The sequence below is a fragment of the Calidithermus roseus genome, from assembly GCF_003574095.1.
Lineage (GTDB): Bacteria > Deinococcota > Deinococci > Deinococcales > Thermaceae > Calidithermus > Calidithermus roseus.
Genome location: NZ_QWLA01000017.1, coordinates 1 through 50,342, shown reverse-complemented (window position 1 = coordinate 50,342; position 50,342 = coordinate 1). Strand labels below are relative to the sequence as shown.

General features: G+C 65.8%; 48 protein-coding genes and 3 pseudogenes. 29 read left to right on the top strand and 22 right to left on the bottom strand.

The window, feature by feature from the left end; translation table 11 throughout:
• Positions 1 to 128: 128 nt before the first annotated feature.
• The 3 genes and pseudogenes from Mrose_RS19360 to Mrose_RS06220 all read left to right on the top strand — a co-directional run.
• Positions 129 to 462: pseudogene (locus Mrose_RS19360) on the top strand (hypothetical protein); the annotation flags it as partial.
• A 51-nt stretch (positions 463 to 513) separates the two neighbouring features.
• On the top strand, positions 514 to 1,299 hold the full coding sequence (locus Mrose_RS06225; RefSeq protein WP_119276559.1) for an IS5 family transposase: 786 nt from the start codon (positions 514 to 516) through the stop codon (positions 1,297 to 1,299).
• Between the two features lie 29 nt (positions 1,300 to 1,328).
• The gene (locus tag Mrose_RS06220; RefSeq protein WP_220452292.1) at positions 1,329 to 2,438 is read left to right on the top strand and encodes a sensor histidine kinase KdpD; all 1,110 of its coding nucleotides are present in this window, start codon (positions 1,329 to 1,331) and stop codon (positions 2,436 to 2,438) included.
• 41 nt (positions 2,439 to 2,479) lie between these two features.
• Here the strand turns inward: Mrose_RS06220 and Mrose_RS06215 are convergent, their stop codons facing one another.
• The 6 genes from Mrose_RS06215 to Mrose_RS06190 form a co-directional block, all read right to left on the bottom strand.
• Positions 2,480 to 3,775: an ABC transporter ATP-binding protein gene (locus tag Mrose_RS06215; protein ID WP_119276558.1), complete on the bottom strand. Its 1,296-nt coding sequence runs from the start codon at positions 3,773 to 3,775 to the stop codon at positions 2,480 to 2,482.
• A gap of 31 nt (positions 3,776 to 3,806) precedes the next feature.
• Positions 3,807 to 5,822 carry an ABC transporter permease gene (locus Mrose_RS06210; RefSeq protein WP_119276557.1) on the bottom strand — a complete coding sequence of 672 codons (2,016 nt, stop codon included), beginning with the start codon at positions 5,820 to 5,822 and terminating at the stop codon, positions 3,807 to 3,809.
• 209 nt (positions 5,823 to 6,031) lie between these two features.
• Entirely contained in the window at positions 6,032 to 6,211 is a 180-nt protein-coding gene (tatA, locus tag Mrose_RS06205) for a twin-arginine translocase TatA/TatE family subunit (protein WP_119276556.1), read from the bottom strand.
• A 60-nt stretch (positions 6,212 to 6,271) separates the two neighbouring features.
• On the bottom strand, positions 6,272 to 6,583 hold the full coding sequence (locus Mrose_RS06200; protein ID WP_119276555.1) for a ComEA family DNA-binding protein: 312 nt from the start codon (positions 6,581 to 6,583) through the stop codon (positions 6,272 to 6,274).
• Positions 6,584 to 6,724: 141 nt separating this feature from the next.
• Positions 6,725 to 7,243, bottom strand: a complete 519-nt coding sequence (locus Mrose_RS06195) for a DUF421 domain-containing protein (RefSeq protein ID WP_119276554.1) — start codon at positions 7,241 to 7,243, stop codon at positions 6,725 to 6,727.
• Complete coding sequence (locus Mrose_RS06190) at positions 7,243 to 7,869, bottom strand: GNAT family N-acetyltransferase (protein ID WP_119276553.1); 627 nt, start codon at positions 7,867 to 7,869, stop codon at positions 7,243 to 7,245. Before Mrose_RS06190 ends, Mrose_RS06195 begins: the two co-directional genes overlap by 1 nt.
• On the opposite strand from Mrose_RS06190, the gene Mrose_RS06185 reads away from it, so the two are divergent.
• From Mrose_RS06185 to Mrose_RS06170, 4 genes are all read left to right on the top strand, one after another.
• Entirely contained in the window at positions 7,868 to 8,812 is a 945-nt protein-coding gene (locus tag Mrose_RS06185; RefSeq protein ID WP_119276552.1) for a PIG-L deacetylase family protein, read from the top strand. The genes Mrose_RS06190 and Mrose_RS06185 overlap by 2 nt on opposite strands.
• Positions 8,813 to 8,969: 157 nt before the next feature.
• Positions 8,970 to 9,626, top strand: a complete 657-nt coding sequence (locus Mrose_RS06180) for a response regulator transcription factor (protein ID WP_119276551.1) — start codon at positions 8,970 to 8,972, stop codon at positions 9,624 to 9,626.
• Between the two features lie 73 nt (positions 9,627 to 9,699).
• Positions 9,700 to 10,941, top strand: coding sequence for a sensor histidine kinase (locus Mrose_RS06175; RefSeq protein ID WP_119276550.1), 1,242 nt, complete (start codon positions 9,700 to 9,702; stop codon positions 10,939 to 10,941).
• Positions 10,938 to 11,942, top strand: a complete 1,005-nt coding sequence (locus tag Mrose_RS06170) for a tetratricopeptide repeat protein (RefSeq protein ID WP_245969606.1) — start codon at positions 10,938 to 10,940, stop codon at positions 11,940 to 11,942. The genes Mrose_RS06175 and Mrose_RS06170 overlap by 4 nt, the downstream gene beginning before the upstream one ends.
• 194 nt (positions 11,943 to 12,136) lie before the next feature.
• Here the strand turns inward: Mrose_RS06170 and Mrose_RS06165 are convergent, their stop codons facing one another.
• The 7 genes and pseudogenes from Mrose_RS06165 to Mrose_RS06135 form a co-directional block, all read right to left on the bottom strand.
• Positions 12,137 to 12,691 (bottom strand): PepSY-associated TM helix domain-containing protein, encoded by a 555-nt coding sequence (locus Mrose_RS06165; protein WP_119276549.1) that lies wholly within the window; start codon positions 12,689 to 12,691, stop codon positions 12,137 to 12,139.
• 52 nt (positions 12,692 to 12,743) lie between these two features.
• A complete protein-coding gene (locus Mrose_RS06160; RefSeq protein WP_119276548.1) occupies positions 12,744 to 13,289 on the bottom strand; it encodes a DUF2271 domain-containing protein in 546 nt (181 codons plus the stop codon).
• Positions 13,290 to 13,309: 20 nt separating this feature from the next.
• Positions 13,310 to 14,215 carry an FAD:protein FMN transferase gene (locus Mrose_RS06155; RefSeq protein WP_119276547.1) on the bottom strand — a complete coding sequence of 302 codons (906 nt, stop codon included), beginning with the start codon at positions 14,213 to 14,215 and terminating at the stop codon, positions 13,310 to 13,312.
• A gap of 348 nt (positions 14,216 to 14,563) precedes the next feature.
• Positions 14,564 to 14,713, bottom strand: a pseudogene (locus tag Mrose_RS06150) (transposase); the annotation flags it as partial.
• A 460-nt stretch (positions 14,714 to 15,173) separates the two neighbouring features.
• Positions 15,174 to 16,256 (bottom strand): DUF5009 domain-containing protein, encoded by a 1,083-nt coding sequence (locus tag Mrose_RS06145; protein WP_119276546.1) that lies wholly within the window; start codon positions 16,254 to 16,256, stop codon positions 15,174 to 15,176.
• Positions 16,257 to 16,263: 7 nt separating this feature from the next.
• Positions 16,264 to 17,484: a polysaccharide deacetylase family protein gene (locus tag Mrose_RS06140; protein ID WP_119276545.1), complete on the bottom strand. Its 1,221-nt coding sequence runs from the start codon at positions 17,482 to 17,484 to the stop codon at positions 16,264 to 16,266.
• 265 nt (positions 17,485 to 17,749) lie between these two features.
• The gene (locus tag Mrose_RS06135) at positions 17,750 to 18,364 is read right to left on the bottom strand and encodes a hypothetical protein (protein WP_119276544.1); all 615 of its coding nucleotides are present in this window, start codon (positions 18,362 to 18,364) and stop codon (positions 17,750 to 17,752) included.
• Between the two features lie 57 nt (positions 18,365 to 18,421).
• Between Mrose_RS06135 and Mrose_RS06130 the strand changes: the two are divergent.
• From Mrose_RS06130 to Mrose_RS19625, 3 genes and pseudogenes are all read left to right on the top strand, one after another.
• Positions 18,422 to 19,131, top strand: a pseudogene (locus Mrose_RS06130) (IS256 family transposase); the annotation flags it as partial.
• A gap of 114 nt (positions 19,132 to 19,245) precedes the next feature.
• Positions 19,246 to 24,408, top strand: coding sequence for a DEAD/DEAH box helicase (locus Mrose_RS06125; protein ID WP_119276543.1), 5,163 nt, complete (start codon positions 19,246 to 19,248; stop codon positions 24,406 to 24,408).
• A complete protein-coding gene (locus tag Mrose_RS19625) occupies positions 24,405 to 27,197 on the top strand; it encodes a helicase-related protein (RefSeq protein ID WP_119276542.1) in 2,793 nt (930 codons plus the stop codon). The genes Mrose_RS06125 and Mrose_RS19625 overlap by 4 nt, the downstream gene beginning before the upstream one ends.
• Before the next feature lie 17 nt (positions 27,198 to 27,214).
• Here the strand turns inward: Mrose_RS19625 and Mrose_RS06115 are convergent, their stop codons facing one another.
• Together Mrose_RS06115 and Mrose_RS06110 are read right to left on the bottom strand one after the other, a co-directional pair.
• Positions 27,215 to 27,589: a DUF5615 family PIN-like protein gene (locus Mrose_RS06115; RefSeq protein ID WP_182482697.1), complete on the bottom strand. Its 375-nt coding sequence runs from the start codon at positions 27,587 to 27,589 to the stop codon at positions 27,215 to 27,217.
• Positions 27,586 to 27,804: a DUF433 domain-containing protein gene (locus tag Mrose_RS06110; RefSeq protein WP_119276540.1), complete on the bottom strand. Its 219-nt coding sequence runs from the start codon at positions 27,802 to 27,804 to the stop codon at positions 27,586 to 27,588. Before Mrose_RS06110 ends, Mrose_RS06115 begins: the two co-directional genes overlap by 4 nt.
• A gap of 34 nt (positions 27,805 to 27,838) precedes the next feature.
• Between Mrose_RS06110 and Mrose_RS06105 the strand changes: the two genes are divergently transcribed.
• The 7 genes from Mrose_RS06105 (at position 27,839) to Mrose_RS06075 (ending at position 35,275) form a co-directional block, all read left to right on the top strand.
• Entirely contained in the window at positions 27,839 to 31,879 is a 4,041-nt protein-coding gene (locus Mrose_RS06105) for an Eco57I restriction-modification methylase domain-containing protein (RefSeq protein WP_119276539.1), read from the top strand.
• 14 nt (positions 31,880 to 31,893) lie between these two features.
• A complete protein-coding gene (locus Mrose_RS06100; protein ID WP_119276538.1) occupies positions 31,894 to 32,247 on the top strand; it encodes a type II toxin-antitoxin system RelE/ParE family toxin in 354 nt (117 codons plus the stop codon).
• 3 nt (positions 32,248 to 32,250) lie between these two features.
• The gene (locus Mrose_RS06095; RefSeq protein ID WP_119276537.1) at positions 32,251 to 32,652 is read left to right on the top strand and encodes a helix-turn-helix domain-containing protein; all 402 of its coding nucleotides are present in this window, start codon (positions 32,251 to 32,253) and stop codon (positions 32,650 to 32,652) included.
• 1 nt (position 32,653) lies between these two features.
• Positions 32,654 to 33,190 (top strand): helix-turn-helix domain-containing protein, encoded by a 537-nt coding sequence (locus Mrose_RS06090; protein WP_119276536.1) that lies wholly within the window; start codon positions 32,654 to 32,656, stop codon positions 33,188 to 33,190.
• Between the two features lie 114 nt (positions 33,191 to 33,304).
• Positions 33,305 to 33,565 (top strand): hypothetical protein, encoded by a 261-nt coding sequence (locus Mrose_RS06085; protein WP_119276535.1) that lies wholly within the window; start codon positions 33,305 to 33,307, stop codon positions 33,563 to 33,565.
• Positions 33,566 to 33,708: 143 nt separating this feature from the next.
• Positions 33,709 to 33,864, top strand: a complete 156-nt coding sequence (locus Mrose_RS18795) for a hypothetical protein (RefSeq protein ID WP_182482696.1) — start codon at positions 33,709 to 33,711, stop codon at positions 33,862 to 33,864.
• 253 nt (positions 33,865 to 34,117) lie between these two features.
• Positions 34,118 to 35,275 (top strand): M28 family metallopeptidase, encoded by a 1,158-nt coding sequence (locus tag Mrose_RS06075; protein ID WP_119276533.1) that lies wholly within the window; start codon positions 34,118 to 34,120, stop codon positions 35,273 to 35,275.
• 54 nt (positions 35,276 to 35,329) lie between these two features.
• On the opposite strand, the gene Mrose_RS06070 is transcribed toward Mrose_RS06075, so the two are convergent.
• Positions 35,330 to 36,244: a threonine/serine dehydratase family protein gene (locus tag Mrose_RS06070; protein ID WP_119276532.1), complete on the bottom strand. Its 915-nt coding sequence runs from the start codon at positions 36,242 to 36,244 to the stop codon at positions 35,330 to 35,332.
• A gap of 98 nt (positions 36,245 to 36,342) precedes the next feature.
• On the opposite strand from Mrose_RS06070, the gene Mrose_RS06065 reads away from it, so the two are divergent.
• On the top strand, positions 36,343 to 37,650 hold the full coding sequence (locus Mrose_RS06065) for a MiaB/RimO family radical SAM methylthiotransferase (RefSeq protein WP_119276531.1): 1,308 nt from the start codon (positions 36,343 to 36,345) through the stop codon (positions 37,648 to 37,650).
• Here the strand turns inward: Mrose_RS06065 and Mrose_RS06060 are convergent.
• Genes Mrose_RS06060 through Mrose_RS06050 form a run of 3 tightly spaced genes read right to left on the bottom strand, consistent with a single transcriptional unit; the run spans position 37,647 to position 38,741 of the window.
• Entirely contained in the window at positions 37,647 to 38,012 is a 366-nt protein-coding gene (locus Mrose_RS06060; protein WP_119276562.1) for a nucleotidyltransferase domain-containing protein, read from the bottom strand. The two genes, Mrose_RS06065 and Mrose_RS06060, sit on opposite strands and share 4 nt — an antisense overlap.
• A complete protein-coding gene (locus Mrose_RS06055; protein WP_119276530.1) occupies positions 37,963 to 38,349 on the bottom strand; it encodes a HEPN domain-containing protein in 387 nt (128 codons plus the stop codon). The genes Mrose_RS06060 and Mrose_RS06055 overlap by 50 nt, the downstream gene beginning before the upstream one ends.
• Before the next feature lie 26 nt (positions 38,350 to 38,375).
• The gene (locus tag Mrose_RS06050) at positions 38,376 to 38,741 is read right to left on the bottom strand and encodes a hypothetical protein (protein WP_119276529.1); all 366 of its coding nucleotides are present in this window, start codon (positions 38,739 to 38,741) and stop codon (positions 38,376 to 38,378) included.
• A gap of 17 nt (positions 38,742 to 38,758) precedes the next feature.
• Here Mrose_RS06050 and Mrose_RS06045 point away from each other — a divergent pair, with 17 nt between their 5' ends.
• Positions 38,759 to 39,085, top strand: coding sequence for an HIT domain-containing protein (locus Mrose_RS06045; RefSeq protein ID WP_119276528.1), 327 nt, complete (start codon positions 38,759 to 38,761; stop codon positions 39,083 to 39,085).
• 171 nt (positions 39,086 to 39,256) lie between these two features.
• Positions 39,257 to 40,021 (top strand): metallophosphoesterase family protein, encoded by a 765-nt coding sequence (locus tag Mrose_RS06040; RefSeq protein ID WP_119276527.1) that lies wholly within the window; start codon positions 39,257 to 39,259, stop codon positions 40,019 to 40,021.
• Positions 40,022 to 40,095: 74 nt separating this feature from the next.
• Here Mrose_RS06040 and Mrose_RS06035 read toward each other — a convergent pair whose 3' ends face one another.
• Positions 40,096 to 40,668: a TQO small subunit DoxD gene (locus Mrose_RS06035; RefSeq protein ID WP_119276526.1), complete on the bottom strand. Its 573-nt coding sequence runs from the start codon at positions 40,666 to 40,668 to the stop codon at positions 40,096 to 40,098.
• A 183-nt stretch (positions 40,669 to 40,851) separates the two neighbouring features.
• On the opposite strand from Mrose_RS06035, the gene Mrose_RS06030 reads away from it, so the two are divergent.
• The 4 genes from Mrose_RS06030 to Mrose_RS06015 are packed head-to-tail and all read left to right on the top strand — an operon-like array spanning position 40,852 to position 43,823.
• Positions 40,852 to 42,507, top strand: coding sequence for an acyl-CoA mutase large subunit family protein (locus tag Mrose_RS06030; RefSeq protein ID WP_119276525.1), 1,656 nt, complete (start codon positions 40,852 to 40,854; stop codon positions 42,505 to 42,507).
• Positions 42,508 to 42,560: 53 nt separating this feature from the next.
• Complete coding sequence (locus Mrose_RS06025; RefSeq protein WP_119276524.1) at positions 42,561 to 42,743, top strand: hypothetical protein; 183 nt, start codon at positions 42,561 to 42,563, stop codon at positions 42,741 to 42,743.
• Between the two features lie 4 nt (positions 42,744 to 42,747).
• Positions 42,748 to 43,161 carry a PaaI family thioesterase gene (locus tag Mrose_RS06020; protein WP_119276523.1) on the top strand — a complete coding sequence of 138 codons (414 nt, stop codon included), beginning with the start codon at positions 42,748 to 42,750 and terminating at the stop codon, positions 43,159 to 43,161.
• A 5-nt stretch (positions 43,162 to 43,166) separates the two neighbouring features.
• Positions 43,167 to 43,823 (top strand): carboxylesterase family protein, encoded by a 657-nt coding sequence (locus tag Mrose_RS06015; protein ID WP_119276522.1) that lies wholly within the window; start codon positions 43,167 to 43,169, stop codon positions 43,821 to 43,823.
• Positions 43,824 to 43,867: 44 nt separating this feature from the next.
• Here the strand turns inward: Mrose_RS06015 and Mrose_RS06010 are convergent, their stop codons facing one another.
• The gene (locus tag Mrose_RS06010; protein WP_119276561.1) at positions 43,868 to 44,404 is read right to left on the bottom strand and encodes a type I phosphoribosyltransferase; all 537 of its coding nucleotides are present in this window, start codon (positions 44,402 to 44,404) and stop codon (positions 43,868 to 43,870) included.
• A gap of 26 nt (positions 44,405 to 44,430) precedes the next feature.
• Positions 44,431 to 44,970 (bottom strand): phosphoribosyltransferase family protein, encoded by a 540-nt coding sequence (locus Mrose_RS06005; RefSeq protein ID WP_119276521.1) that lies wholly within the window; start codon positions 44,968 to 44,970, stop codon positions 44,431 to 44,433.
• A gap of 107 nt (positions 44,971 to 45,077) precedes the next feature.
• On the opposite strand from Mrose_RS06005, the gene Mrose_RS06000 reads away from it, so the two are divergent.
• From Mrose_RS06000 to Mrose_RS05980, 5 genes are all read left to right on the top strand, one after another.
• Positions 45,078 to 45,506, top strand: coding sequence for a bifunctional nuclease family protein (locus Mrose_RS06000; protein WP_119276520.1), 429 nt, complete (start codon positions 45,078 to 45,080; stop codon positions 45,504 to 45,506).
• A 73-nt stretch (positions 45,507 to 45,579) separates the two neighbouring features.
• Positions 45,580 to 46,266 (top strand): DNA repair protein RecO, encoded by a 687-nt coding sequence (gene recO, locus Mrose_RS05995; protein ID WP_119276519.1) that lies wholly within the window; start codon positions 45,580 to 45,582, stop codon positions 46,264 to 46,266.
• An 11-nt stretch (positions 46,267 to 46,277) separates the two neighbouring features.
• Positions 46,278 to 47,780, top strand: coding sequence for a SpoIID/LytB domain-containing protein (locus tag Mrose_RS05990; RefSeq protein WP_119276518.1), 1,503 nt, complete (start codon positions 46,278 to 46,280; stop codon positions 47,778 to 47,780).
• A 166-nt stretch (positions 47,781 to 47,946) separates the two neighbouring features.
• The gene (locus Mrose_RS05985; RefSeq protein ID WP_220452293.1) at positions 47,947 to 49,473 is read left to right on the top strand and encodes an ABC transporter ATP-binding protein; all 1,527 of its coding nucleotides are present in this window, start codon (positions 47,947 to 47,949) and stop codon (positions 49,471 to 49,473) included.
• The gene (locus Mrose_RS05980; RefSeq protein WP_245969597.1) at positions 49,470 to 50,309 is read left to right on the top strand and encodes an ABC transporter permease; all 840 of its coding nucleotides are present in this window, start codon (positions 49,470 to 49,472) and stop codon (positions 50,307 to 50,309) included. The genes Mrose_RS05985 and Mrose_RS05980 overlap by 4 nt, the downstream gene beginning before the upstream one ends.
• Positions 50,310 to 50,342 lie beyond the last annotated feature (33 nt).

Genomic DNA, 50,342 nt, shown 5'->3' with positions numbered 1-50,342 from the left:
AAGTTCGGTGAGGGGGTGCGTTCTCGCAAACTCCGCCTGCAGATGCGGGAGTGCCGGGTCAAGGCGTTGGTCTACAACGCCTACCGTTAGTCATCTCGCTACATTATGGGAACTTTGCAACAGAGCAGGTTGAGGTCGCCTTTGTGGACCAGGGCTACACCGGCCTGCAAGCCGAGCAGGCCGCCGCCGGGGAAGGCATCGAGCTGTGCGTAGTCAAGCTTGAAGAGGCCAAAAAGGGCTTTGTTCTGCTGCCCAGGCGGTGGGTCGTCGAGCGGAGTTTGCGCAGACAAGCGGGCCTCCAAGCTTGGAGGCCCGTCTGCTTGGCCCGCCTGGATGGCGCGCTTCCGCCGTCTTTCACGGGATTACGAGCGCCTGGCCGACACCCTCAAGGGCTTCCACTGGCTGGCCTTCTCGATTCTGCTCCTGCCGAAAGTCCTTGATGGTTTACGTTTGGCTTCCTAGAGCATGTCTGAATAGGTTATCAAGGGAAAAAGGGGTAGTTTGGTGTTTGCTATGACCAACTACCCCAGCGATCTTAGCACAAAGGAATACGAGCTGTTGAAGCCCCTGCTGCCCGAACTGAAGCCTCATCCCAGACGCAAGTGGGATTGGCACCTGATCTTGAACGCTATTTTCTACGTGCTCAGAGGAGGCTGTGCCTGGCGGTTGATGCCCTCCGACCACGTGCCCTGGCAGACCGCCTACCACTACTTCAGGGTGTGGAGTTTGGATGGAACCTGGGAGCGGATCAACGGGAGCCTCCGGGCGCAGGTAAGGGTGGCCTCCGGGAGACACCCCGAGCCCACTGCCGGGATCGTAGATAGCCAGAGTGCCAAGACCGGTCGTCAGGGTGGGGAATGCGGGTTTGATGGACACAAGGGGGTCAAGGGACGCAAACGTTTCATCCTCACCGACACCCTGGGGCTGGTGCTCAAAGCCAAAGTACTCAAAGCCGATACACACGAGGGGGCTGGGGGAATCCAGCTGCTCCAAGAGGCCTTCCCGGACTTCCCCACCCTGCTCAAACTCTGGGTAGCTCAGGGCTTCAGGGGTAGCTTCATTGACTGGGTGGCTGCAAACCTCCCCCTGGAGGTCGAGGTCTCCAAAGGTCTGGGCAAACCTGGGGAACCCGGCTTTGTGCCCGCTCCACGGCGCTGGGTGATTGAACGCACCTTTGCTTGGCTCACTGGCTTCCGCCGGCTCACCCGTGATTTCGAACGCTTTGCCCGCACTACCGAGGCCATCATCTACGCCTGCATGACCCGCATCATGCTCGCTCGCCTGGCTAAAATCGTGTGAGGCCGCTATTCAGACACACTCTAAGGTTTGTGGAAGCGCTGCCCGACCCTCAGCAGCTGCTCGAGGCCATCCTGAAGAGCGGGAGAGGCCGCCACAAGATCTACGTGGGGGCCGCCGCCGGGGTGGGCAAGACCTACCGGGCCCTGCAGGAGATACGGGAGCGACTCGAGGCAGGAGTGGATGCGGTGGTGGGCTACCTTGAGACCCACGGGCGCGCTGATACCGCCCGGATGGGCGAGGGGCTGCCCATCTTTCCCCGCAAGCAGCTGGAGTACAAAGGGGTGACCCTCCCAGAAATGGACCTGGAGGGGCTGCTCGAGCGCCGCCCGGCGTTGGTGTTGGTGGACGAACTGGCTCACACCAACGCCCCCGGCTCCAAGAATGCCAAGCGCTACCAGGACGTGGAGGAGCTGCTTTCAACGGGAATCAGCGTGATCTCTACTATGAACATCCAGCACCTCGAGTCGCTCAACGACCTGGTAGCCCGCCTCACCGGGGTGCAGGTTAAAGAGCGCGTACCCGACCGGGTGCTTCTGGAGGCCGATGAGGTGATCCTGGTGGACGTGACCCCTGAGATTCTGCAAGAGCGGCTCCGGGCGGGCAAGATCTATCCCAAGACCAAGATCGAGCAGGCCCTGGCCAACTTCTTTACTGCGGAGAACCTGGCCGTGTTGCGTGAGCTGGCCCTGCGCAGTGTGGCGGATAAGGTCGAGGAGGATGCCTCGGCAGGGGAAGACTCCCCGGCCATCAAGGAGCGCATCGCCGTGGCGGTGACTCCAAGTTCCAAAGACGTCTTGCTCATCCGCCGCGGCGCCCGCATGGCCAGGCGGATGCGGGGCGAGCTGCACGTGGTGCATGTGAGGAACCGTCGTCTCTCCCGCGAGGAGGAGCGAGTATTGGACGGCCACCGCATCATCACCGAGGGCCTCGAGGGCCACTTTCACAGCCTCGAGGGTCGCGACGTCGCCCGGGCGCTGGCGGAGTTTGCCAAGGAGCATGGCATCACCCAGCTCGTCCTGGGCGAAAACTCCAACCCCACCTGGCGCGATTTTTTGCGGCTTTCGATCATCCAGCGGCTCATCCACCTGACCCACGACGTCGACATTCACATCATGGACCGACGCCGCGAGCGGCGATAGCTCCATTCAGGCCGCCTGCTGGCTCCAGGAGCTGCTTGGCTTTAAGTCCCGGGACTCGGCGCCCCCTCGCCATAGAGCACCCCAGCATTGTAGTCATACTCGAAGAGTTCGGCATATCGGCCCCAGTCGATGGCGATGGCTAGCACCGCAAGGGCCTCCTCGGTGGGCATATAGTCCTCCAGCTCGCGCACGAAGCGCTCCTCGGGAGCCCGCCCATTGGGACGGGTCTGGAGCACGCGGTGAATGTGCCCTACCAGCGGGACACTCAGCAGCATGCGTTCAGCGAAGATCTTCTTGCGGGTATTGGAGGAGGCTGCGGCAAAGCGCTGACCCAGCGGGCTGAGGCGGATGTCTCCCTCCTGCACCACCGCCAGCCCCAGCAACTCGGCGGCGTCGAGCAGGGGGAAGAGTTCGTCTACCTCGAGCTGCATCTCCCCGGCTAGCTTGGACAGGTCTTCCCGGCCAAAGCCGGGACCCTCGGCCACCCGCTCCAAAAGCCCCTCCAGCGCCCCAATGGGGGCCCTGGGTAGGCGGTGGCCTATGCCGATGGCCTCGGCGGGGGGCTGCTCGAGCCCAGGACGGGTGGTCAGGATCCGATAGACCTGCTCCACCCGCTCGACAAAGACCGGGTGCTCCCGCTTGCGCGGGTAAGGCAGCGGCACGGTGACCTCGGCCATTAGGCGCCCAGGATTGGCCGAAAGCACCAGGATGCGGTCGGCCAGCAGGACTGCCTCTTCGATGTTGTGGGTTACCAGGAGAATGCTCCTGGTGGGAATGCGTCGCTCGCTCCACAATTCCAGCAACTCGTCCCGCAGGCTCTCGGCGGTGAGCACGTCCAACGCGCTGAAGGGTTCATCCATGAACAGAATGTCAGGGTTGGTCACCAGGGCGCGGGCAAAGCCTACCCGCTGGCGCATCCCACCGGAAAGTTCCTTGGGGAAGGCTTTTTCGAAGCCATCCAGCCCGATGAGGTCGATGACTTCCAGCGCGCGGCGGCGGCGCTGGGGGGCGGGGACGCCCATGGCCTCCAGACCCAGCTCCACGTTCTGCTGCACAGTAAGCCAGGGGAACAAAGCGAAGTTCTGGAAGACCATAGCCATGCCGGGCATCGGCCCCTTCACGCGCTGGCCCCGGTAGCGCACTTCCCCCCAGGAGGGCCGGACGAGGCCGCTCAGGCAGCGCAGCAGGGTGCTCTTGCCCGAGCCGCTGCGGCCCAGCAGAGCTACGATCTCGCCCTCCTTCAGCTCGAGGTCGATGTCGTCGAGAACCGTGAAAGGCCTGCCCTCGGGGGTGCTGAAACTCTTGGTCAGGTGAGTGGCGCTGAGGATGCTCTGCATAGGGGCTCCTTTCCAGGGCTAATGGGCATCTTCAGTCAAGGCGGTAGCGCTCCTCGGCCAGTCGGTACAGTGGCTGCCAGAGGAGCCGGTTGTAGGCCAGCACCAGCAAACCCATCACCAGCATTCCCAGCCCCACGTGGGGGTTGAAGGCGCCGGTGCTCCAGTGGGCGATGTAGGCTCCTAAGCCAGTGGCGACCAGGGTGGTGCTGCCCCAGCTCACCCGTTCGGCCACGATGCTGGCGTTCCAGCTACCCCCCGCGGCGGTGATGCCTCCGGTCACCAGGGCTGGGAAGGTGGCTGGGAGGACGAGCCGCCGCCACCAGGCCCAGCCAGAGAGCCCGTGCATCCGGGCGGCCTCCTTGAGATCGTTGGGGAGGGTCATGGCTGCAGCCACCACGTTGAAGAGCAGGTACCACTGGGTGCCCAGCACCATCAATGGGGAAAGCCAGAACTCGGGGTTGAGCCTGAGGTTGGCGAGGGCCACGACGAAGAGGGGAAAGAGCAGATTGGCGGGAAAGGCTGCGCCGAACTGGGCCAGGGGCTGCGCCCACTGGGCGACTGTAGGCCGCAGGCCGACGTATACCCCGATGGGGGTCCACAAGCAAGCGGCCAGCAGCACCATCGCGCTGACCCGTAGCATGGTGCATAGCCCGTATTTGAGCACTTCCCACACCTCCGGCCAAGCTACCTTGCCGGTGGGGGCCAAAGGTCGTGAGCAGGCTTCAACCAAGTTAGCTGGAGCCCCCACCTCCGGCTCGTGCAACAAAGTCCGCATTTCCTCGCGCACCACCTGACCTCCCTGGCTCGCAGCACAGAGCTGGGAAAGCCATACGGTCCGATCGGCTCCTGGAGCGATGCCCAAAGAGGCAAAGCGCCGGGCAAGCTCGGGAGAAAAGTTGCGGTTGAGGTTCGGGTTGGGCTGCAGCATTCGCCCTCCCTGAAAACCCAAGCCGGGGCCAAACAAGTAGCTTAGCAATACCCCTAGCAGGCTGAGCGAGGCCACAGCCAGCCCCAGGTTGAAGCCGAGGTCAGCCAGACGCTCCCTGCGCCGCCGCGTCAATCTGCCCTCCAGGGCGCTTCCCACTCGGCTGAACCGTGCCGAGCACAGCCACAGCCACTCCCACAAGGCGGCGGGCAGCCGGGCGATGCGCTGGGTTAGCCGGGCCCGCTGGAGCAGGGTCAGCACCCACGACCGGGCCGTGTTGGCGGCCCCGGATTGCTCGAGCCTGAACTTCTCGGCCCAGGCCACGACAGGGCGGAAGAAGAGCTGGTCGTACAGCAGCACCAGCAGAAAGAGGCTGATCCCCGCCCAGATCATGGCGCGGACATCAGCCTGCTGGATAGCCAAGGCGATGTAGGAGCCCACCCCCGGCAAATACTGCTCCCGCTCGCGCCCCGCCACGCTGATCACCTCCGAGGCCACCACGAAGAACCAACCTCCCGAGACCGACATCATGGCGTTCCAGACCAGACCCGGCATGGCGTAGGGCACCTCGAGCTTCCAGAGGCGCTGCCAGGGCGAGAGCCGCAGCATGGCCGCGGCTTCCACAAGTTCCTTGGGAACGGTCTTGAGCGCGCTGTAGAAGCTAAAGGTCATGTTCCAGACCTGCGAAGTGAAGATGGCGAAGATACTGGCCGCCTCGAGGCCGAACAGGCTGCCCCGGAACAGCCCCACGAAGATCGCGGTGCTCGCAGTGAGAAAGCCCAGGATAGGCAGCGACTGCAAGAAGTCGAGAAGGGCGATAAGCACGCGCTCGCTGCGCGGCACTTTCGCGGCGATGCTGCCGTAGACGAAGGTGAACGAAAGCGAAAGCAGGATGGCCAGCAGCATCCTGAGCAAACTGCGCAGGCTGTAGTAGGGCAGATAGACCGGCTCGAGGCTCACGGTGAGGTCGGGTGAGCGGGGGCCAAAGGGTTGGGTGGCCCCCTCCAGCGCCACCGTGAGCAGCGAGAGCAGCACCAGGATGCCGGGGATCACCACCAGATCCCAGCGGGAGAAGGGGGCGCGAGGTCGCAGGGAATCGGGGGAAGGGAACAAGCGCCTCATGGGCGCACCCCCGGCCCAGATTGCTTCAGAAATAACATGAAGACCTCCTCGGGGACGCCGTATCCTCGAGGAGGCTGAATCCTGCGGGTTCAGGGCAGAGCGCAACCCCCAGGAGGACTCGGCTTGGAACTGTAACTACCCGTATCTTCCATTGGGGCTGCTCGCGCTCCTCTCTGTGCGAAAATCCCTGACGAGGCGTTCATTGACATCTACCCAGGTTTTCGCGGGCTCGAGCCGTCCTCGAGGTCTTCGCGGATGGCGCTGGCTCCCTTTTTGAACTCCCGGATGGCCTCCCCCAGGCCGCGGGCCAGCTCGGGAAGCTTGCGCGGACCAAAGAGGAGCAGCACCACCAGCAGGATGATGGCGAGTTCGGGGAAACCGAGGTTCATGTCTTTCCCATCCTGCGCCATGGCGGGCTATGGCCCGCCATGGCGCTTCACCCTCCGCTCTCAGTTGAACAGCACGTAGGGGGCGATCTTCTTCCAGAGCGTGGGGCCGATGCCTTTGACTTTGCTCTGTAGATCCCGGGCACTCTTGTAAGGCCGGTGCTTGATGATCTCCTGGGCCAGCTTGGGGCCGATGCCGGGAAGGGTCTCGAGCTGGGCCAGAGTAGCGGTGTTGATGTGCACGGGGGCGATTTTGGTGGCTACGGTGGCCTTGCCTATGGTCGTCGTGCTCCCCGAGGCGGCGAAGGCCCCCAACGAGCCCCCCACCACCGCCAGCGCGGCCAGAGCCAGACCCAAGGACTTCTTCAGGTTCATACTGCCCTCCTTTTCCGTGATCCTGCTCGAGCGATCACGGGCGATACTGTGGGTCAGCAGTGTGAAGGCAGAATGAAGTTTTTGCCTTCAGAAAGATGAAATTCGGATTTCTTGCCGAGATCATCGATGGTTGTGTAGCCCTCAGCGATTGCGGCTTGATTTGACGTGGCGCACCTTGCGTACGGTGTGTTCCTTCATCGGCACCACCGAGATGGTGCCGTCGATCTCCAGTACCGCCGAGGCCACCTGCTCGGGTGTACTCACGCCATGCTCGCGCAGGGCGGCCTCGAGCTCAAGCGGATTGATCCCCTCACGCCGCAGGGCCTCGGGGAGGAGCTGGCCATTCCGGATGAGGATGGTGGGGGAGCCCTCGAGGCTCTGTCGTAGGGGACTTTTAGCCACGATGCGGTTGAGCAACAGCAGAATGATCGCCGCCAGCAGGCCGCCGGTGAGGCTGTTGTCAGGGCCGATCATGGCGTTTTGCACCGCATTGGACAGCAGCAGCAGGGTGAGCAGGTCGAAGGGGGTCATCTGACCCAGGGTGCGCTTGCCGGCCAGCCGCAGCAGCAAAAGCAGCACCACGTAGACCAGCGCCACCCGCAAGACGGTGAACAGCAGTGTCACACCCTCGCCCAGGGCCAGTTTGAGCGCTTCGCTCATCAGATCTCCTTCACCATTACCACGTGCACAGCCTCGCGCCCCAGCCAGGGTTGCCATAGGGGGCTTTTGGCCTCGCAGTAGACCCGAAACCCCGTTCGTTCATACAGTCGCATTGCCGCCTGGTTTTCCCGCGTGGTCGAAAGCTGCACCCCTCGCACCCCCCGCCCGCGTAAGGCCTCGAGGTGGGCGTTCAGCAGCGCCTGCCCTAACCCTGCCCCCCGCGCCTGGGGCAGCAGGTTGATGTGCAACTGAGCGGGATAGAGGTCGATGGGGGCGTGGGGTGTGGGGTAGCGGGCCATGCGCAGGAGGTAGGCCAGTGAGGATCCCAGGTAGGGGTATCGGCCCTGCAAGGCCCGGCCCAGCAGCCAGGGCACACTCCCGAGCATGTGGCGCTGGTAGGCCCTCAAATGGGCCGTGCCCAGGATGTAGCCCACCGGCACACCCCCCTGGAGGGCCAGGAAGTTGCCATAGCCCACCGCGCTGAGGTATGGCCGCACCCAGAGGTCGGTGAAGAGGGTGAAATCGGGGAAGAAGCGCCGGGCGCTTTCACCGAAGAAGCCGGTGGCGTAGGCGATGTGGCTCAGGGCCTCGAGGTCTTCCATGCGGGCTTCACGAATTTCGGCCATGATGGGGTTCGTGCGTCGGCGCTTCAGGAAACGTTACATCTTGCTCACAACCTTGCTCGTGGTCTTCGTGGTGATCAACGCCCCCGGGATCTTCGCTTGGGGGTACGGCCTCTATTATCGCCGCAGCGTGAGCCACCTGCCCCAGATCACTCTGCTGAATGAACGGATGCTGGTGCTCTCGCCCCATCCCGACGACGAGAGTCTTTGCTGCGCGGGGGCTATCCAGCAGGTGCTGCGTGGTGGAGGAGAGGTCTGGGTACTGTGGTTCACCAACGGCGATGGCTTCGAGTGGGATGCCAGCCTGCTCGCACACACCCTCAGGCCGCAGGGCCCGGCCTCGCTCGAGCTGGGTCGGCGACGCATGGAGGAGGCTCGACAGGCGGCACGCCGGTTAGGGATACCCGAAGGCCACCTCTTCTTCCTGGGCTATCCCGACCGGGGCCTCGAGGCCCTGCTCTGGCATTCGGGGGGTTCGCCCTACCGCTCGCGCTTGACCGGGGTGAGCTACGTGCCCTACTCCGGTACACTTTCGCCCGGAGCGCCCTACACGGGCGAGTCACTGCGACGGGATTTCCGGCGGGTGCTCGAGCGGGTGCGGCCCACCCTGGTGCTGGCTCCCTCTCTGAAGGACGCCCATCCCGATCACCGTGCCGTCGGGCTCCTGGCCCAGCAGGAGGTACCTGCCGACCGCCTGCGCTTTTGGATCGTGCACGGCGGGCTGGAGTGGCCCCTGCCTAAGGGCCTGCACCCTGACCTGCCCCTCGAGCCCGCTCCGCGGGGTAGGGGTCTGCCCTGGCAGCGCCTGCCCCTGAGCCCCCAGGAGCGCAGGGCTAAGCTCGAGGCCCTGCGGGCCCACGCCACCCAGATGAGGCTGCTGGCGCGCTTCCTGCTGGCCTTCGTGCGGGAAAACGAGCTGTTCAGCTCTCGATCGGATGTAGATTAGAGGGCAGAGGGACGCTATTTCGAAAGTCTATTGCGAGCCAGAGAAAAAAGCTCCCCCAGTCAGGAGGTTTTTCATCTCGAGTTCACCCCCTGGGCCTACCCTCCCCTCGGGAGGAGTCATGGAAGGTACGATACCTGCCCCGGGAGTAAAGTTGGATATGCGCTTGTTGATCGTGGAGGACGAGCCCAGCCTGGGCTCGACCCTGGTGGAGAGCCTGGCGGCACAGGGCTTTGAGCCGTACCTGGTGTCCTCGGTGACCCAGGCCGAGGCGGTCATCTGGGAGCAGTCCTTCGACCTGATTCTGCTCGACGTGATGCTGCCCGAGGGCCAGGAGGCAGGCTTCGAGTTGGCCCGCGCTCTGCGTGAGTCGGGTTTCCGTCAGCCCATCCTCTTCCTCACCGCCCGTGAGAGCGTGCCCGACCGGGTGAGGGGTCTCGAGGTGGGAGAGGACTACCTGCCCAAGCCCTTCGCCCTGGCCGAGTTGGTCGCCCGGCTCAAAGCGCTGGCCCGACGTGGTGAGGTTAAGCCGCAGAGCATTCAGCTGGATGACCTTGAGCTGGTGTGCGAGACACGCCAGGTGCGCTACCGGGGTCAGCCCGTGCGGCTGACAGCCAAAGAATATCAGGTGCTCGAGCTCTTCGCGCTGAGCCCGGGACGGGTCTTCACCCGTGAGGAAATCCTGGAGCGGGTCTGGGGGCCAGGCTACGAGTCGGACTCCAATCTCATCGACGTATACGTGAAAAACCTGCGGCGCAAGCTCTACGAGGGGGTGATCCAGACCGTGCGCGGGATGGGTTACCGTATGGGGGACTGAGCGGCTGGGGGGCTATGGCGGCTGACCCCTCCTCAGACCCTGTCCCCTCGAGCCCTGGCCGAACGGGACGTGCATGAGCTTGCGACTGCGGCTGGCCCTCATCGCCTTCAGCCTCACCCTGCTGGGGTTGGGACTGGGGCTGTTCTCGACCTATCAGGTGCTCGAGCGCAGCAGCCTGGCCGAACTCGACCAGGAGCTGCGCTTCCAGGCCGGGGTGGTGCTGCGGGCGGCGCTCGAAAGCCAGAGCATCCCTGATGAGATCGCCGATGAACTCACCCAAAGCAACCGCCCCAACTCGGCCCAGGTCTATCGTGGTAGCCAGAAAATCTGGGAGGGGGGCACCTTCTCCTCTGATCTGCCCTTCGACGCTCAAATGCTGGGTAGGCAGGGTCCCAGTGAGGTCGGGGGGTTGCGGGTATACACGCTGAGCCGGGGGGACCTGAGCGTGCAGGTCAGCGCGCCACTGGGGCTGTTGCGCGAGACCCTGGGGCGCTTCGTGGAGGTCGCCGTGCCCATCGCTCTGCTGCTGGCGCTCTTCTCGGCGGGGCTGGCCTACTTAGCCGCCACGCTGGCCGTACGGCCCCTCGAGCGCCTGGCCCACGCCGCAGCCCACTTCGAGCAGGGAGTCGCCATCCCCAGCACCTCCGGCCAAGACGAGGCCGCCACCTTGGCCAGATCCTTCGCCAACCTGATGGGCCGCCTCAAGGAGCAGCGCGAACGGGAGCAGCAGTTTTTGGCCTATGCCGCCCACGAACTGCGCACACCGCTTTCGGCCTTCCGGGCCAGCCTCGAGGCCGCACGGCTGAGGGGGCAGATGCCCTCGGAACAGCTCAGCCGCCTGCACCGCGAGGCCTTGCGGCTGGAGACGCTGGCTCAAAACCTGCTGGCCCTCTCGCGGGCCGAGAGCGGGGAGGTGCGGGGGCAGCCGCTCGACCTGGCTGACATGGTCTTCGAAGCCTTCGACCGCTTTCAGCCGCTGGCGTTGGAGCGGGGACTGGAGCTTTGTCTTGAGGCCTACCCCGCCCCCACCTACGCCGACGTAGGGCTGCTCGAGCAGGCCCTCAACAACCTCGTACACAACGCCCTGCGCTACACCGCAAAGGGCAGCGTGACCCTCAAGAGTGGTCTGGAGGATGGCTGGGCCTGGCTCGAGGTCACCGACACCGGTCCCGGTTTCCGCAAGGGTGCCCCCGAGGGGCTGGGTCTGCGGGTGGTGCGAGCGGTGGCCCAGGCCCTGGGCGGAGAACTGATCATAAAGCAGCACCAGGGCAGCCAGGTACGGTTGCGACTGCCCCCGCACAGGAGGGTGATTTGAAGCGGCACAAAGCTTTGCTGGGCCTTCTGCTCCTCAGCCTCGCAGCGACCTGTGCCCGGGCGCAGGAAACAGGCTACGCCTATGGCTACGAGGCCTTCAGCCGCCTCATCGAGGAGTCTTACCGCCTCACCCATTCTCAGGGGCTCGAGCCCTTTTACCGCTGGTTCGAGGGGGCTTATGCCCGTCACGCAGGGGAGAGCCTGCGGCAAGCCCTCGAGGCCCGTCGGCGAGTCTACGGCGAGCTAAAGGCCCCCCAGAGAGCCGTCTTCGAGCGAGAGAGCGCCATCTGGGCCTATCGTACGGTCAAGGCCCTCATCCCCCGCTTCAGCCTCGAGCGTGGCTACGAATTCGCCTATGCGGTGCGTTACGGCGAGCGGCAGTGCCTTTTGCAGTCGGTGATCATCGCCGGAATGCTGCAGCGAATAGGCATGAGGGCGGGCGCGGTGATGGTCTGGAAAAGTCTGCATGGGCAGGTGAGCAACAACGGCCACGTAACCGCCGTGCTGCGCCTTTCGGACGGGCACGACCTGCTGGTAGATGCTTCCGAACCACAGCCCTTCCCTCAACACCAGGGGCTCTTCACCTGGGACCGCACACAGGGCGATTACCGCTTCCTTGAGCCCGTTTACGACGTCGATGGTGGCATCCGTGCCTATGGCGTGGTGGGCAGGAGGGAGGAGCTCAAGACACAGGAAGTGGGCTTGCTCAGCCTGGATTTTCTGCGCTCGCAGTTCTTCTACTATCGGGGGGAGCGGGCTCCGGGCGGCTTTATGGGCCCCTCCACTCCACAGGGCCTCTGGGCCTCGGCACGCTTTCTGGAGGAGGCAGTGCGGGCGGAGCCTCGCAACCCCCTGCCGGTCTACGTGCTGGGATTGGTCTACCGTAAGCAGGGCCGGCTCGAGGCTGCCCGCCGGCAGATCCAAGCTGGTTACGCGCTGTACCAACGCTACGGTTTCGTCCCCGAGGGCCCCAAGGCGGCTTATGTCTGGGCTGGGGAGTGATTGCTGCGACCAAAGAGCGAACGGCGTTACAAACCCCCACGGTGTCTTCAAGCGAGACGCCGAGGGGCATTAGCGCGTCACCCGCCTCACCCTCTGCCCCTTCGCCCTGCTGCGAACCCTAGGAGCCGGGTGTGGGCTGATTTAGCATTGCCGCCCGCACTCCAGGCAGCCCTGCAGAGTCCGCTCGAGCATATCTAGCTCGCTGCCCGCATCAACAGCAGCACCACCACCGCGCCCCCCAGTGCCGTGATCAGCGCGGCCCGGCGGGTTTTGCGCAAAAACAGCGAGAGGGCGAAGCCGGTTAGGGCCAAGAGCAACAAGAACCCCCCGGAGAGGTCAATTACCCAGGCCCAGGCAGCTCCCGCGTCACGGCCCCGGTGCAGGTCCCCGAGAACCGCTATCGGTCCCTGCTGTACCACCCGCAGCGAGTAGCTGCCATCTTTCATCTGGATAAAAGCGTCGGCGGCATAGGCCGGAGCTCGGAAGCTCAGCGAGGCTTGCTGTTCGTCGTTGCGGTGGTCGCTGACGCTTCCTTTGAGCCCGTACCGGGCGCGCAGGGTCTCGGCAGTTTTGAGCCAATCTACCTGTCCGCCACTTTGCCAGCCGGGGGGCAGGGTGCCGGTGTAGGTTTGCTCGGTTTGCGCGCTGCCAAAAGTCCACTCCGGGTGGTTGAGGATAATGCCGGTGAAAGCGAAGAACAGCACTACCAGCAGGCTTACCATTGAGGCGTATAGGTGTATGAGCCGCATCAGGGTATATAGACGCGCCCGCAGCGGTTGGGAGGCCTTACGGATGGAGGGCTCAGCCTTGCTTACCATAGCTGAGGGTCACCCCCTTCAGCTCGCCTTCTCCAGGGTAGCTCCGGTTCAGCGGCGTGGAGCCCAAAGTGAGCTTCTCACGGAATAGCTCATACGGTCCGTGCTCGCGGGCCATCTCGATACAGACGTAGTAATCGCCCTGTGCAACGAGGTTGCCCTTGTCGTCCTTGCCATCCCAGCTCAGTGTGTAGCGACCCGGCATCCGGGTGGGGCCGGAGACGGTCTCCGGCAGACTGCTATTTTCCCCAGCCCAGCGTCGCAGCTCCCGCAAGTACCGGGCTCCTTTGCTCGATTGCTCGAACCATAGCGCTAAGGTGCGCAAGGGCAGACCCTGTGCATTCTCGATCCACACCGCTACGTAAGGCGGGCGGTAGCGGAAACCGCCGGGGGCCACAATCTCAAAAGTGATATCCAGTTTCATCCCGGCGGGGAGCTTGGGGGCTTGGGCCAGGCTACGTCCCACCCAGAGGGTGAGGGCCAGGCCGGTGGCACGGTAGATAAAACTTCTACGGCTGATAAAACGTTTCACAACGTTACCTCCCTGAGTTGTTATGTGCACTGCTCGTTAAACAAGGGGTTGCTGAAAACCTTGCCTTGGCTGTCCACCACCAAGCACCCTACCCGGTATTCCTCAGCCAAAGCCAGGCTCTCTTCCGGCTCGAGCACGCAAAAAGCCGTAGCTAACACGTCAGCGGTGGCTGCGTCGAGGGCTAAGGCGGTAGCTTGGGCGATTCGGGTCACGGGTCGAAGGGTGCGGGGGTCGAAAAGGTGCAGCCCACGCTGGGTGTACCCGCTGGTGGCGACCCCCTGATTATGGATGGTCAGCCGGGCCAAAGGCGGAGCGTTATCGGCGGGGGAGAAAGGATGGGTGATGGCTACCCGCAGGCCGCCCGCCCCACAGTGCCGCAGGTCACCACCGAGGTTTACCCAAACCTCCTGTACCCCGGCAACCCGCAGGGCCTGCTCGCAGGCCAGGTCAGCGATGCGGCCTTTGGCCAGGGCGTTGAAGTTGAGTGGCAGTGAGGTAAGTTTGCGGGCTTGCTCAGCCTCGAGTTCCCACAGAGGGGCTTGAAGACTAGCGCGCAGGGCCTCGAGGTCTTCCGCAGAGGGGGTAGAGGTGTGCCGGTAGAGGGCTTGTACCGCCTCGGCGGCGGGGTGGAAGGCTCCCCGGGTGCGCTTCTGCCAGATTTCGGCCTCCCGCAGCAGCCAGGCCAGCTCAGGGGAGACCCGGGCAGCACCGGCGCTTTGCCAGCGATTGAGTTCGCTACCCGGCAGAAAACGGCTGAAAAGGCCCTCGAGCCGGTCAATCTCCAGCAGAATCTGCGTCTCGGCCTGGCGAGCTGCGCGGTTGGGCTGAGCCAGAATGTGCAGCTCGAGGCTCGTTCCCAGCACGCCCTCGTAGCGGGCAGCGTAGGGTTGGGGTTTAGGGTGCTTAAAGATCGCCGTAAGGTTCATGCTCTTGGCCCTCGGACTTAATAACAACCTAGCGGCCTAGGATGACCGCTCGGTAAAAGCAATGTGTAGTTCTTGTGAAGGCCCCGCTTCTCCGTAGAGCAAATGCCGCGACCCTGAAGGTGCCTCCGCCACGGCATCGCAAGGGGGATGAGGAGGCAGAGGAGGCTTTGAAACGATGGGGTGTGGGGCGGCAGTCCCCGACCAATACGCCACGCCTAGGCGTGGCGTATTGGTCGGGGAAGGAACCTCGAAAGCATGCGTCCGAGCCCGGACGCATGCTTCGGTTTCGTAGCCCCACGCCGCCGAAGGCGGCTACTCTGGGGGCTTGCGCTCGCCCTGGATGTATTGCTATTGCTTGAGCACCTCCAAAGGCGCACCGCCCGCCGTCAGGATGGCGTAGGAACCCGACCACAGCACCCGTTTGCGGTAGAACTTGCTGAGGTGTTCGGCGTGATTCTTGCGGATGGCACGGCTGGTGACGGTCTTGAGGCTGTTGACGGCAAAGGGCGGAAGCAGAAAAACCGGTCTCAACCGGGCGATACTCGACGTGAGGATGGGGGGCATCCTGCAAAAGCTGGCGTACAAAGCGGCAGAGGCTGGTACGCGGCTGGTGGACGTGCCCGCCCCCAAGGTCAAGCCTTCGCAGACCTGCTCCATCTGCTTGCGCCAGGAGAAGAAGCCGCTCGCCGTCCTGCAGGGAATCTGCCCTTGGGTGTACACGCCTGGGAGTGTCCCAAAGGGAATCTACCCCTGGGAACCAGGGGGCGGGGAGGGGCTGAGGTCTGGCCCCGTCGAACCGCGAAACCCCTACCATACCGCGATAGCGGTTGGTCGTGGGTAGTTCATGTGGTATCAGACAAGCAAAACCCCCCCGTTCGGCTCGAGGGGGCTCTCCTAGAGGAGGCGGATCGGTCCGCCTGAGTAGAGGCTAGGCGTGGCTTATGAAGCCACAATGAAATCACACCCGCAGGAAAATGCGCCTTCGGTAGAGCCAGGCCAGCACCAGCCACCAGGCCAGGATGTAGCCCAGGGTATACAGCCATCCCCCACCCACCGTCCCCCAGCGCTCTACCAGCCAGCCCAGCCAGGCCTGCTGCAGGGTCTTTGGGCCCAGTTGCCACTCCTGGAGAATCCACACCTTGACCAGGATGGGCGCGAGGTAAGCCAGCAGGGCGTTGGAGCCAGGAATGGTCAGGGGCCAGGCCACCCGCCAGCCCTTGCGGTCGAACAGCAGGTAGAACCCCCACAGCAGCAGGGTGGCCAGCCCCGCCGAGAGCAGGATGTAGGGGGGGGTCCAGTAGGCCTTGCTGAAGGGCAGATCGAGGCTCCAGGTGTAGCCTAAGGCCACCTCGAGCCCCCCCAGCCCCAGCAGCTCGAGCAGCACCCTTTTCCCCCCGGAGCGCAGGATCTGGCTCACCGCCGCACCGAAGAGAGCCAAAGCCGCGGTGGGGATCACCGAAAGGAGGCCGCGCAGGCCCAGGGGCTCGAGGTAGGTGTGGTTGAGGTAGAGCAGCAGGTTGCGGTCTTCCTCGAAGATGCCCGGTCCCACACCGGGAACGGGCACGAAGCGGATGGCAGCCCAGTAGCCCAGCAGGAGCGCCCCTCCCAGCAGGAGCAGCGCCCCCGCAGGGGGAGCGAGCCGGTACAGTATCGCCGCCAGCAAGTAGGCCAGGGCGATGAGCTGGAGCACGTCCAGGGCCCACACCGGGGTGTGAGCCAGGCTGCTCGTGAGGAAGAGCCCCAAGGCAAACAGCAGCGCGCTACGGTTGAACACGCGCGCGTAGAAGCGCCAGGCAGGCAGGCCCAGCCGGGCGAAGCTGCTGGCCGAGTAGGGAATTGAGGCTCCCATGCAGAACAAAAACCAGGGAAACACCAAATCGGCCAGACTGACCCCGCCGAAGGGCGCGTGCATGAGCTGCTCGGGAGTAGCCTCGCCGATGGCCGCGTTGTTGACCAGCAGCATAAGCAGCACGGTCAGGCCGCGCAGAGCGTCGAGGGCCAGCAGGCGGGTTGGTGCAGGCGATTGGTGCTGGAGGGCCATGGTCCTCCTAGCGGTTCGCCCGCGCCTCGCCGTGCACCAACTCGCCCACGCTGACCAGCCAGATGCCCCGCTGCCGGGCCTCCTCGAGGAAGACGGGCAAGGCCTGGATGCTCTGGAGCACGTTGTCGTGCAACAGGACGATGCCCCCAGGCCGCAGGCGCGAGAGGAGGCGGGCCTCAAGGAGGCCGGTTCCTGGGTTGTCGAAGTCGGCGGGGTCGTCACTCCACGGGACCAGCCTCAGGCCCAAATCCTGCGCCACCTTGAGCACCGTGGGGGAGTAGCGCCCGCCTGGAGGGCGGAAGTAGCGCACACTCCTGCCGGTGATGCCCTGCAAGACCTCATTAGTCAGGGCCAACTCGTTGTGGATGCTGGCCTCGTCAAGGCCGCTCAGGCGCACGTGGTGAAAAGTGTGGTTGCCGACCTCGTGCCCCTCCCTCACCATCTCGCGCACGAAGTAGGGGTAGGCCAGCGCGTTGCGCCCGATACAGAAGAAGGTGGCTCGCACCCCACTGCGCCGCAGGGTATCCAGCAGCAAGGGAGTGTAGAGCGGGTGCGGGGCGTCGTCGAAGGTCAGAGCAGCCACGGGGTGGCTGCCCGCCTGGTCACTCCGGGGGTTCGGCTCCTGAATCCCCGACCGTGTGCCAACCCCGTCACCGTTACCAGCGGGCGAAGGTACGTAGACCCCCCCTGTAGGGTTTAGCCACAGTCGGTCATAGTGGCCGAGGTTTTGGGGTTTCAGGCTCATGAACTCCGCCAGCCGAGCCCTGGGCACCGAGGCGGTGAAGTAGGGCAGCGGCCCTCCGATTCCGCCGTAGCCCGCCCGGCGGTAGAAGCTCAGGTCCACCTCGTCCAGGCTGGCTCGAGCCTCGAAGACGCGGGAGGCGATCTGCTGGGCCAGCCGCAGGGCGTTCTGAGCCTCTATTTCCTCCTCCGGCAACAGCGCCAGGGCGTGGGCCACCTCTATGTACCCGTTGGAGGCATACTCCACCTTGAGCACCTCGGGGATGGTCGGGCTCAACCTGATCTGCGGTAACGGCGGTGCGCTGCGTTGCCCTGGGGCCAGGGGCTGTACCTCCCCCGGCAGGAGCGGCGCTTTGTGCTGGGGAAGCGGCCCGGCCTTGGCCAGCGCGGCGATGGTCAGGAAGGCACCGCTCCATCCTAGCGCCTTGAAAAGCCAGCGACGTGAAGCAAGGTGGCATGCCCATTTCCAGCCGATATCTGCCCGCATACCCTCCTCCTGGCCAGAGGGTATGCCCGTACGATGAATCGCACCTGAAGGGCGCCAGAGTCGAGCCCTGTGACGCTCCTCACCAGCGGGGCCAGGGTGGGGCGGCCTCGAGGCCAGGTAAGCCCGCAGAGCCTCGTAGTCGGTGGCCCCCACCGGCCTGGTCCCGTGGGTCAAGATGCTGCTGTTGCGCTGTTGAAGACCAAGGTGAGCGGGGTAGCGGGGGTAGACGGCGATCTCGCCTGTCTTTGGCTGTGGGGTGGGTGACCTACGCCTGCCCGTCCGGATCGGTCTCGGGGTTGTTGGGGGCGGGATTGGCGGGATTGTTCTGGAACATCTTGCGCAGGGCCTTCTGGGCTGCGACTTCGGCCCGGACGATGGCGGCCTGCTCCTCGTCCATGCGCCGGGCCATCTCCTCGAGCACGACCCCCTGGAAGTCCTCCTCCAGCACCCAGGAGTGGTCCCTGGCCTTGAGGTAGAGGGGGTGGACCTGACCCGCCCCCGGGGGGAAGGGCAGGTTGTGGCGGCGACAGGCGGCCTCGAGGGCGGGGAGGTCCTCCTCGGCCACCACCGGCACCCGGTAATCGAAGCCCAGCGGGCGGCCGGGCTGCTCCTCGTACTCGGCGAAGGCCCAGAAGGTCTGCAGGTCGTAGAGTTTGGCCACCGCCCGGCGCAGGTACTCCCCGCGGCAGTAGCGGAACACCGACGCCAGCACCGCGCCTACAGCCCGGGCGTCTTCCAGGATCAGAGGGGTGAGGCGCTGGCGCAGCTTTTTGAGGGCTGACTGCTCCTCGGCTCCGTTGTTCGGGGGGGTGGGGTCTTCGTTTATGTTTAGGGCTTTGTGTATGAATGGGGGTACCCGATGAGAAGGGAGGTACCCCATGGATCAGGATACCCTGCAGGTGATTTTGAGGGAAGCGGTGAGGGAAACGGCGACCAGATGGACGTGGGGGAAGTGGCGGTGGCCCTGTACGCCGCTGGGCTCAGTCAGGGCAAGGCGGCGGAGGGGATGAGCCTGCTGCTGGGCCACCGCTAGACCCACGAGACCATCAGCGCCATCACGGATCAGGTGCTGGAGGGAGCGGAGGCCCTCTGCCAGAGACCCTTACCGGAGGAGATGGCCTTGGTCTACCTGGACGGCTTCTTTTTGAAGGTTCTAAGGGAGGGACTGGGGGTGGAGCGGGAGGCGGTGTACGTGGCCCTGGGCGTCAGCCCTTGCGGGGCGAGGCGGGTGCTGGGCTTCTGAGAGCGCTGCTGCCTGGGAGGGGGTTTTGACGGAGCTATGGCCCAGGGGCCTGCGGCAGGTTTTGCTTTTCGTCACCGATGGCCTACCTGGGATAGAAGAGGCGATCCGCCGGGTGTATCCCCTGGCCCAGTGGCAGCGGTGTGTGGTGCACCAGGGAAGGCACAGCCTGGCCCAGGACTTGAGGGGGGTCTACACGGCGGGGAGCCGACCGGAGGCCCTTGGGGCTCTGGAGAGGTTCCGGGAGGCCTGGGGGGCCAGGTACCCTTCCCTGGTGGGAGAACGCAGGGGCCCTGCTGCGCTTCTACGATTACCCCCAGGGGCTCTGGCCCTATCTGCGGAGCACCAACCTCATGGAGCGGTTTATCCGTGAAGTGAGGCGGGGGACGAAGGTGCGGGATCATAAATCTTGACACGACCGGACCCACGGAGTGAAACGTTAGAATCGATGCATCAGGATGCCGGTGTGGACCGTGCGTTGAGTTTTACGGCAGTAACAGCTTACCCTTTAGGAGGGCGGATTGAACGTCTTTGGTCTGCGCAACGACCTTATTCACGACTACCGACGCTTCGTAGAGAGTTTCGTTCGCATCCGGGACGACCGAATCGCCGAGCATGTGAGGGCCAGGTTGGACGAAGGGGCCCTGTGGCCCGACCCGCTGGTGCAACTGAATCCAACCTTCGCGCCGGGCCAGCCCCTCGAGCGCCTCGTTGAAGAGGGTCTGCTGCACCCCGAGACCCTGCGCATCTTCCGCCTCAAGGACCGCCCCGAGCAGCCCCTGCTCAGGCTGCACCGCCACCAGGAGGAGGCCATCCGCACCGCGGCGCGGCGGGAGAACTACGTCGTGACCACCGGGACCGGCTCAGGCAAGAGCCTGACCTACATCATCCCCATCGTCAACCACGTGCTGCGCCATGGCAGCGGCAAGGGCATCCAGGCCATCGTGGTCTACCCCATGAACGCTCTGGCCAACAGCCAGAAGGGGGAGCTCGAGAAGTTCATCAACGAGGGCTACCTCGATAAGAGGGGGCCGGTGCGCTTTGCCCAGTACACAGGGCAGGAGGACGACGCCGAGCGGGCAGATATTCAAGCCAACCCTCCGGACATCCTCCTGACCAACTACGTCATGTTGGACTTGATTCTGACCCGCCCCCGCGACAAGAACCTCATCCATGCGGCTAAGGGGCTGAAGTTCCTCGTGCTCGACGAGCTCCACACCTACCGCGGGCGCCAGGGGGCCGACGTGGCCTTGCTGGTGCGGCGACTGCGGGAGCGCCTCGAGGCCCACGACGTGGTGTGCATCGGCACCTCCGCCACTATGGCCGGTATCGGTGGGCGCGAGGAGCGCAGGCGCAGCGTGGCCCAGGTAGCCTCGCGCATCTTCGGGCTTTTGGTCAAGCCCGAGAACGTCATCGGCGAGACCCTCCAGCGCACCACCCAGCCCTACGACTTCGCCGACTTCGCAGTGGTGGCGCGCCTGCAGGAGCGGGTGATGGCCTGGGCCGCCCTGCAGGCCAGTTCCCTACCGGGAGGGGCAGAGCCCGCACAACAGCAGGACTTCGCCGCCTTCGCCGTGGACCCCTTGGCGAGCTGGGTCGAGCAGACCCTGGGGCTGCGCGAGGAAGAGGGCCTGCTGGCGCGGCAGACCCCACGCCCCCTGACCGGACCCGAGGGCGTGGCAGCCGAACTCGCGGCGCTGGTCTCACTACCCCAGGAGGTGTGCCAGCGGGCTCTGGAGGAGTGCCTGCTGGCCGGATACCGCCTCATCAACCCTGAGAGCGGTCTGCGGGCCTTCGCCTTCCGGCTGCACCAGTTCATCAGCCGGGGCGACACCGTCTACGCCTCGCTGGGCGAGCCGCAGGAGCGGCACATCACCCTGCAGGCCCAGCAGTTCGTGCCGGGCAGCCGCGAACAGGTGCTGCTCCCGCTGGCCTTCTGCCGCGAGTGCGGGCAGGAGTTCTACACCGTCTGGCGCCTGCGGGGCCCGGAGGGCACCCGCTACGAAGCCCGCAGGCTCAGCGACCGCTACTCCGACGCAGGCGGGGAGCCGGGGTTCTTGTACCCCGGTGACTGGCCCACCAGCGATGAGGAAATCAAGGAGCGCGTGCCGGAGGACTGGCTCGAGCCCATGAACCGCGAGCTCATGCGGGACAAGCGCAAGAAGCTGCCCACGCCGGTGAAGGTAGGCCCGGACGGCAAGGAGGCTCCCGCTGGCCGTACCCTCCACTACCTCGAGGCCCCCTTCGAGTTCTGCCCCTGCTGCGGGGTGGCCTACGGAGCGCGGCAGGCTTCCGACTTCGGCAAGCTGGCCACCCTGGGCTCCGAAGGGCGTAGCACCGCCACCACCGTGCTCTCCCTCTCCACCGTGCTGCACCTGCGGAAAGCCGAGTTGCCCCCTCAAGCCCGCAAGCTGCTCTCCTTCACCGACAACCGCCAGGACGCTTCCTTGCAGGCGGGCCACTTCAACGACTTCGTGCAGACCGGCCTGCTTCGCTCCGCGGTGTACCGGGCGGTGGCGGCAGCAGGCGAGGCGGGTCTGCGCCACGATGAGCTCACGCAGAAGGTCTTCGAGGCGCTGGACCTCTCCCTGACCGAGTACGCCAGCAACCCGGAGGTCAAGTTCAGCGCCAGGCACGACACCGACCGGGCCCTGCGGGACGTGCTGGGCTACCGCATCTACCGCGACCTACTCAGGGGCTGGCGCATTACCGCGCCCAACCTCGAGCAGGTGGACCTGCTGCGCATCGGCTACGAGTCGCTGGGCGAGCTGTGCCGGGCCGAGGAGGAGTGGCAGCAAACCCCCTCCGCGCTCTTGGGGGCATCGCCTGAGGTGCGGGAAAAGGTGGCCAAGGTGCTGCTCGACTACCTGCGGCGCGAGCTGGCCATCAAGGTGGATTACCTCAACCAGGACTTTCAAGAGCGCATGCGCCAGGCCAGCAGTTCACGCCTGATTGCCCCCTGGGCCTTGGAGGAGAACGAGCGACTGGAGTATGCACGGGTGGCTTACCCCCGCTCCCGCCAGCCCGGAGAGACGCGGGAGGCGGTCTACATCTCCCCAAGAGGCAGTTTCGGGCAGTACCTGCGGCGCAGCAACACCTTTCCCGGCTTGGGGTACGCGCTGAAGATGAAGGACTGCGAGGAAATCATCCAGCACCTGCTGCGCGTCCTGAGCGTGGCCGGGCTGGTCGAGCTGGTGGACCCTGAGGGCAACGGCTACCAGGTGGTGGCCGCCTCCTTCATCTGGAGACCCGGCGATGGGAGCCAGCCTTCCGGGGACCCCTTGCGGGTGCGCCTGCGGGAGAGCGCCCTTCGCGAGGCCAACCGCTTCTTCGCCGAGTTCTACCGCCTCACCGCCCGCAACCTCGGCGGTATCGAGGCCAAGGAGCACACCGCCCAGGTGCCCCCCGAGGAGCGCCAAAAGCGGGAGAATGACTTTCGCGAGGGGAGGCTGCCGGTGCTGTACTGCTCGCCCACCATGGAGCTGGGCGTGGACATCTCCACCCTCAACGTCGTTAACATGCGCAACGTGCCCCCCACCCCGGCCAACTACGCCCAGCGCTCGGGTCGGGCGGGGCGCAGCGGCAGCCCGGCGCTGGTGTTCGCCTACGCCTCCAGCGGCAACTCCCACGACCAGTACTTCTTCCGCCGCCCTAAGCTGATGGTGGCGGGCGCGGTCACGCCCCCGCGCCTCGACCTGAGCAACGAGGAACTCATTCGCTCGCACCTGCAGGCCGTGTGGCTGGCGGCCACCGGGGCCGACCTGGGCCGCTCGCTGGCGGAGATTCTGGAGGTAGAGGGCGAGGAGCCCAGCCTGGCCCTCAAGCCCTCGATACGAGCGGCGCTCGAGAACCCCTCCGCACGGCAAAAAGCCCTAGAGAGGGCCGAGCGGGTGCTGGCCGACTTGAAGCCCGAACTCGAGCAGGCCCCCTGGTACACCCCGGAGTGGGTGGCGGGGGTGATGGCGCAGGCCTTCCACCGCTTCGAGGAGGCCTGCGGGCGCTGGCGGACTCTTTTCCGTGCGGCCCGCGAGCAGTTCCAGGTGCAGAGCAAAGTCATCCTGGACGCCAGCCGGGGCGAGCAGGAGAAGGCCCAGGCCCGGCGACTGCGCTCCGAGGCCGAGTCCCAGCTCAAGCTGCTCACCGAAACCAGCGAGCTGGCCCAGTCGGACTTCTACTCCTACCGCTACTTCGCCAGCGAGGGCTTCCTGCCCGGCTACAGCTTCCCCCGGCTGCCGCTTTCGGCCTACATTCCGGCCCGGCGTGGGATAGGGGGTAGGGACGACTTCCTCTCCCGCCCCCGCTTCCTGGCCATCACCGAGTTCGGCCCCTTCTCCACGCTCTACTACGAGGGTTCCAAATACGTCATCAACCGGGTCATCCTGCCCCCCGGCAGCGAGCAGGAGCTGCGCACGACTGCGGTGAAGCGCTGCGAGCTGTGCGGCTACCTGCACCCGGTGGACGCGGCGGGGGGCCCCGACCTCTGCGTGCGCTGCGGGGCCGAGTTGCCCCCGCCCAGGGTCAACCTCCTGCGCATGCAGAACGTATCCACCGTCCGCCGGGAGCGCATCAACTCCGACGAGGAAGAGCGCCAGCGCCTGGGCTACCAGGTGCTCACCGGCATCTCCTTCCCGCCCCACGGCACCCAGCCCGCCTTCCAGAGCGCCCAGGTTTTCCGGGAGGGCCGACCGCTGGCCGAGCTCACCTTTTCCCAGGCCGCCAGCATCTGGCGTATGAACCTGGGTTGGGCCCAGCGCAAGAACAAGGCCGACGAGGGCTTCCTGCTCGACCCCGAGCGCGGGGCATGGCTCAAGCGCCCCAGCGACCCCGACGAGCTCGACGAGCAGAACCCCACCAGCCGCCGGGCGGTGCAGGTCATCCCCTATGTCGAGGACCGCAAGAACGCCCTGCTGTTGCGGCCCGAGCCCCCGCTCACCGAGGTGCAGTTCGCCTCGCTGCTGGCGGCGCTCAAGAGCGCCATCCAGGTCAGTTACCAGCTCGAGGAGAGCGAACTGGCCGCCGAAATCCTGCCCGACGGCAGGACCCAGCGCGAACTCTTGTTCTACGAGGCGGCGGAGGGGGGGGCCGGGGTCCTGCGCCAGTTGGTCAGCGACCCCGAGGCCCTGCCCAGGGTGGCCCGCACCGCCCTCGAAATCTGTCACTTCGACGAGGGCGGCGCCGACCTGGGCCACGCCGCCCACGCCACCGAGCTTTGTGAGGCGGCCTGCTACGACTGCCTGATGAACTACAACAACCAGCGCATCCACCGCCTCTTGGACCGCAAGGCCATCCGCGACTACCTGCTCGAGCTCGCCGCCAGCCAGGTGGACACTTCCCCGGTGGGCACCAGCCGGGCAGAGCATCTACAGCGCCTGCTCAACCAGTGTGAATCGGCGCTGGAGCGGGAGTTCCTGCAGTTCCTCGAGACCCGCCACCTGGCCCTGCCCAGCCGGGCGCAGGTGTACGTTCCCGAGGCGGGTACACGGGTAGACTTTCTCTACGACGCCGAGCGCGCGGTGGTCTACGTGGACGGTCCCCACCACCTCTACCCCGAGCGCCAGGCTCGCGACCGGCAGCAGGAGCGCTTGCTGCGCCTGAAGGGCTATTCGGTGCTGCGGTTTGCCGAGCCGGAAGAGTGGGAGGCCAAAGTGCGCGAGCGACCCGACGTGTTTGGAGGCAAAGCATGAGCATTTACACCCCAGGTTCGCTCATCAAAGCGCGGGGGCGGGAGTGGGTAGTGCTGCCCGAGTCCACCCCGCCCCTGCTCATCGCCCGCCCCATCGGTGGCACCGACGAGGAGACGAGCGGCATCCACACCGAGCTGGAGGAGGTAAGCCCCTCCAGCTTCAGCACCCCCACCCTGGAGGACCAGGGCGACTACCGCTCGGGGCGTTTGCTGCGCGAGGCGGTGCGGCTGACCTCGCGCAACGTGACCGGGCCCTTCCGCTCCTTCGGGCGTATCGCCGTCGAGCCGCGGCCTTACCAACTCGTACCGCTCTTGATGGCCTTGCAGCAGGACCCCGTTCGCCTGCTCATCGCCGATGACGTTGGGGTTGGCAAAAGCGTAGAAGCCCTGCTCATCGCCCGCGAGCTCCTAGACCGGGGGGAAATCCGCAGCTTGAGCGTGCTGTGCCCGCCCCACCTGGCCGAGCAGTGGCAGAGCGAGCTCTGGGAGAAGTTCCACCTCGAGGCCGCCTTGGTGCTCCCCAGCACGGCAGCCCGCCTGGAGCGCGGCCTGCGGGTGGGGGAGACCCTCTTTCAGCGCTACCCCCTCACGGTGGTCTCGCTGGACTTCATCAAGAGCGAGCGCCGCCGCGAGGAGTTTCTGCGTACTGCGCCCGAGATGGTCATCGTGGATGAGGCCCACACCTGCGCTTACGGCGGGGTGAATCGGGGGGGACAGCACCAGCGCCACACCCTGGTTTCCCGGCTGGCCGAGCACCCCGAGCGCCACCTCATCCTGGTCACCGCCACGCCCCACTCCGGCCACGAGGAAGCCTTCCGCTCTCTGCTCTCCCTGCTCGACCCGGCCTTCCGGGACATGCCCCCCGACCTCAGCCGCCAGGAGGCCGAGGGGTGGCGCAGGCGTCTGGCGCGGCACCTGGTCCAGCGCAAGCGGGCCGACATCCGGGGCTACCTGGCCGAAGACACCCCCTTCCCCGCGCGCCTCGAGGCGGAAGCCACCTACGCCCTTTCCCCCGAGTACACCCGGCTTTTGGATAGGGTGCTGGCTTACGCCCGCGAGCTGGTGAGCGACCCCGTGGGGGACCAGCGGCACCAGCGGGTGCGCTGGTGGGCAGCACTGGCCTTGCTGCGCTCGGTGGCCTCGAGCCCCGCTGCTGCGGCTCAAGCCCTGCGCAACCGGGCCGCGGTGGCCGACGCCGAGACCGAGGCCGAGGTGGACGAGCTGGGCGAGCGGATGGTGCTCGACCAGGACGAGTACGACCGCGAGTTCGACCTGACCCCCGGCGGGGAGACTGGCACCGAGGAGTCCGAGCGGCGCAGGCTGCGCGAGCTGGCCCGCGAGGCCGAGGCCCTGGCCGGGGCCAAAGACCGCAAGCTACAGAGGGCCATCGAGCTGGTCAGGGGCCTGGTGAGCGAAGGGCACCACCCCATCGTGTTCTGCCGCTTCATCCAGACCGCGGAGTACGTGGCCGAGCACCTGCGGCGGGCGTTGGGCGATGGGGTGGCGGTGGAGGCCGTCACCGGCCTCCTGAGCCCGCCCGAGCGCGAGCTGGCCGTCGAGCGGCTGGGCGCTCAGCCGGTGCGGGTGCTCGTAGCCACCGACTGCCTCTCGGAGGGCATCAACCTGCAGCAGTACTTCAGCGCGGTGCTGCACTACGACCTCTCCTGGAACCCCACCCGCCACGAGCAGCGGGAGGGACGGGTGGACCGCTACGGCCAGCCGCGCCGGGAGGTCAAGACCCTGACCTACTTCGGTGCCAATAACCCGGTGGACGGCATCGTGCTCGAGGTGCTGTTGCGCAAGCACAAGGCCATCCGCAGCGACCTGGGTATCTCGGTGCCGGTGCCGGTGGACAACGACGCGGTGATTCAAGCGGTGATGCAGAGCATGCTGCTGCGTGACACCCGCCGCGCCCAGATGCAGAGCCTGTTCGAGCCTTTCGACGAGAAGGGCCTCGAGGTGCAGTGGAAGAACGCCGCCGAGCGGGAGAAGCGCTCGCGTACCCTCTTCGCCCAGCACGCCCTGCGCCCTGAGGAGGTCGCCCAGCAACTCGCCGAGGCCCGCCGGTCGGTGGGCTCGGGGGTGGAGGTGGGGCGCTTCCTGAAGGAGGCCTTAGAGGTTCACGGCGGCCAGGTGCACGACCTGGGTGAGGGTCTGTACCGCTTCGACCTCAGCGGCCTGCCCCGCTCCCTGCGCGACCTGCTGGGCCGCGATGGGCTCAAGGGACGCTTTTCGCTGCCGGTGCAGCCGGGTGAGGAGTACCTGAGCCGCACCCACCCGCTGGTGGAAACCCTCTCGAGCTTCCTGCTGGAGAGCGCTTTAGACCCGCTCGCGCAGGGCAAGGCGAGACGGGCCGGGGTGATTGCCACCAGCGCGGTACGTGAACTGCACACCCTGCTGCTGCTGCGCCTGCGCTACCACCTCACCACCACATCTACCCGCAAAGACCGGCAGCGCTGGCAGCAGTTGGCCGAAGAAGTTCACACCATCGCTTTCCGGGGCTTTCCCGACGCGCCGGAGTGGCTCAGCGAAGAAGAGGTCGAGGCCTTGTGGCAGGCCCGCCCCACTGCCAACCTCTCCCTCCAGCAGGCCCAGGAGTTCGCCAGCTTGGTGCTGCCGGAGCTCTCGCAACTGCGGAGTCATCTCGACGAGGTGGCCCTCAAGCAGGCCGTGCGTTTCGAGGAGGCTCACCGGGCCGTGCGCATGGCCGCCGACCTCAAGCTGCGCTATGAAGTCGAGCCCATCGTCCCGGTGGACGTACTGGGCGTGTATGTCTACGTCCCGAGGTGAGCCGTGCCCTACCCTCGCTACTCCAAAGGCAACGGGGGCAACGGGCGCACGCGGGCCCGGCGGGAGTCCATCGCCACGTTGGCCCCGGCCTCGAGCACCTCTGCCGCAGCCGCCAGCACCTGCAGCAGGCGCTCTCCGCTGGCCTCAGGTCGCAAGTCCACTCCCCGCAGAATCACCACGCTGGGGCTCGCCTCGCGGTTATACGCCAGCAGGTCGCCAAAGTCGAGGCCATGGGTCAGGAGCAAGTACCCCTGGGCGGCAGCGAAGCGCAACACCCCGAGGTCGTTTGCGCTGGTCAGCCCCACCTCCGACCATCGCACGGCCTCGAGACCCCGTTCACGCAAGAACCCCACCCAGCGAGGGGTGAGGTTCATGTCCAGCAGGATTTTCAAATCGCGACCTCACGCTCCTCGGCCAGGAAGGCCGCGTACTCCAGCGCGGCGTCGATGTCCCCCGGCTCGAGCTCGGGGTAGTCGCGCAGGATTTCCGCCGGGGTCTGGAAACGGAGCTGGTTGAGGATGGCGCCCACGGTGATGCGCGTTCCCCGAATGCACGGACGCCCCCCCATGACCAGCGGGTCGAAGGTAATGCGCTCGGACAGCCTCACAAGGTCATGTTAGTACCGGAAGGCCGGAAACCCTATGGCAAAGAACGCTTCCCTTTCCAACATCAGGACCGTCGGTGGCCTACTGCCCTCCGAGCTGTTGCAGCGGGTGGCGGCCCTGGATAAAGAACTGGGCGGCCTCGAGGCCGACGACTACCACCTGGTGGGCGAGCGCCTGAGCGAGGCCATCAGCCGCAGTTGGGGCCGGATGCTGGCGGTGTGGGCCAACTTCCAAACTGCCAGGGCCAACCTGCCTGCAACCGATGCCGCCACCGGCCTGACCCGCGAGAAACTCTTGTTGCCCCTCTTCCAGGAGCTGGGCTATGGCCGCCTTCCCCTGGCGCGGGGCCTCGAGGTCGAAGGGAAACCCTACCCCATCTCCCACGAGTGGAACGGGGTGCCCATCCACCTGGTGGGAGCGGGCGTGGACCTCGACCGGCGCACCCCCGGCGCGGTGGGGGCTGCCCGCCAGAGCCCCCACGGGCTCGTGCAGGAGTACCTCAACCGCTCGGAGGCGTTGTGGGGCTTCGTCGCCAACGGACTCAAGCTGCGTCTGCTGCGCGACAACGCCGCCCTCACCCGCCAGGCCTACGTGGAGTTCGACCTCGAGACCCTCTTCGAGTCCGAGGCTTACGCCGACTTTGCCCTGTTGTGGCTGCTGGCCCACGAGTCGCGGGTCTACACCGACGGCAAGCCCCTCTCGGAGTGCTGGCTTGAGCGCTGGAGCCAGCAGGGGGCCCTTCAGGGCAAGCGGGCCCTGGAGCGGCTGCGCGAGGGGGTGCGGGAGGCCCTGGTGCACCTGGGCCAGGGCTTTCTGGCCCATCCGGCCAACACCCCCCTCAAAGAAGCCCTGCGTAGCGGAGCTCTCACCCCTATGGGCTACTACCGGGAGCTGTTGCGCCTGGTCTACCGGCTTTTGTTTTTGTTCGTAGCCGAAGACCGCGAGGTGCTGCTCGACGAGGGGGCTCCGCCCGAGGCCCGCCAGACCTACCTCGAGCACTACTCCACCCGCCGCCTGCGCCGCATCGCCGAGCGGGTCACGGGCACGCGCCACCCCGACCTGTACCATCAGCACAAGCTCATCGCGGGCTTCTTAAACGATCAGGGGGCCCCCGCCCTGGCCCTCAAGCCGCTGAACTCCCTGCTCTTCGAGCCTACCGCCACCCCCCACCTCTTCCAGGCCGAGCTGGCCAACCGCAGCTTCCTGGATGCTGTGCGGGCTTTGGCCTTCACCCAGGCCGAGGGGGTGCTGCGCCCGGTGGACTACAAGAACCTCGGAGCCCCTGAGCTGGGCAGCGTCTACGAGCAACTGCTGGAGTTGGTGCCGGAGGTAGACGTAGGGGCGGCCCACTTCGCCCTACGGACCCTCTCCGGCAACGAGCGCAAGACCACCGGCAGCTACTACACCCCGGACGACCTGGTGCAGGTGGTGCTGGACGAGGCCCTTACCCCCAAGCTGGAAGAGGCTTTGCAGCAGGCCCGCCGCCTGCCCCCAGGCGAACGCGAGAAGCCCATCCTCGCCCTCAAGGTGGTGGACCCTGCCGTGGGCTCCGGCCACTTCCTGATTGCCGCCGCCCACCGCATCGCCCGCGCCCTGGCCCGGCTGCGCTCGGGGGAGGACGAGCCCAGCCCCGAGGCCCTGCGCTCGGCCCTGCGCGATGTAATCCGCAACTGTCTCTACGGGGTGGACGTCAACGAGATGTCCGCCGAGTTGTGCAAGGTAGCCTTGTGGATGGAGATGGCCGAGCCGGGCAAGCCCCTGGGCTTCCTGGACCACCACATCAAGGTGGGCAACTCGCTCGTGGGGGCGCCGCCGGGCTTCTACGAGCTGGGCATCCCCGCCGAGGCCCACAAGCGCGCCGACGTGCCGGATATGGCCCGCAACCTCTCCAAGGCCCTGGGCAAGAAGGCGCTGGAGAAATGGCGCTCCCAACCCCACCGGCTATTCAAAGAGCCCCTCAAGGTCCCGCCCCTCGAGGCCCCCGAGGACTCCCTCGAGCAGGTGCGCTCCAAAGCCCAGGCCTATCGTGAGTGGCGCCAGAGCGAGCTCGTGCGCAAGTACGAGTTCCTGGCCGACTACTGGACGGCGGCCTGGTTCGCGCGGGTCGGCCCTGGTGAGAAGCTGCCGGACATGGTGGGTCTAATCACGCTGACCGAAGAGCAGTTCACCCGCCTCTCCGCCAAGGAGATGTGCAGGAAAAGCGGCCTGGCCGAGCCCATAGACGAGGCCAGGAGCAAGTACCGCTTCTTCCACTGGTGGCTCGAGTTCGCCGAGGTCTTCTTCGACCGCGAGACCGGTGGGCTCAAACCGGGGGGTGGCTTCGACGTGGTGCTGGGCAACCCCCCTTGGGAGCGGGTCAAGCTCCAGGAGAAGGAGTTCTTCGCGGGCCGCCACGAGGAAATCGCCCAAGCCGAGAACGCCGCCCGGCGTAAGAGGCTCATTGACGGACTGAAGGAGAGCGACCCCGCGCTCTACGCGGCCTTCCAGGAGGCCCTGAACGCCGCCGAGAACATCAGCAACTTCCTGCGCACCTCCGGGCGTTACCCCCTCACGGGCGGGGGCGACGTCAACACCTATCAGGTTTTTGCCGAACTGGGCTGCACCGTGATGAGCCACCAGGGCCGCGCCGGGGTGATTGTCCCCACCGGCATCGCCACCGACGACTCCAACAAGGAGTTCTTCGCCGACCTGGTGGAGCAGGGCCAACTGGCCGCGCTGCTGGACTTCGAGAACCGCGAGGGGCTGTTCCCGGCGGTGGACAGCCGTATGAAGTTCAGCGTCCTGGCTCTGCGAGGCCGGGAGTCGCGCACCAGTAGCCCCGCCAAGCTCGCCTTCTTCGCCACCAACGTGGCTCAGCTCAAAGACCCCGAGCGGGTTTTCAGCCTGACTCCGGAGGATTTCGCCCTCCTCAACCCTAACACCCGCACCTGCCCCGTCTTCCGCACCCGCGCCGACGCCGAGCTGACCAAGAAGATTTACCGCCGGGTGCCGGTGCTGTGGAAGGAAGAGCCGGAGGAGAACCCCTGGGGGGTGCGGTTCTTGCGCATGCTGGACATGGCCAACGACTCCCCCCTCTTCCGGGAGCGGGGGGCCCTCGAGGCCCAAGGCTTCACCCTGGTGAGCAACCGCCTCGTGCGGGGGGAAGAGGTCTACCTGCCCCTCTACGAAGCCAAGCTCATCTGGCACTTCGACCACCGCTTCGCCACTTACGAGGGCGCCGACACCCGCGACCTGGCCCCGGAGGAACACCAAGACCCCGTCCGCCTGCCCCTCCCCCGCTACTGGGTGCGGCGAGAAGAGGTGGAGGAGCGCCTGGTGAAGCGGGATAGGAACGGGAACGAGGTGTGGCAGTGGGGGCGGGGGTGGCTTTTGGGCTGGCGGGATATTACCAACGCTACCAACGAGCGCACGATGATCGCCGCCATTTACCCCAGGGTGGCAGCAGGTGACACCTTTCTCCAAATGCTTTCTGATAAACCCGCGCATTTCGTTCTCGCTTTGCTGGGCTCCCTAAACAGCTTGGTCTTTGACTACACCGCCAGACAGAAAATCGGCGGGACACATCTGAAGTACCACGTAGTGAAACAGCTTCCCGTCCTCCCCCCCGACCGCTACACCCAGGCCGACCTCCTCTTCCTCGTCCCCCGCATCCTCGAGCTCACCTACACCGCCTGGGACCTGGCTCCCTTGGCCCAGGACGTGTGGGCGGAGGCGGACGTGGCCCTGCGGGAAGCCCTCCTGGCCCAGCACCGGGCCAACGGAGGCCACCCGGACGCCCCTCCCCCTTGGGTGGAAAGCCCCTACCCCTTCCCTCCCTTCCGCTGGGACGAGGAGCGCCGGGCCCGCCTGCGGGCCGAGCTGGACGCCTATTACGCCCGCCTCTACGGCCTGAACCGCGAGGAGCTTTGCTACATCCTCGACCCCCAGAGCGTGAAGGGGCCTTCCTTCCCCGGCGAGACCTTCCGGGTGCTCAAGGATAAGGAAATCAAGGCCTACGGCGAGTACCGCACCATGCGGCTGGTGCTGGAAGCCTGGGACCGTATAGCTCACATTGACAGTGAGGTTAGGAAAAGCTAACCTAGAGGTAGCCTGTGGCGGCGAACTATCAGGTTCTGCTTTATGAAGATGCTAAGGGTCGGTCGCAAATCAAGTCCTGGCTCGAGGAACTCAAGCAGACCAACCCATCGCTCTATGCCAAAGCCCGCTGGATGCTCAAAGAGCTATTACCAACCATAGGACCCGACCTGAAAGAGCCTTGGGCTAAGCACATCGAGGGGCCGGTCTGGGAGTTGCGTCACCGCTCAGGCATCCGTATCTACTATTGGCGTCAAGAGAAGACCGTGTTTGTGGCGGCAGCAGGTGAAGTCAAGCAGCGGGACAAAGCCGACCGCGAACTCATCGACTATGCTCTGCGGGCTTACACGGAGCTCAACTCGGAGGACTAGACCATGAAGCGCAAGCTCACCAACGTAGAGGAGTTCTTCAAGGACGACCTGGACACCCCCGAACTCCGCGAGGCGTATCGGGATGTCCTCGACGAGGAGCTAGGTGAGGTCTTGAAGTCGCTCCGGCAGAACCGCGGCCTGCCCCAGCGGGTCCTCGCCGAACGCATGGGGCTCAACCGCAGTCGGGTGGCCCAGATTGAAGCTGTCGAGGGGCTCTCGCTCTCGCTCGAAACCCTGGTTCGATACGCCAGCGCTTTGGGGTACCGGGTCACGCTTGGCTTCGCCGACGAGGCGGGCGAAGTGGCTCGCTTCCCGCTGAGCGAAGCCCCAGGCAAGGAGAGCGAGTGGGAAGTCGCGCCCCTTAGCGGGATGAAACTGGTTCACTTCGGGGAGCGCGCCGCCTGATATGAGCAAGGCTGAGCAAATCCGTCGGCTCTATCAGGAAGGAAAGACTGTATCAGAGGTCGCCAAGGCCCTTGGAATACGCTATCAGCACGCCTATAACGAGCTCAGACGGTTGGGGTTGCTGAAGGCCAAGAAGGATGAGCCAACCCCGGAAGTGTACGGGGAATTCATCGCCGGGCTCGAGCTCTTGGGGGTTACCCTCGAGGAGCTGTCCGCAAAGCTCGAGCGCAGCCCCGAAGGCAAGAAGGGAGCTACGGTGAACCTAGAACCCTTCGGGCCGGAGCCCTTCGACGGGGGTTTTCGGGCGGGCCTAGTCATGACCGTCACCTTGTTGGAGGACGGCAGGCCGTTCGGCCAAGTCCGTGCAAAGGCTGTGGGGATGTACCGTTCAGCCATTTTTCCCCAGGGGTCTGTATTCCAGACTTTTGCCCAGCAGAACTTGCCGCTAAACCTCTGGCCCTACCTCCGGCTCTACGTGGATTTCGTGACGGCGCAGATGGGTCTGGCCCGCCTCACACTGCCCTTGCTAAAGTTCTAAAACCTTGACCGGCTCAAGTCTTCCAGCTACCATGATTAGTGGAAGGGGCTTCTTTCTCCCCTCCGTGTCGCAAGGAACCGGGCATTCCCGGTTCCTCTGCGTTAAGATGGAGCTATGTCGAGAGCAATTCACGAAGGAAACCGGGTGTGTTTTGAAGGTATAGATCACCCCGAAGATCTGGCCTACTTCTTACGTCGCCTGGCCGAGGGTATGCAAGAGACACCTCAGATCAACGTCAACGGCAACTGCGTCGAAATTGATTGCAGTGCTGCACCTCGTATGCTCAATCTTCTTGAAGGAATGCGCGACCACACAGTTCTCCCCTACATTGACGGGGAATACCTGCGCTTCCGCAATCGCGGCCCCATCAACTAAAATCGGACTTGCAAGAGCGAGGAAAGAGGGCACCCCAGAGTTTCTGGCTAGCTCAACACGACGGTTGGGCCCTATCCACCCACTTCGAGAGCTTCGAGCTCCCGGATACCGAGGAAATAAAAGGGTCTCCCAACCTACGTGAAATGGCAAGGTTCCTCGCCTCTCTCGAGAAGCTCGACTGGTTGTGGGTGGACGTGTACCTGGGCGTGTGCGTCGAGCTGGGGCGCCCAGCAGAGGCTTGGCCGGTCGAGCGCCTGTGGCGGGAGGCTTTGCAGCCTTGGCGCAAATGGTTCGTATAGAGCAACGCAGGCCATCACTGGAGAAAGGAAGCTTCCCTATGAGGAAGACCCCAAAGCCCGCATCCGCCGCCCCTCGACCGCTTCGGCCCAGTTGTGCACGACGCGGGCCAGGTCGGAGCTTACATCCAGTCTTTGCGGGCCAAGTACCCCGATTTGGACAACGAAGCCCTGGCGAGGAAGATGCTGAGCAAAGCCAGCCTTTTCCGTGATCTGGCCGATGGTTCGTTTGGGGTCTTGCCGCCACACTGTTTCCATGAAACGCGGCCTGTGGCTCATCTTGCTTCTCGGCTTTAGCGCGCTTTCCTTTGCTCCGGAGCGGGCGAAGGCCGATCTGGACTATTTGGTGGGGATCGGGCCCAGGGTGGCGGGGAGCCCTGCCGCGGCCCAGGCCGCCGAGTACCTCGCACAGCAGGCCAGGGCCGCTGGCTACGTGACGGAGTTCCAGTCCTTCAGCTACACCCGCAGCCGCGACACCGGCAGCAGCCTGAGTCTGGGGGAGAGCCGCCTCGAGGCCTTCGCGCTTTCGGGCAGCCCAGGCGGAAGCTTCGAGGCAGTGCTGCAGGCGGTGCCGGGGATTGGCGCGGCGGGCGACTATGACAACCTGGACGTGCAGGGCAAGATCGTGGTGGTGCGGCGCGGGGGGATTCCCTTCCTCGAGAAAGCCCGCCAGGCCGCGGCCAGAGGCGCACTGGCGATCGTGGTGGTCAACAACGAGCCGGGTGGGGTGCGGGGCACCTACGGGGCTACGGGGCCAATTCCAGGGGTCACGGTCGCCGGTCGGGACGGAGAGGGGTTGTTCGCCCGTAGCGGGGAGCGGGTGCGGCTGGTGGTGGGGTCGGTGCTCGAGCAGGCCCAGGCCCGCAACGTCATCGCCCGCCGGGCCGACAGCCAGGCTCCCGGCGTGGTCGTGGGCGGGCACTACGACTCGGTGCCGGGTGCGCCGGGGGCCAACGACAACGCTTCGGGCACGGTGACGGCGCTCGAGCTCGCGCGAACCCTGCGCTCGGAGAGCTGGGCAAGGGACGTGTGGTTCGTGTGGTTCGACGGGGAAGAGGACGGGCTGTGGGGATCGCGCAACTTCGTGCAGGCTTATCCCGAGTGGGTGCGGGGTCTCAGGGCCATGATCAACCTGGACATGGTGGGGGTGAGGGCGAGTTCCGCGCTGGGGATAGGCGGCAACCCGGCGCTGCTGGAGCTGCTCGAGCGGAGCGGGGTGCAGTTCAACGACATCGGCAACTCCGGGGGCAGCGACCACACGCCTTTCGCCCAGGCCGGGGTGCCGGTGTTGTTCTTTCACTGGGGGATAGACCCCAACTACCACCAGCCCACCGACACCGTGGCCGACCCCCAGGTCATGGCCGAGACGGCGGGCGTGGTGCGGTTGGTCCTCGAGCGCATCCTCGGGCGCTGAGGGGCGGTGGTCGAGGGCTAGGGGGACGCACCCCCAGCCTTCGACCCTCGGCCATTACGGCATCCAGTTGCCCCCGCAGACGATCACGGCTACCCGCCTGGGCAGGTCGTAACCCATCAAAACCGGGCCGAGGGCCAGCCCGGCGGTGGGCTCGACGACCTGCTTGAGGCGGCTCATCATCAGACGCTGGGCCTCGAGCGTCACCTCGTCGGGCACGGTGAGGATGCGATCGACGTGCTTTTGCATCACCGCGAAGGTGCGCTCGCCAACCATCAGCGTGCGCACGCCGTCGGCCACGGTCTGAGGGGCCTGCTCGAGCCGGACGCGGTGGCCTGAGCGAAGGCTCTGCTGCGCGTCGTTGGCGTTCTCGGGCTCGACCCCGATCACCTCGCACTCGGGCCGCAGGTGCTTGACCACGGTGGCGATGCCCGAGATCAGGCCCCCGCCGCCCACCGCCACCAGCACGGCCTCGAGGCCCTCGACCTGCTCGAGCAACTCCAGCGCCTGGGTGCCCTGTCCGGCCATCACCGCGTAGTCGTCGAAGGGGTGGATCAGGGCGTAGCCTAGCTCGGCGGCCTTCTGCCGCACGATTTCCTCGCGGTTCTCCACCGTCACGCCCTCGTCGAAGACCTGGGCCCCGTAGGCGCGGGTGGCGGCCTTCTTGGTCTCGGAGGCGTCCTGGGGCATGACCACCAGCGCCGGAACCCCGATCACCTGGGCCGCGTAGGCCGCGCCCTGGGCGTGGTTGCCCGAGGACACGGCGATGATGCCCTTGGGGTTTTGCAGTTGCAAAGCGGCGTTGACCGCGCCTCGAGCCTTGAAACTGCCGGTTTTTTGCAGGTGCTCGGCCTTGAAGAAAAGCTCCTTGCCCAACATTTGGTCCAGGTTGCGGCTGGTGAGCACCGGCGTGCGGTGAACATAAGGGGCGATGCGGCGGGCGGCGGCCTGGATGTCCTCGAGTGTGATCACGAGGGTCATTGTACGTGCTACGTGCGTCGAACGCCGTAGCTAAGCGCTGTTCCCCGGCCCTTGACCCCCGCCCCCTGACCCTCGACAATATTTCAGCTATGCGGCTGGCGGTGCGCACCTTGGGTTGCAAGGTCAATCAGGTCGAGTCGGATGCTTTAGTCGGGCTGCTGCGGGCCCTCGAGCCCGAGGTGGTGCGGCTGGAGGAGGGGGCCGACTTGGTGGTGATCAACACCTGCGCCGTGACCACCACCGCCGAGGCCGACGCCCGCAAGGAGGTGCGCCGCGCGCGGCGGGCCAACCCCCAGGCTTTCATCGTGGTCACCGGCTGCTACGCCGAACTCGCGCCGGACCAACTGGCCGAACTGGGCGCCGACGCCGTGGTGCCCAACGCCCGCAAAGCCGAGTTGCCTAGGGTGATCCTCGAGCACTTCGGCCTGCCTGCCGACCCCCTCACCACCCCGCCCAACGAGTTCTGGGGGGCCGGGGAGCGCGGCTTGCTCAACAACTGGGTGCGGGCCTTCGTCAAGGTGCAGGATGGCTGCAACGTGGGCTGCGCCTACTGCATCATTCCCCGCCTGCGCGGGCGTGAGCGCCACCGCGACAGCCGGGACGCGCTGAGCGAGGCGCGGGGTCTGCTCGAGGCCGGCGTGCAGGAGATCGTGCTGACCGGGGTGCGGCTGGGTTCGTACAAAGGCCACCCGCGTGGGGTGGCGGGCCTGGTGGAGGAACTGGCCCTGATGGGGGCCAAGGTGCGCCTGAGTTCCATCGAGCCCGAGGACACCGACGAGACCCTGCTGCGCACCATCGCCCGCTATGCCCCCCAGGTGCGGCCCCACCTGCACCTGAGCCTGCAAACCGGTTCCCAGCGCCTGCTCAAGCTGATGGGCCGCCGCTACGACAAGGAGTACTACCGCGAGCTGGTCATGCGGGCCTACGAGCTGATCCCCGGCTTCGCCCTCACCACCGACGTCATCGCGGGCCTGCCCACCGAGACCGAAGAAGAACACCAGCAGACGCTGGAGTTCCTGCGCGAGCTGCGCCCTAGCCGCGTCCACGCCTTCACCTACACCCCCCGTCCCAAGACCCGCGCCGCCTCCCTACCCCAGGTGCCCATCGAAATTCGCAAGCGCCGCACCCACGAGATCATCGCCCTGGCCCAACAACTCGCTGCCTGGCGCATCGCCCCCAAGCTCGGCAGCCGGGTGGAGGTGCTGCTTGAGTCCCGCTGCGGGGGGCAATGGGTGGGCCACACCCCCGACTACTACGAGGTCCTGGCCGATGGCCCCGCCTTCAAGCAGGGCCAGACGGTGTGGGTGCGGGTCGAGCGCCTCGAGGGCTACACCCTCATCGGGCCGGTGGAGGCGGTGAAGGAAGAGCCCCAGCGGATGCTGTTGCCGATGGCCTAGAGCGTAGGTGGGCCGATGAGCCAGCGGGCCTCGAGGGCCAGAGTCCGGGCGAAACGGGGGCTGGCTCGAGGCAGGCTCCGCCACTCGGTCTCGGTGTAGACCAGGGCTTCAGCCGGCACGGGCAACTCCTCCAGGGGCAGGAGGCGGGGCCTCTGCCAGGGGGGCAAAGAAGCCTCCTGAACGATGAGGATGATGTCCAGGTCGCTTCCTGGACCCTGATCGCCGCGAGCATAGGAGCCGAAGTAGCCCGCTGCCAGGAGACCGGGGAGCTCGAGCCGCTGTAGCCACTCCCTCAAGACCTGCTCCACCGCTTCACGGCTGGGCCATGTGATCACGGACGAACGCAAGGATCTCACGGGCATAGCGAATTGCCTCCTCGCTTTGCATGGGGCCGTAGTGCTCGCTTGGGGAGCCTTCGGGGAAGGCATCTGGGTAGCGGGTTGGAATGTAGAAAGTATCCAGTGTTCTGGCCTTTTCCACGAGTTCTTGAGGGGCGAGGAGAGGAAGTTCGCGCAGGAGTCGCGCCACCAGATGCCCCCAGGCTTCCTGGCCGCAGGAGAGGTGCAGGGCCTTCACCGCTTTTTCCGCCGCCTGCTGAGCTGCGAAGCAGGCCCACTCGTGTCGGGTGGCGTTGCGGGCGATTTCTGCGAGGGCCAGGTCCTTCTCGGCCTGCTCCAGCCAGTCTGGGGCGCGGTTCATGGTCTAAGTGTACCCGGTGGCCTTGCTCAGCGCTTCCGCCGCGCCTCGAGAAAGCTCTGCACCCCCCGCGCCACCAAGCCCAGGCAGATGAAGAGGGTGGCGAACTGGGCCATACTCGCCAGCGGGCGCTCGACGCTGCCCCCGCCCAGCAGAGTGAGGAAGTCGGGGATTGCGCGCAGTGAGCCCAGGATGCCCAGCGCCGCCAGGCCCAGCGCCGCGTGCATGGCGTGGCGGCGAAGGCCAGGGTTTTTCTCGCCCACGATGCCCAGCAAGGCGATCAGGAGGCCCAGGATGCCGGGGATGAAGGCCGTGGGCGTGGGCTTCGAAGCCACTACGGCGATGGTGCTCACGAGGATGAGGAGGATGCCTGTCCAGAGGGCTCGAGCGGTCATGGCTTAAAGTATTGCGCATGGATAATCCCACCGTCTTCGGCAGGATCATTCGCCGTGAAATCCCCGCCAGCATCGTCTACGAAGACGAGGAGTTCATCGCTTTCCAGGACATTCGCCCCCGCTCGAAGGTGCACATCCTGGTCTGTCCCAAGGAGTATATCCCCACCCTGGCCGACTACCCCGACACCGAAGAGGGCGCGCTCAAGCTGGGCAAGCTGCTGCTCACGGCCAACCGCATCGCCCGCCAGATGGGCCTCGAGGGCTACTTCGTGCGCATCCACGTGGGCGAGAAGGGCGGGCAGGAGGTGTTTCATATGCACGTGCATCTCAGGTCGGACGCTTGAACAAGTCGATGCTCGGTAGCCATGGGGTCGTAAGTCCTACGTCGTACGCAAGACGCTGGACGCCTAATGCCCTCCTCTGCCTCCGGGGATAGCCACGAGCCCTCGACGCACCTTGGCTATGGGCGGCTTCTGTAGGGGCAGCCCCCGCCAAAATCCGGTAGGCTAGGCCCGATGCTTCTGCGAACGCTGATCCTGCTGCTGCTGTTGGGGTCGTGGGTATGCGCCCAGCGCCTCGCCGTCATCGGAGACTGGGGGGCGGCCAGCCCCCACCGACCCCAAGTGGCCCAGGCCATGCGCGAAGCCCACGAGAAGCACCCTTTTGACGGCCTGATCACGCTGGGAGACAACTTTTATCCCAGGGGCGAGCCCGTGCAGGCTTTCATCGACGACCTGCCCAAAGTCCGCATCTACCCGGCCTTCGGCAACCACGACGTCCCGGCGCTGGGGGCGCAGCTCAGGCTCTTCGGCGTGGAACGACCCTACTACAGCTTCCGGCTGGGGGCGCTCGAGGTCTTCGTGGTCTATTCCGAGGTGTTCGACCCGGCGCAGCGAAGCTGGCTCGAGACCGCCCTCAAGACTTCGAGGGCTCCCTGGAAGGTGCTGGTGCTGCACCGACCCCTCTACAGCTCAGGGTTTCACGGGGGCAGCCGCAGCCTGCGCAGCAGCCTCGAGCCCCTGCTGCTGCGCTACGAAGTCCGCTTAGTGCTCGCCGGCCACGACCACGACTATGAGCGCCTCGAGGCCAGAGGCATCACCCATGTGGTTTCCGGCGGCGGCGGAGCCTACCTGCGCGGCTTCCTCAAGGCCGTGCCCCAGAGCCGGGTGCGCGTCGTGGAAGCCCACTTCGGGGTGCTCGAGGCCTCCGAAGAGCGGCTGAGTTTTACGGCGGTAGCGCCCGGAAACAAGCTTCTCGACAGCTTTACGCTCCGGCGGTAGAGCTGCTCTCCCAAACCCGAAGGGGCAGGTACGAGACCTGCCCCTACCAAAGGCGCTTTGCATTGGGCCATGGGCTATTGCGATCCTGCTTCGCTCCTTCTCCTGAAGGCCACGCCCAGCCGGGGCAGGACGAAGTAGTCGAGGCCCAAGTAGCCCGCGGTGCGCCAGGCGAGGACGAGCCAGGTGGCGACGATGAACATCCAGGGGTTGGAGCTGACGGTGCCCGCGAGCAGGAAGGCCGCGTTCATCAGGCCGGCGAAAAAGGCTGCGAAGCCGGTGAGGAGCCCCACGATCAGCGCCAGCCCGACCAGGATTTCCCCGTAGGTCACCAGGTAGCTGAAGAGCACCTTGTTGGGCAGGGCCACGTTCTGGATGAACCAGGCGTACCAGCCCGTCACGTCGGGGTGCTCGCCGGTGGTCTTGCTCAGGGCCCGCTCGAGGAAGCCGCCCACCGCCGCTCCCGCCTTATCCCCGACCCAAACCCCCGCCGGGTTGGTGAGCTTGCCCCAACCCGCCTCGAGCCACTGCCAACCCAGGTAAACCCGCAAGACCAGCCAGATGGGCGAAAGCCTGGCGTCCGCGAAGAGAAAGCGCGTGATGCTGGGCTCAGGTATCTGGACATTGGTGCCGATCCTTGCCGCTGCCATATCTACCTCCGCTCGAAAAAGTGATTAACTTCTCCTTCGAAATCTAAAGTACGGGAAAGGGTATAGCGGTGGTAGGGGGATTTGTACCCAAACTTTTGTCCCTTTACACCCGAGAAAAGCACTGTCTTTAATCGTCTGACGCTTTGATACTCTACAGACTCAAAAACGTTATATAATCTTGCCATGACCCCAACCCGTCCCAAGCACGCCTGGATGCGGGAAACCTACCGCAAGTCGGTTGAGAAGATGCCCGAGCGCCCGGTGGCGCACAAGACCCTCTCGGACATCGCCCCTGAGCCGCTCTACACTCCCGAAGACCTCAAGGGCTTCAACTACGACGAGAAGCTGGGTCACCCCGGCGAGTACCCCTATACCCGCGGGGTGTACGGCTCGATGTACCGCAGCCGCTTGTGGACCATGCGCATGTTCGCGGGCTTCGGCACCGCCGAGCAGACCAACGAGCGCTTCAAGAAGCTTTTGGCGGCGGGCCAGACGGGCCTCTCCACCGCCTTCGACCTGCCCACCCTCATGGGCTACGACTCCGACCACCCCCTCTCCAAGGGCGAGGTGGGCAAGTGCGGGGTGGCCGTTTCCAGCCTGGCCGACATGGAGATCCTTTTCGAGGGCATCAACCTCGAAGAGGTCACCACCTCCATGACCATCAACTCCCCCGCCAACGCCATCTGGGCGATGTACCTGGCGGCGGCCAAGAAGAAGGGCTACCGCTGGGAGAAGCTGGGCGGTACCATCCAGAACGACATCCTCAAGGAGTTCATCGCCCAAAAAGAGTTCATCTTCCCGCCCGAGCCCAGCGTCAAGCTCGTCATCGACACCTTCGAGTGGGGCCCCCGCAACGTGCCGAAGTGGAACTTCATCTCGGTCTCAGGCTACCACATCCGCGAGGCGGGCTCCACCGCCGTGCAGGAGCTGGCCTATACCCTGGCCGATGGCTTCGAGTACGTCGAGGCTGCCCTCAAGCGCGGCCTCGACATCGACGAGTTTGCCCCGCGCATCTCCTTCTTCTTCAACGCCCACAACGACTTCTTCGAGGAAGTGTGCAAGTTCCGCGCCGCGCGGCGTATCTGGGCTAAGCAGATGCGCGAGCACTACAAGGCCAAGAACCCCCAGAGCTGGATGCTGCGCACCCACGCCCAGACTGCTGGCGTTTCCCTCACCGCGCAGCAACCCCTCAACAACATCGCCCGCGTGGCCATCCAGGCCCTCGCCGCCGTGCTGGGGGGCACCAACTCCCTGCACACCGACGCCTACGACGAGGCGCTGGCTCTGCCCACCGAGGACTCGGCCAAGATCGCCCTGCGCACCCAGCAGATCATCGCCTACGAGAGCGGCGTGACCCACACCGCCGACCCTCTGGCCGGCAGCTACTACGTCGAGTGGCTTACCGACGAGATGGAACGCCAGGCCATGGCCATCATCGAGGAAATCCGCCGCATGGGCGGGGTGGTGCGAGCTATCGAGGAGGGCTACTTCCTGCGCGAGATCGCCGATGCTTCCTACCGCTACCAGCAGGAAGTCGAGCGGGGCGAGCGCATCATCGTAGGCGTGAATGCCTTCCAGGACGAGGGCTTGCAGGTGCCTATCCAGCTCATCGATCCCGAGGTGGAGAAGGTGCAGAACGCCCGGCTGGCCCAGGTACGCCGTGAGCGTGACCCCGTCGCCGTGCAGATGACCCTCGAGGGCCTGCGCCAGGCCGCCAGGGAAGGCCGCAACACCATGCCCCACTTCGTCGAGTGCGCCCTGGCCTATGCCACGCTAGGCGAGATGATGGACGAACTGCGGGCGGTGTACGGGGTCTACGAGGAACCCGTGCTGGTCTGAGCCTTGACATCCGACGTTGGTATGCGGGTGCGAGCGTGAGCTATGCTCCAGGCGTGTCGCTCAAGGAGCGCATGACCCGGATCATCGAGGAGCAGCCCGAAGACAGCAGCTTTGAGGAAATCCTGCGTGAGCTGGCGTTCGCCCGGATGGTAGATCGCGCTCTGGAGGACTCCCGCGCCAACCGTGTGCTGTCTACCGAGGAACTCAAGCAGAAAATCAGCGCATGGCGAAAATAAAGCCATGAAGCCCATCAACCTCGAGGAGATCCAGCGTCTCTACCAGACCGCCCACTTCATCCGCCACCTCGGGATGCGGCTGGTGGACGCGGGCGAGGGCTGGTGCGAGACCGAGATCGAGATCGGCGAGCGGCACCAGCAGCAGGACGGCTTCATCCACGCGGGCGTGCAGGCGACGATGGCCGATCACAGCGCGGGGACCGCCGCTGCCACGCTCATTAGGCCGGGCCAGTACGTCCTGACGGTCGAGTTCAAGATCAACCTGCTGCGCCCGGCCCAGGGCGAGCGCCTGCGCTGCCGGGCCCAGGTGCTCAAGCCGGGGAAGAGCCTGAGCGTCGTCGAGTCGGAGCTGTACACGCAAAAGCTGGTCTCCAAGGCCACTGTGACGCTGGCGGTGCTGGACAAGGCCCTAGACTGAGGGCCATGAGCGTGCGCTTCCGCTACCGCAAAGCCGCCTTCGACACCCTGCCCTACGCGCTGTACGTTCCCGGTGGCTCCCCGCCCAAAGAGGGCTGGCCGCTGGTGGTCTTCCTGCACGGCTCGGGCGAGCGTGGTTGTGACGGCAGAAAACAGACTACCGTAGGGCTTCCGAAGTACCTCAAGCAGCATCCTGAGCGCTGGCCGGGCATCGTGGCGATGCCGCAGTGCCCCGAGGGGCTGCGCTGGGAGGGCTTCGTCCTCGAGTCGGTCTACCGGCTGATCGGGCGGCTGGAGCGGGAGTTTGGCACCGACCCCGACCGCCTTTACCTCACTGGGCTCTCCATGGGCGGCCACGGCACCTGGAACCTGGCCTGCTTCTACCCCGACCGCTTCGCCGCCATCGCCCCCATGTGCGGGGCCGCCGACCCTTTCCGGGTGATGTTCAGCCTGCAACACCTGCCGGTATGGAACTTCCACGGCACCGACGACGAGGTGGTGCCCGTGGAGTTCAGCCGGGTGCTGAGGCGGGCGCTGGAGAAGGGCGGCAACAAAGTCCACCGCTTCACCGAGTACGACAACGTGGGCCACGCCGTCTGGGACAGGGGTTACGCCGACGAAGAACTTCCCCGCTGGCTCTTTGCCCAGCGCCGGAAGGGCTAGGGCGCACCCTGCTTCCGGTGCGCCCTGCGAGCGTTCTGTAGCGTTTAGGCCGTCTGCAGGATGGGGATTTCTGACAGGAAGGTGACGGGCAGCTTGTTGGTGCCCTGGTGGAAGGCCGCCAGGCGGGCGACTACTTTGGCTCCGGCACGAATGGCGACCTTCTCGAGCGCCATGATCGTCCCGCCCGAGGAGACCACGTCCACCACCAGGCTCACGTTCTGGCCCAAGAGTTTCTCGGCCATGCGGCTGTCGAGCCACAGGGTCTCACTGACGCCCAGGGTGAGCGACTGCACTTCCTGGATGATGGGGTCTTGCATATAGGGGCGGCGACGACGGCGCACGACGACGTAGGGCTTGCCTGACATCTCGCTCATGGCGTGGGCCAGCACGATGGGCGAGGTCTCCATGGTCAGCAGGTAGTCGGTTTCGGGGGGCAGGTGTTTGAGCAGGGCTTCTGCTGCTGCGTTGACCAGCTCGACATCGCCCATCAGCTCGATCAGGGGGATCCTGACGCCGGGGAGGGTTTCGACCAGAGGCACGTGCCGGGTGACACGGCCCACCGTGATAGGGTAGGTGTCCATGCTCATTTTTGACCTCGATTCCTAGTTTACCGTTCCGGCTCGAAGAGGGGCAGGTGCCCCAGGGCCACCACGTCATCGCGAGGGGTTCCCTCGGTGAAAACCGCCAGCACCGCGCTCATCTGGCCGCCCACATCCTCGATCAGCTCGCGCAGGCCCTTGAGGGTGCTGCCAGTGGAGACTACGTCGTCTACGATGGCGACTTTCTTGCCTCTGACCAGGGGCACGTCGGTGCCGTCGAGCACCAGGAGCTGGGGCTTACCCGTAGTGATGGAGATCACCGTGCGGGTCACGGGGTTGATCATGTAGGGTTTTTCGGTCTTGCGGGCTACGACATAGGGCTTACCGGTGAGACGGGAGAGCGCGTGGGCCAGAGGAACCGCCTTGACTTCAGGGGTGATGAGGGTTTCTACCTCAGCAGGCAGTTTCTCAGCTAGGGCCTGGGCTGCCGCTTCGACCAGTTCCGTGTCGCCCAGCAGGTTGAGCAGGGCCACGGCCACTCCCGGCCCCACCTGCACGACCGGCAACTCGCGCTTGACTCCCGCGATGTTGACTGGGTAAGTTTTCACCCCCAAAGTTTATCGTAAGCGTGTAGTTTGGGGCAGCATCCCCAAAGCCACACACCCGGCAACAAGGATCAGCGCCTATACTGAATACGAACTTTCAGGAGGGAGCGATGGTACCGGCCAAAGTGGAAAATCTGGGCTTGGAACCCAACTCCGGCAGCGTGATCGTACTGCTTAGGGCCGAGAATGGCCCTATTTTGCCCATCGTGATCGGTCACCTCGAGGCCCAGCATATCCTCGCGGCTTTTTCTGAGGAGAAGCCCCCTCGACCCCTGCTGCCCGACCTGTTTGCCTCGGTGCTGGACCTGCTCAGCGTCAAGCTGCACCGCGTCGAGATCGTCGAGCTCAAGGAAGGCACGTTCTACGCCCGGTTGATCCTCGAGCAGCGCGGGGTAGAGTACGACGTCGATGCCCGCCCCTCCGACAGCCTGGCCCTGGCCTTGCGCACGGGAGCCGAGATCCTCATCGCCGAGGAGGTGCTCAAGCAAGCCGGCGTGGACGAGTTCAAAATGCCCGGCGGCAGCACGGCGCAGGCGTAGAGGCCAGAGGCCGACCGCAACTGACCGCAACCCAGATGACGGCAAAGCGGCTTCACTCCGGTAGCATGGGGAAGTGGAGCGCTACCACACCCTCGAGGCCCTGGTCGTGGGTCGCAAGGCCATGCCCGGTGGCGACGTGATCCTCTCCTTCGTAGGACCGGAGGGGGCCAGCCAGGCCGTAGCCCGCAAGGCCATGCGCCCTTCGGGGCGCAGCGGGCGGCTGTCGCTGTTTCACCACCTACGCTTTCAGGTCTACCAGAAACCTGGCTCCGACCTTCCCACCCTCACCCAGGCTGAACTGGTGGGACGGCTGGAGGGCCTCGAGCACCCCCAGCGCTTCCCCTTTGCCTCCTTCCTGGCCGAACTGGCCTTCCGGGTGGCCTCCCCCGAGGTGGCGGGCCGGGTGTGGCCCCTGCTGGTCTCGGCGCTCAGGGGCGTGGCCAAGCACCCCAACCCCCGCCTGGTCGCCATCTGGGGGGGCTGGCGCATCCTCAAAGCGGCGGGGCTGGCTCCCAACCTGAGCGGGGAGGGCACCCACCTGCTCGATGGGGACCTGAGCACCAGGGGCGGGGTCTACCTGGGCTTGGAGGGGCTCGAGGCTCTGGCTGCCGTGCTGCGCCTTCCCGGCAGCGAGGCCATCGACGCCCTGCAGGAAGCCCCCCTCGACCGCCTGATGCAGGCCCTGCTGGCCCACATCCGCTATACCGTGGGTGAACTCGGCTCGATGGTACTGCTAAACAACTCTAATGCGGTGCGGTGAAAATGAGCCGGATGTACCTGAGTGCGCTGTTCGCTTGTGCCGCCTTGGCGGCGCTGTTTTCCCTGCGGCAGGCCGAGCCTTCGCCTTTGTCTGAGCCTGTGCCCTCGCTCCCTCCCCTGAGCGGGCAGAGCATCCGGGTGCTGCTGTCGTCGGGTCCCGGTCTCTACCTCTTCGACAGCCTCGAGGTCATCCCCCTCTACGAGCGCGCCCAGGTACGGGGTGGACCCGGCCCTCAGAGCCTGAGGCCGGCCTTCAGCAGCCTAGGGGACGGTCCGATTCGCTTCACGGTGGAGAACGGGCAGATCCGGGCCAGCGTGCTGGGCCAGAGCTACGACCTAGGTGCCTTCGCGGAGGTGTCACCGAGCCCCCAAGCCCAGCCTGGTACCCGCTTCCTGATCGGGGCCAAGAACCGCGCCGGCTTCTTTCCCGAGTATCCCGGCAGCCTCCACCTGAGCCTGCGGGAGGGCAGGCTGCTCGTCGTCAACCAGCTTGACATGCAGGAATACCTGCGCCGGGTGCTGCCCAGCGAGATGCCCCCCACCTTTCCCCTCGAGGCCCTCAAGGCCCAGGCGGTGGCGGCCCGCACCTACGCCTATAGCCGCATGAGCGCGCCCCCCGAGCGCAACTACTGGAAGTCCTTCGGGGCCGACCTCGACGACAGCACCAGCGAACAGCTCTACAACGCCCAACCACCTCAGTCCCTCACCGACCAGGCCGTAGCGGAAACCTTGGGGCAGGTCCTGACTTACCGCGGCGAAGCCGTCCAGACCTATTACTTCTCCACCTCACCTGGCTCCACTGCCAGCATCGAGGAGGTCTGGCCCGACCGCGACCGGGTGGCCTACCTCAGGGCCAGAACCCAGGCCAATCCACTCACCGTCAACATCACCGGCGAAGGGCAAGCCCTGGGGTTCTTCAAAAACTGGAGCCCCGAGGGCTTCTACGACGGCGAATCCTCGCTGTTTCGCTGGCGCTTGACCCTGAGCCGGGAGGAACTCGAGGCCATCCTATCCAAGACCCTCCCCGCCCTGCGGCGCGCCTCGCCCCAGTTCGTGCGTACCGTCGAGGGACGCTACGCCCCTGAGCGCCCTGAGTTCGAGCTGGGCACCCTCGAGGGCCTCAAGGTCCTGAGGCGTACCTCCGGCGGCTACATCACCGAGCTGGAGATCAGCACCAGCAGGGGACGCTACTGGGTGGGGCGCGAGTCCAACATCCGCAGCCTGATCCGACCCGACAGGCGCTATACCGGGGGGCCGGATATCCTGCTCGAGCGCTTCAACGGCGTCTCGAGCCCCAACTTCCCGGCCCTGCCCAGCGCAGCCTTCGCCTGGGAGGAAGAACGCGCTGCTGGCAACTTGCAACGCTTGACTTTCTGGGGCGGGGGCTACGGGCACGGGGTCGGCATGAGCCAGTACGGCGCCAGGGGCCTGGCCAGGGCGGGCAAGAGCCACCGGGAAATCCTCGAGCACTTCTATCCCGGCACGACTCTGACCGTGTTGAAAGCGGATAAGTGATCGCGGTTCCCACAAACACCCGCCGATCCCGGCGGGTGTTTGTGGGAACCGCTCTGAGTCGCTGGCGAAGAGCGGCGATCGGGTGGTGAAGGGTGCAGCGTTTGGCTACCGACCGCCGACCTTCAGGTAAGATGCACCCCGAGAGGGAGAGGCTGTGGCGCAAACCATCCTCCAACTGTCCGGCATTACCAAGCGTTTTCCGGGGGTCGTCGCCAATGACAGGGTAGACCTCGAGCTCAAGGAGGGCGAGGTGCTGGCCCTGCTGGGCGAGAACGGGGCGGGGAAGTCCACCTTGGTCAGCATCCTCTACGGGCTCTACCGCCCCGATGAGGGCGAGATTCGCATCGATGGCCAGCCCGTGCACATCGCCTCACCGGCCCACGCGCTGCGGCTGGGCATCGGCCTGGTGCCCCAGCACCCCCTGCTGGTAGGACGGCATACCGTAGCCGAGAATCTGGCCCTGGGGGTGGGGCGTTTCTGGTTTCCGGCCCAGCGCATGGCGCCCCTCATCGAGCAACTCGCCCGCAGCTATGGCCTCGAGGTTGATCCCCACGCCCGCGTGCACCAGCTCTCGCCCGGCGAGAAGCAGCGCATCGAGATCCTGCGGGCGCTGTTGCGGGGGGCGCGGGTGCTGATCCTCGACGAGCCCACCAGCGTGCTGACCCCCCACGAGGCCGAAGCCCTGTTCCAGGTGATGCGCGAGCTGCGCTCGGCGGGCAAGTCCCTGATCTTCATCAGCCACAAGCTCGACGAGGTGCTCTCCATCGCCGACCGTGTGAGCGTGCTGCGGCGCGGCAGGGTGGTGGGCGAGCTACCGCTGGCCGAGGCTTCCAAACCCCGCCTGGCCGAGCTGATGGTCGGGCGCAGCGTGAGCTTCGACCGCAAGCGGGCCGAGCCCAGGCTGGGAGGGGTGCTGCTCGAGGTGCAGGGCTTGCAGGCGCGCTCGAGCCGGGGCCTCCCTGCGCTGCGCGACGTGAGCTTCAGCCTGCGCGAGGGCGAAATTCTGGGCGTGGCGGGGGTGGCGGGCAATGGCCAGAGCGAACTGGTGGAGGTGCTGGCCGGGCTGCGCAAGCCTGAAGCCGGGTTGCTCAGCCTTCAGGGGCGGCCCCTGGCCGCCGATCCCGCCCGGCTCTTCGAGATGGGGGTGGCCCACATCCCTGAAGACCGCATCGGCATGGGCACGGTCCCGCCGATGTCGGTGGAGGAAAACCTGGCCCTGCGCGAGTACGGCAAGCCCCCGCTGGCTAAGGGCTTTCTGCGTGACCTCGCCGCTTATGGCCGGCGGGCCAGGACCCAGGTGCAGCAGTACGCCATCGCCACCCCCAGTCCCTCCACCCCCACCCGCCTGCTCTCGGGTGGCAACATTCAGAAGGTGATCCTGGCTCGCGAACTGGCCGCTTCGGCCCGGCTGATCCTGGCGGTGCACCCCACCTACGGGCTCGACGTGGGGGCCACCGAGCAGGTGCACCAGATCCTGCTCGAGAAGACCTACCAGGGGGCCGGGGTGCTGCTGGTCTCCGAGGACCTCGACGAGATCTTGGCCCTGGCCGACCGGGTGGCGGTGCTCTACCAGGGGCGATTGCAAGGACCCTTCGAGGTCGGCAGCCTCACCCGCGAGCAGATCGGCCTGCTGATGACCGGCTCACAGCCCCCGACCGCCGTGCCCCAGGCCGGACTGGGGGGGGAGCGATGAGGCTGATCCCCGAACCCAACCCGCCCCGCCTGCGCGTTCTTTGGGTCTCGCTGGGGGCCATCGCGGTGGCCTTGCTGATCGCGGGCGTCGTGTTCGCCGCCTACGGCTTGAGCCCCCTCGAGGCCTACGGCACCATGCTCCGGGGCACCCTCACCGACTGGAAGGGCCTATCGGAGGTGCTGCGCCGCACCATCCCGCTCCTGCTGGTGGGCGCGGGCCTGACGCTGGCCTTCCGTGCCCAGTTCTTCAACATCGGGGCCGAGGGCCAGATCCTCATGGGAGCCATCGCCGGGGGCGGGGTGGCCCTGTTCCTGCCGCTGCCGCCCCTCTTGAGCCTGCCGGCGATGTTCGTGGCGGGCCTGCTGCTGGGCGGGGCCTGGGCGCTGCTGGCGGCCTGGCTGCGCTCGAGGCTCGGCGTCAACGAGATCCTCAGCACCCTGATGCTCAACTATGTGGCCCAGTACATCCTCATCTACCTGATCAACGGCCCCTGGAAGGGCCAGAACGTGCGGGGTTTCCTTTATTCCGACGAGTTCGCACCCTATGAGCAGTTGCCCACCCTCCCCGGCACGCTGGTGCACTGGCCCACGCTGGTGCTGGGCATTGTCCTGGCGCTGGCCCTGCAGGTCCTGCTCACGCGCACCACGCTGGGGTACGAGTTGCGGGTGGTGGGGGAGAACCCCGGCGCGGCCCGCTACGCCGGGATTTCCATCTCCAAAGTGGTGCTGATCATGGCCCTCATCACCGGCGGGCTGGCGGGTCTGGCGGGGGTGGCCAGCATCGCCGCGAAGGCCAGACCGCCTAGGGTGTGGCCCACCGCGAAGAGCGCGCCGTAGGAGGCGGAATAGAAGTGGGGTTCCAGCCCCATC

Excerpts from the sequence above, each read along its gene's own strand:
- Mrose_RS06225 (WP_119276559.1), top strand. The coding sequence starts at position 514 with ATGACCAACTACCCCAGCGATCTTAGCACAAAGGAATACGAGCTGTTG.
- Mrose_RS06215 (WP_119276558.1), bottom strand. The coding sequence starts at position 3,775 with ATGCAGAGCATCCTCAGCGCCACTCACCTGACCAAGAGTTTCAGCACC.
- Mrose_RS06210 (WP_119276557.1), bottom strand. The coding sequence starts at position 5,822 with ATGAGGCGCTTGTTCCCTTCCCCCGATTCCCTGCGACCTCGCGCCCCC.
- tatA (WP_119276556.1), bottom strand. The coding sequence starts at position 6,211 with ATGAACCTCGGTTTCCCCGAACTCGCCATCATCCTGCTGGTGGTGCTG.
- Mrose_RS06200 (WP_119276555.1), bottom strand. The coding sequence starts at position 6,583 with ATGAACCTGAAGAAGTCCTTGGGTCTGGCTCTGGCCGCGCTGGCGGTG.
- Mrose_RS06195 (WP_119276554.1), bottom strand. The coding sequence starts at position 7,243 with ATGAGCGAAGCGCTCAAACTGGCCCTGGGCGAGGGTGTGACACTGCTG.
- Mrose_RS06185 (WP_119276552.1), top strand. The coding sequence starts at position 7,868 with ATGATGGGGTTCGTGCGTCGGCGCTTCAGGAAACGTTACATCTTGCTC.
- Mrose_RS06190 (WP_119276553.1), bottom strand. The coding sequence starts at position 7,869 with ATGGCCGAAATTCGTGAAGCCCGCATGGAAGACCTCGAGGCCCTGAGC.
- Mrose_RS06180 (WP_119276551.1), top strand. The coding sequence starts at position 8,970 with ATGCGCTTGTTGATCGTGGAGGACGAGCCCAGCCTGGGCTCGACCCTG.
- Mrose_RS06175 (WP_119276550.1), top strand. The coding sequence starts at position 9,700 with ATGAGCTTGCGACTGCGGCTGGCCCTCATCGCCTTCAGCCTCACCCTG.
- Mrose_RS06165 (WP_119276549.1), bottom strand. The coding sequence starts at position 12,691 with ATGCGGCTCATACACCTATACGCCTCAATGGTAAGCCTGCTGGTAGTG.
- Mrose_RS06155 (WP_119276547.1), bottom strand. The coding sequence starts at position 14,215 with ATGAACCTTACGGCGATCTTTAAGCACCCTAAACCCCAACCCTACGCT.
- Mrose_RS06145 (WP_119276546.1), bottom strand. The coding sequence starts at position 16,256 with ATGGCCCTCCAGCACCAATCGCCTGCACCAACCCGCCTGCTGGCCCTC.
- Mrose_RS06140 (WP_119276545.1), bottom strand. The coding sequence starts at position 17,484 with ATGCGGGCAGATATCGGCTGGAAATGGGCATGCCACCTTGCTTCACGT.
- Mrose_RS06135 (WP_119276544.1), bottom strand. The coding sequence starts at position 18,364 with ATGGGGTACCTCCCTTCTCATCGGGTACCCCCATTCATACACAAAGCC.
- Mrose_RS19625 (WP_119276542.1), top strand. The coding sequence starts at position 24,405 with ATGAGCATTTACACCCCAGGTTCGCTCATCAAAGCGCGGGGGCGGGAG.
- Mrose_RS06105 (WP_119276539.1), top strand. The coding sequence starts at position 27,839 with ATGGCAAAGAACGCTTCCCTTTCCAACATCAGGACCGTCGGTGGCCTA.
- Mrose_RS06095 (WP_119276537.1), top strand. The coding sequence starts at position 32,251 with ATGAAGCGCAAGCTCACCAACGTAGAGGAGTTCTTCAAGGACGACCTG.
- Mrose_RS06090 (WP_119276536.1), top strand. The coding sequence starts at position 32,654 with ATGAGCAAGGCTGAGCAAATCCGTCGGCTCTATCAGGAAGGAAAGACT.
- Mrose_RS06085 (WP_119276535.1), top strand. The coding sequence starts at position 33,305 with ATGTCGAGAGCAATTCACGAAGGAAACCGGGTGTGTTTTGAAGGTATA.
- Mrose_RS18795 (WP_182482696.1), top strand. The coding sequence starts at position 33,709 with ATGGCAAGGTTCCTCGCCTCTCTCGAGAAGCTCGACTGGTTGTGGGTG.
- Mrose_RS06075 (WP_119276533.1), top strand. The coding sequence starts at position 34,118 with ATGAAACGCGGCCTGTGGCTCATCTTGCTTCTCGGCTTTAGCGCGCTT.
- Mrose_RS06065 (WP_119276531.1), top strand. The coding sequence starts at position 36,343 with ATGCGGCTGGCGGTGCGCACCTTGGGTTGCAAGGTCAATCAGGTCGAG.
- Mrose_RS06060 (WP_119276562.1), bottom strand. The coding sequence starts at position 38,012 with ATGCCCGTGAGATCCTTGCGTTCGTCCGTGATCACATGGCCCAGCCGT.
- Mrose_RS06055 (WP_119276530.1), bottom strand. The coding sequence starts at position 38,349 with ATGAACCGCGCCCCAGACTGGCTGGAGCAGGCCGAGAAGGACCTGGCC.
- Mrose_RS06050 (WP_119276529.1), bottom strand. The coding sequence starts at position 38,741 with ATGACCGCTCGAGCCCTCTGGACAGGCATCCTCCTCATCCTCGTGAGC.
- Mrose_RS06045 (WP_119276528.1), top strand. The coding sequence starts at position 38,759 with ATGGATAATCCCACCGTCTTCGGCAGGATCATTCGCCGTGAAATCCCC.
- Mrose_RS06040 (WP_119276527.1), top strand. The coding sequence starts at position 39,257 with ATGCTTCTGCGAACGCTGATCCTGCTGCTGCTGTTGGGGTCGTGGGTA.
- Mrose_RS06035 (WP_119276526.1), bottom strand. The coding sequence starts at position 40,668 with ATGGCAGCGGCAAGGATCGGCACCAATGTCCAGATACCTGAGCCCAGC.
- Mrose_RS06030 (WP_119276525.1), top strand. The coding sequence starts at position 40,852 with ATGACCCCAACCCGTCCCAAGCACGCCTGGATGCGGGAAACCTACCGC.
- Mrose_RS06020 (WP_119276523.1), top strand. The coding sequence starts at position 42,748 with ATGAAGCCCATCAACCTCGAGGAGATCCAGCGTCTCTACCAGACCGCC.
- Mrose_RS06015 (WP_119276522.1), top strand. The coding sequence starts at position 43,167 with ATGAGCGTGCGCTTCCGCTACCGCAAAGCCGCCTTCGACACCCTGCCC.
- Mrose_RS06010 (WP_119276561.1), bottom strand. The coding sequence starts at position 44,404 with ATGGACACCTACCCTATCACGGTGGGCCGTGTCACCCGGCACGTGCCT.
- Mrose_RS06000 (WP_119276520.1), top strand. The coding sequence starts at position 45,078 with ATGGTACCGGCCAAAGTGGAAAATCTGGGCTTGGAACCCAACTCCGGC.
- Mrose_RS05990 (WP_119276518.1), top strand. The coding sequence starts at position 46,278 with ATGTACCTGAGTGCGCTGTTCGCTTGTGCCGCCTTGGCGGCGCTGTTT.
- Mrose_RS05980 (WP_245969597.1), top strand. The coding sequence starts at position 49,470 with ATGAGGCTGATCCCCGAACCCAACCCGCCCCGCCTGCGCGTTCTTTGG.